Below are 57671 nucleotides of genomic sequence, written 5' to 3' on the forward strand. Positions count from 1 at the left end.
CTCGAAGCTGGAGACCAGCCGCTCCGCGGCGAGGTTCAGGGGGAGCGCGGCCGCCGGGTCGCGGTCGCGCAGCCGCTCGGCCTGGGTGACGAGTGCCCGGGCCGTCGCGAGGTTTCGCTGCGCGATCGCCTCCTGGCGCTGCCGGCCGACGTTGATCCACTGCGCCGTCGCGGTGGTGCCGCCGGCGGTGACGAGGAGCAGCAGCACGGTCAGCACCGCGATGGTGCGTCGCCGGCGGCGCTGGCCGTGCCGGCGACCGGTCGTCAGGAAGTCGCGCGCCGTGGACGTCAGGTCGCCCAGGTCGACGGCGGCCAGTGTGCCGGCGGCCAGGCCCAGGTTCCAGAGCCGCTCGACGGGGCGCCCGCGCCGATCCCAGTCGTCGGCCGCGGCCTCGGCCTGGGCGCGCTGGCGCAGCCGGTCGGACGCCTGACTGATCGCGGTGGCCAGCGGGGTCCACGCGGTCAGGAGCCGTTCGTGGGTGACCTCGACGGTGGCCGGCCCGCCGGGCTGACTGTCCACGGCGAGCAGACGGCGGGCGACGAACGGGGTGAGCGTGCCCCGCACCGGGTCGGGGAGCTGGTCGAGCGGAACCCGCCGCCGGGTGGGCCGGCCCTCGGCATCCACGGTGATCAGCCGGAGCAGGCCGGCGAGGACCTCCTCCTCGGTGCGGCCGGCGGCGGCCGTGGCCTCGGCGAGCGCGGTGTCCGCGTGCTCGACGAGGGCACCGCGGACCCCACCCGTCCGGTCATAGAGCGCGGCGGACAGCACCGTGGAACCCGTCTCCCGGGCTTCCGCGTGGAGTCGTTGCAGCGTGTAGGCGAGCAGCGGCAGCGCCTGCCCGTCGCCGGTGTCGGCGACCATGCGGGCGACCAGCTCCTCGTCGACCGCCAGCCCGGCCAGCCGCGCGGGCCCGCTGATCACGAGGGGCAGCAGGTCCCGGGACAGCGGATGCAGGGCCTCGGCGCGTACCCGCAGCCCGGCCGGTGTCGCCGCCTCGATGAGCCGGTCCAGATACTCGGACCGCAGTGTCATGACCACCCGCGCCGGTCCGGCGGTCGCGGCCGCCAGCACCTCGAGAAGGCGCTCCCGGCCCGCCTCGCCGCCGGCGGTGAGAAGCTCCTCCGCTTGGTCCACGACGAGCAGCAGCCGCCGCGCCGGCGGGTCCGCCGCCGCGAGCAGCTCCTCGACGACCTCCATGGTCATGCCCGGCTCGGTGAGCCGGTCGACGAGCCCGCCGCGGTCCCAGCCCAGGCCCCGCGCGCGGCCCGCCTCGGCGAGCACTCCCGCCAACGCGGCCAGCGGCCGGACGCCCGGCACCATCGGCCGCGTCACCAACCAGTCGGGATCATCGGCCAGTCTGGGCGCGAGCCCGGCCGCGACCAGCGACGACTTGCCGCACCCCGACGGGCCGACGACCGCCAGTAACCCGGCGCCGTCCGCCACCGGGCCCGCCAGCCTGCCCGCCAGCAGCCGGGCGTCGTCGTCGCGACCCTTGAAGACCGCCGCCCGGCTCGCGTCGAAGGCGGACAGCCCCGGGAACGGCGACCGGCCCGGCTGCCAGGCCGCGTCCCACGGCGCGGCCGGCCCGGGGAACCGTGGGGGAGTCGGGCTGGCATTCGTACCGCCCGGAAACACCGGGGGACGCCGCGGCTTGGCGCGCACGCCCAGCACCGCCGCGCGCAGCCGCTCCCCGGCCTCCCGCTGGTCCAGGCCGAACAGGTCGATCCCGACCACCTGGCCCAGCAGCCCAGGCCGCGGACAGTCCTCAACCCGGACCACCAGCAGCCTGCGGCCCTCGCCAGACGGGTCGGCGGCCCACGCCGCCTGCCACTCCGCCTCGCCATAGGCCGAGGTCAGGTACGCGGCCGACACCACCGCCACCGTGCGGGCCGCCGTCGAGGCGGCGCGGTGCATCTCGTGGACGAAATGCGAGCCGACGCCGAAGTCCCATGCCTGGATGAGCACGCGGTCGCCGGCGGCCTCCAGCTGCCAGGAGATCCACTCCGCCCAGCCCCGGTCGGCCGCCGTGTAGGACACGAAGAAGTCCGCGCCGTCGTCGACGCGCCCGTCGGCCCCCGCCAGTGGGTCCGCCCCCGTCACCACCCCATCAGGCTCCCACAGACGGGTGTACTACCGAAGGTAACGCGAAAGGCCCTAGAGCCAGGACGGGTCGGTGTCGAGTGTGGTGCGGTCGAGGCTCGCGAGCAGGTCGAGCTGGGGGCCGGTCCTCGGCAGCTCGTAGCGGAAGAAGTACCGGGCGGCCTGGCGCTTGCCGTCGTAGAACGCGCCGTCCAGGCCGTCGGCGGCGAGCGCCTGGGCGAGCCACAACCAGGCGACGACGACGTGCCCGACGGCCTCCAGGTAGACCGTGGCGTTCGAGAGCGTGACATCCGGGTCGCCGGCGCCGTGCAGCACGCCGGTGACCTCGACGACGCGGTCGAGGGCGGAGGACAGCTGGGCGCCCAGGTCCGCGAGCTCGCCGCCGGCGGCCGTCGCGGCGGTGACGGTGGCGCGCGCCGTCCCGACGAGCGCGGCGAGGCCCGCGCCGCCGCCGATGGCGACCTTCCTGCCGAGCAGGTCGAGGCCCTGGATGCCGTGCGTGCCCTCGTGGATCGGGTTCAGCCGGTTGTCCCGGAAGTGCAGCTCCACGTCGTACTCGCGGGTGTAGCCGTAGCCGCCGTGGACCTGGATGGCGAGGCTGTTCGCCTCGAGGCACCACTGCGACGGCCAGCTCTTCACGATCGGGGTGAGTGTGTCGAGCAGCAGGTGCGCCTGGTCGCGCTCGGCCTGGGTGGGCGCGGTGCGCTCGTCGTCCAGCAGCTTGCCGGCGTAGAGGACGAGCGCGAGCGCGCCCTCGACGTAGGACTTCTGCGCGAGCAGCATCCGCCGGACATCGGCGTGTTCGATGATCGGGACCTGGGGTGAGCGCGGGTCCTTCCCGGCCGGCGGGCGGCCCTGCGGGCGCTCCTTCGCGTATTTCAGCGCCTTCAGGTAGCCGGCATAGCCCAGAGCCATCGCGCCCGCGCCGACGTGCACGCGGGCGGAGTTCATCATCGTGAACATGTATGAAAGCCCCTTGTGGGGCTCGCCGACGAGGTAGCCGACGGCACCGGGCTCGCCGCCCGGCCGGTGGCGGCCCTCGCCGAAGTTCAGCAGCGTGTTCGTGGTGCCGCGGTAGCCCAGCTTGTGGTTGAGGCCGGCGAGCGTGACGTCATTGCGCTCGCCGAGCGAACCGTCATCCTCGACGAGGAACTTCGGGACGATGAGGAGGCTGATGCCCTTCACGCCCGCCGGGCCGCCGGGAATCTTCGCCAGAACCAGGTGAACGATGTTCTCGGACAGCTCGTGATCGCCGCCGGAGATCCACATCTTGTTGCCGAACAGGCGGTAGGTGCCGTCGGGGCGCGGCTCGGCCCGGGTGGTGATGTCCGACAGCGAGGAGCCGGCCTGCGGCTCGGACAGGCACATCGTGCCGTAGAAACGCCCCTCGAGCTGCGGGCGGACGTAGCGGTCGACCTGCTCGGGCGTGCCATGGGTGACCAGCAGGTTCGAGTTGCCGACAGCCAGGAACGGATAGGCGAACGTCGAGATGTTCGCTGCCTGGAACCAGGCGAAGCAGGCGCTCGCGACCACGTCGGGCAACTGCGCGCCGCCCAGCTCCGCGTCGAAGGTGGCGGCCGCCAGGCCGGTCTTCGCGAACACGTCCAGCGCCACGCCGACCTGCGGGATCATCGAGACCCGCTCCCCGTCGAACGTCGGCTCGTGCGTGTCGGCCGCGCGCAGGTGCGGATAGAAGTGCTCGGTCGCGACCTGCTCGGCGAGGTCGAGAACCGCGTCAAATGTCTCCCGCCCATGCTCGGCGAACCGTTCCCGGCTGGTAAGAGCCGTCACGTCCAGCCACTCATACAGCAGGAAGTCCAGATTTCGCCGCGACAACAGCACAGACTCGGCCATGGCGGTAACCGTAACCAGTTTGTCCTTGGTTCGCTCCGTCCGGGCAGCGCGCTACGGCCCCTTACTCGCTTCGCTCCCAAGGGACCTCCGTGCGCTGTCCTCCTCCGCGAACGTGCGCTCCGGCGACCTCCGCTGCGGCCCAACCCACGTCGCTTCGCTCGTGGGCCGGGCCTCCGCGGAGGCGCGCCTCCGCGCCAGCTCGCTTGCCTTCCGCGGTGACGTCACCAACCCGAGACCTCGGCGCTCGCGGGGATGCTTCTAGACCGGGTCGTTGTGGTTTGCTGACGTTCAGCGGCGGGTGACCGTGCGGGCGCGGAGGCGCGCCTCGCGGAGGCCCGGCCCCGGAGCGAAGCGAACGGGGTTGGGCCGCAGCGAGGTCGCCGGAGCGCCCGTGAGCGGAGGAGGCGGACCTCCCAGATCGACTTCGTCGATCCGGCAGGAACCCCGCGGCGCGGAGGTCCCTTGGGAGCGAAGCGAGCAAGGGGCCGGAGCGCCGTGCCCGCACGGAGCGAACCAGAGACAGGTGTCGCATACTTCGGGTCCGTGACCTCTGACCCGCGCGCCGAGGCGCTGTCCGAGCCAACCGCCCGACCGACGACGGATGGGCGGTGGGGCATCACCGTGCCGCTCGCCGGAGTGCCGCTGGCCGAGCACCCGGCCCGCTACGCCGAGCTCGCCGACCTCGGCTACACGGACATCTGGTCAGCCGAGGCGACCGGCGGCGACGGGGTCGTCCCGCTCGCGCTCGGCGCGACGCAGCGGCGGCTGCGGCTGGGCACGGCGATCCTGCCCGCGTTCACCCGCGGCCCGGCACTGCTCGCGCAGACGGCCGCGACCCTGTCGGCGGCGGCCGAGGGGCGGTTCGTGCTGGGCCTCGGCACGTCGTCGGACGTCATCGTCCAGAACTGGAACTCGATCCCGTTCGAGCGGCCCTACCAGCGGATGCTCGACACGGTCCGCTTCCTGCGCCGCGCGCTCGCCGGCGAGAAGATCACCGAGACGTACCCGTCGTTCACGGTCAAGGGCTTCCGGCTCGGCGTCGTCCCGCCCGCGCCCGTTTCCCTCCTGGTCGCGGCCCTGCGCCCGCGGATGCTGGGCCTCGCGGGCCGGGAGGCCGACGGCGCGATCCTCAACTGGCTGTCCCCCGACGACTGCGACCGCGTGATCCCCCATGTCCGGGAACACAACCCCGACGCCGAGATCGCCGTGCGCATCTTCGTCCTCGTCCACGATGACCCGGTGGCGGCCCGCCAGCTGCTTCGCCGCCAGGTCGCCGCCTACCTGACCGTCCCGGTGTACCGGGCCTTCCACGAGTGGCTCGGCCGCACGCCCGAACTGAGCGGCCTGTGGGACGCCTGGGCCGCCGGCGACCGTGCCGGCGCGTTGCGGGCCATCCCCGACGAGGTCGTCGACGAGCTGTGCGTCCACGGCTCGCTGGAGGAGTGCCGGGCCGGCGTCCGCCGCTACGTGGAGCACGGCGTGACGACCCCTGTCATCGCCCTGCTCAACGACGGCCCCGACGTGTCCAAGCTCTTCGCCGGCCTCGCGCCGGAGCCGGCCACCGTGTGACTCAGACGGCGGCTGTCCGGCAGATCCGGAAGCCGATGTTCGCGGCCATGTAGGAACGCATGCCCCGCGTATGTCCGGGCGTGGAACGTGACATGTCGGGGGACCGCGACATCCGGAACGACACCGTCTGCACGTCGGCGCAGTCGGCCCAGGATCCTCCCCGTAGCACCCGGTGTTCTCCGGACTCCGGGCCGCGTGGGTTGTCGGCCGGGCCGTGCTGGTAGTACTCCGCGTCGTACCAGTCGGCCGTCCACTCCCACACCGAGCCGGCCATCCCGAACAGGCCGTATCCGTTGGGCGGTAGTGCGCGCATCGGCCGGATCGCGAAGGCGTCGAAACGGTCGAAGTCGCAGAGTTCCGGCGTCGGCGGCTCGTCGCCCCAGGGACGGCGGCGGCCGCTGAAGCCGCCGCGGGCGGCGTGCTCCCATTCGGCCTCGGTGGGCAGGCGGTACTGGACGGCGCCGGTGCTCATCGCGGCGCACATCGCCGCGGCCTGATCCCAGGCGACACTGACCATGGGCTTGCCGTCGTATGTCCAGGGACGCTGGGAGCCACCCCGGTCCGGGCTGCCGAACAGGCTGACCGCGGACAGCGTCGGTCCTCCGGCACCGGAGGTGTACCTGGCGTCGGGAGCATGGGCGTGCCAGTCCCGGGCCCGGCGGGTCCCGTCCTCACAGTACTGCCGGCGGATCTTGTTGCCCTGGTGGAGCATGAAGGCGTCCTTACGCTCCAGCTCCTGGGGCGGGGTGCTGACGGGCGCCGGTTCCCAGCCGAGAACATCGCAGAACGTCGCCCAGCTCACCGCGGTCTCGGACAGCCAGTAGTCGCCGAGCCGGACCGGGCGCACCGGCCGCTCGTCCGGCTCTCCGTCCATCGAACCCATGAGGAACGTGCCGGCGGGGACGTAGCAGAACCGCAGGCCATGATCCTCGACCGCGAGGCCGTCGAGATGCACGGCTCGGGCGAGCGCGATCTCCTCGTCGTCCGGATCGACGGCGAAGGCCCGGTCGAAGGCTGTCGCGGCCAGCCGGTCGTCGCCGGCGGCCGCCAGCCGGTTGGCGATCTGGAACAGGGTGCGCGCGTCCCCGGCCGTGCCGTGATCCTCCAGCAGCCAGGCGTACTCGCCGTTCGCGGTCTTCTCAGTCATCGACTCACCCACAGCCGCCGCACGGCGTGCCCTGGCCGCCGTGGCCGCGGCCCACGGACACGTCGACGATCGCCAGCGGGTTGCGGACCGCGCCGGCCAGTGCCAGCTCGGCGTGCGCGTGTTCGGTGATCCACGGGTCAGGTGCGTGGATGGAGCCGTTGAAGGCCAGCGCGCGGGCTCGGCAGCCGCCGGCGAAGGTGGCGGTGGTGCCGTGGGCACTGGTGGGCTCCGTGGGCGGCAGCGCCCGGATGGCCCGGAAACCGGCGCTGTCGTGCCAGACGTCGGCGAGCGAGCGGTTCCTGATGTTCGCGGCGTCGAACTCGGGGCCGAGGAAACTGCACGGGTTGACCTGGCCGGACACCGAGACGGAACAGACCAGGTTGCCCGCTCCGCAGCCGTAGTTCTGGTAGATCACCGACTGGGACTCGTCTCGGGAGAACGGGCTGAACGGGTCGATGTGGCGGACATCCAGGCCGGCCCCCTCATCGTCTTCCTCCTCGATCTCGAGGTCGCCGAGCGCGGAGAGCGTGCGCAGCGCGGAGCTGTACTCGGCGAACGTCGGCATGAGGTCAAGGTTCTCGCGTGCCACGCCCACCGGGTAGAGCGGCCGGAAGACGGCCGTGTCCGCGCCCACCTGGTGCGCCAGCCGCGCGCAGGCCTCGATCTCGGCCAGATTGCTGCGCATGATCGTGAACGCCAGGGTGAAGCGGGCGTGGYGGCGCAGCACCGCCAGCCGGTCGAGCACCCGGGCGAAGGTGCCCTCGCCTCGGACGGCGTCGTTCGTCGCCGCGGTCGCGCCCTCGAGGCTCACGTTCAGCCAGACCAGCTCGCGCCGGCCGAACTCGCGGGCGACCTCGTCCGTGATGAGCAGGCCGTTCGTGGTGACGCAGGGGGCGAGTCCGTGCGCGAGCGCCCGGTCGATCACAGCGAACAGATCCTTGCGCAGCAGCGGCTCACCGCCGGTCAGACCCAGCCGGAAACTGCCCAGTGACGCCATCTGGGCAAACAGGTCGTCGATCTCGTCGAGAGCGAGCCGCCGCTCGCCGCGCCGCGGCAGGTCACCGGCGAAGCAGTGGGTGCAGGTGAGGTTGCAGCTGCCCACGACCTCGAGATGGACGGCCAGCGGGCCGACGAGATGATCCGCAGGCACGTCCAGACCCTCGAGGACCGTTCCTGCGAGCCGGCCGTCCACCGTGAAGAACCCGCGGTCGTAGAAGTCCTCGTAGAAACGGATGACCTGGTCTCGCCGCTCGTCGTCGGCCAGGCGCGCGAGCACCTCGCCTATGGGCGCCTCGGCCAGCTCAGTCAGCACCGCGGTGGCCGCGGCGTCGAACGGGAGATATCGGGAGGTGCGACGGTCGAAGACCGTGCTGCCGAAATGCTGCGGGACCACGACCAGCGGTGGCCGGGCGATCGGGCTCACCGCGCCACCTCGGGCGGAGGAACCAGCGTGAACGTCCTGCGGATCCAGGCCCGCCGTGGTTCGTCGGTGGGATATCGCAGCTCGCGGTCCGGGATCTCGATGCCGAGCCCGAGCGCGCCCTGGCTGGTGAGCGAGGTGACCTGGTAGTCGGGACGCTCACCGGGGTCGGGCGCGGGCCACTCCAAAGCGACCATCGCCGGCCAGTTGCTGTCGTCGAAGCCGGGCAGCATCCAGGTGTAGTCGTCCGGCGCCGTCCGCCGGTAGCGCCAGGTCCCGTCGGCGGCCGACAGGACCACCTGCGGGAACTGCTGTTCGACGTCCGGAATGACCTGGCTCTCGGCGCGGGTAGTGCCCGAGAAGGCGAGGAAGGGCACGCCCGCGGGGAACCCGCTGATCGCGAACGCGACCACGTGCTCGCCGAACGGGACGATGGTGTGACCCGAGGGCGGCCGGGCGCCGTCCAGGAACATGTCGGTGACGTAGCCGCGGGAAACCATCCGCATGGTGAACGGGGTGCCTGCCCGAGGGTCGCGCCACCGCATCACCACTCCGCCGCAGCCGGCTGGCACCTCGCAGTGTCCGTGCTCCTCCAGCACCAGCCGCGACGACGTCTTCGCATATCGTCCCAGCGAGTTCAGCCGTAGTTCCCGCTCGCTCACCGGCCGCGCTCTCGGATTTCGCTGGTGAGGGGACAGGCACCCCGCCACCGTGTCGCTGGAGATCTCTGGATGTCCGCCACGGCGCGAGTCTCTCTTCGGCGTCGCATGATCGGAACCGGTTGCGGCGCGTCCAGTCGTTCCGTAGTTCCCGGAGATGCGGCGTAGGGCTCGGCGCGTATTCGGACCCGGTGGGCGTTTTCGGGACTCTGCCGCGATGAGCGATGAGTCTGGCGCGATCGGGGAGTCGGTTCCTGTCGAAGGGCCGGCCAGAATGCCGGCTACGGCTTGATGCGACCGCGGAACTCCGGGAGGTCTGATGGTGGCGACGGTGCTGCTGGTGATCGGCACGCGCAAGGGGCTGTGGCTGGCGCGCAGCCGGGACGGGCGGGCGAGCTGGGAGGTCACCGGCCCGCACCACCCGATGGTCGAGGTGTACTCGGCGGCGATCGACACCCGCGGCCCGGTGCCCCGGGTGCTCGTCGGGCTGTCGAGCGAGTGGTTCGGGCCGAACGTGGCGATCAGTGACGACCTGGGCGCGAGCTGGCGGGAGCCGGCGACCGCGCCGATCGCGTTCCCCACGGGCACCGACACGGCGCTGCGGCGCGTCTGGCAGATCACTCCGGGGCCGGTCGGCGAACCCGACGTCGTCTACGCCGGCGTCGAACCGTCAGCGCTGTTCCGCTCTACGGACGGCGGGCGAAGCTTCGAGCTGGTCCAGGGGCTGTGGGACCACCCGCACCKCCCGGACTGGGAACCCGGCTACGGCGGCCAGGCGATCCACACCGTGCTTCCCGACCCGGTCGACCACAAGCGGATCACCGTGGCGATGTCGTCGGGCGGCGTCTACCGCACGCTCGACGGCGGCGAGAACTGGTCGGCGGCGAACAAGGGGATCAAGGCGGGCTATCTTCCCGACCCGTACCCCGAGTTCGGCCAGTGCGTCCACAAGGTCGCTCCCTGCCCGGTGCGGCCCGAGCGGCTGTACGCGCAGAACCACGGCGGCGTCTACCGCAGCGACGACGGCGCCGACAGCTGGGTCTCGATCGCTGATGGCCTGCCCAGCGACTTCGGGTTCGCCATGGTGGCCCACCCGAGCCGACGCGACGTCATCTACAACTTCCCGCTGAAGGCCGACAGCGAGCGTTTCCCACCGGATGGCCGCTGCCGGGTGTACCGCAGCGAGGACGCCGGCGCCTCCTGGGAGCCGCGCACCGCCGGCCTGCCCGAGGAGGGCTTCTGGACGGCCGTGCTGCGCGACTCGATGTGCTCCGACGACGCCGACCCGGCCGGGGTCTACTTCGGCTCCCGCACCGGCGAGGTCTACGCCAGCCGGGACGAGGGCGACAGCTGGGTCCGGGTCGCCGCCCACCTGCCCGACGTCACCTGCGTCCGCGCGGCCGTGGTCTAACGGGCCAAAGCCAGCGGGCCACAGGAGGTGCCGAGATGCTCTTCGTTCGAGATTCCGGCAGCCCCCGTCCCCGGCAGCAGGGGAAGGGGCGGCCATGCGGGTGACGGTGCTGCTGCCCGGGGTGCTGCGCCAGCACGCGGGCGGCGCGCGCCAGGTGGAGCTGGAACTGCCGGTGGCCGGGGCGACGCTCGCCGCCGCGCTCGACGTCGTCGCCGCCCGCCATCCCGCGCTGGAGCGGCGGCTGCGCGACGAGCGCGGCGCGCTGCGCCGCTACGTGAACCTGTTCGTCGACGGCGAGGAGTGCCGACGCCTCGCCGGCGCGGACACCCCGCTGCGCGACGGCACCGAGATCCAGGTGATCCCGTCCATCGCGGGCGGCTAGCCCGGCCCGCCTCACTGATTTTCACCGGGTCGGAGTGATTGTTGTGCGAGTGGTTCGGGTGGCATGATCCGGCGTCATGCTCGGCGGCGAGACCACTGCGGGAAGTACCCAGGGGCCCCTGGATTTCTTCGTCTCCCACGCGAGGGCCGATCAGGGTTGGGCGGAATGGGTCGCCTGGCAGCTGGAGAGCGTGGGCTATCGGGTGCTCGTGGAGGCGTGGGACTTCGTCCCGGGGACGAACTGGGTCGCATCGACGCAACGGGGTGCCGCCAGCGGGGACCGGACGATCGCATTGATTTCCGGTGCCTACCTGGAATCGACGTATGCCCAGGCCGGCTGGTCTGCGGCCTTGGCGGCTGATCCGGTGGGTGCCGCACGTCGGCTGATACCGGTCCGGATCGCGGAATGCCAGCTCCCKGGGCTCCTCGGGCAGGTCGTCTCGTTTGACCTGTTCGGTATCGACGAGGCCGCGGCCAGGGCTCGCCTTCTGGAAAGGCTCGCGGCGGCGGTAGCCGGTCGATCCCGGCCGACCGTGCCGCCTGTCTTTCCGGAAGCAGGCCTTCCTGGACCGATCTTCCCTGGAGTGCCACCGCCTCCGCCGATTCAGGTGGGTGTGGTACCCGCGCCGGCTGGCTACTTTCTGGAGCGCGCGGAGGCGCGCGCTCTTGATGACATCGCCGCCAGCGGGCGGACGGCCGTGCTCTCGCAGGTGCTTGCGGGGCTCGGTGGGGTGGGCAAGACGCAGCTGGCCGCCGCGTACGCCAGGCGGGCGCTCGGCGCGGGCACTGTGGATCTCCTGATGTGGGTCTCCGCCTCGTCGCGTGAGACGGTCGTGGCCCAGTATGCGCAGGCCGCGCGGCAGCTCACCGGCACCGACGAACATGCGTCCGAGGACGCGGCCCGCAGATTCCTGGCGTGGCTCGCGACCACCTCGCGACGTTGGCTGATCGTCTTGGACGACCTTACCGCCCCCGGCCACCTGCGTGACCTGTGGCCACCTGCCACGGGCTCGGGGCGCACCATCGTCACGACCCGTCGTCGTGACGCGGCGCTGGTCACCGAAAATCGACGCATGATTGTCCTCGGCGTGTTCACCGACCTTGAGGCGAGGACCTATCTGCGCTCGGCGCTGGCCGAGCACCCACGGCTCGCGGATGACGTAGAGGGAGTCGCGCGGGACCTGGCGAACCTGCCGCTCGCGCTTGGCCAGGCGGTCGCCTTCATGCGGGACCGGGACCTGACGTGTGCCGACTACCGCCGACGGTTCACGGACCGCCGTCGCCGCCTTGCCGAGCTCTTCCCCGAGGCTGACGCTGTCCCCGACCAGTACCAGCGAACGATCGACGTCACCTGGTCTCTGTCGATCGAGATCGCGAACGAGCTGGCGCCCAGGGGGCTGGCCCTGCCGCTGCTGCGGCTCGCGAGCCTGCTCGACCCCAACGGTGCGCCCGCTAGGGTCTTCGAGGCGCCGGCCGCTCTACGTTGGCTCACGAGCGCATGGGTCGCGGGTGCCGATGACGGAGACGAGGTGACGGCCGACCACGCGCGGGACGGGTTGCGGTGCCTGCATCGCCTCAGTCTCGTGACGGTCGATGACGGCGTGGTGCGGGTGCACGCCCTGGTCCAGCGTGCCGTAAGGGAGCGGCTGGGTGTCGCGCTCGCCGCGGAGATGGCGCGTACTGCCGTCGATGCGCTCTGGTGGTCGTGGGACGCGGGTGATGACCGCGACTGGCCACTGCTCGCCATGGCCGTGCAGGTCGCACACGACGCCTCCGACGAGGACCTGAAGCGGGGGGCGTTCGACAAGCTCGTGGACATGCTGGATCGGAAGCGGCTCAGCCCGGGCTGGAACGCTCGGGCATGGGCAGCGACCTACGTCCTGCGCGACAAGTTCGACGTCCTGCTGCCGCTCGTTCTCGACTGTCTCGCTGGCGATCAGGTGAATCCGCCCAGGTCGGAAGCCGACGCGAGGGCGAGCGGGCTTGGCCCGCCGGCGCGGGTCACTCCGGAGGCGGCCAGTTCGCTGGCGTCCGTGTTCGAAGTGGTCGAGGACTGGCACACTGCTCGGCCCGAGCGCGCGATACCGGTGTTACGCGATGGGCTGGTTCGCTGGTCATTGCGCCGACGGTTCGTCGAGGCGCTCGCGAGATACCGGACCCCGGATGCGCTGCTGGCACTCCAGGAGTTCGCGCTCGCCGAGTTGGAGTCGGGGGCCGACCATCAGGTTCTCGGCGAGGTCGCCGAGGCACTGGGCGAGTTCGGTCAGGAGTTCGGCGACACGGAGCGTGCGTCATCCATCGGCATTCTGGAGCGGATCATCGTGGAGCTGGATTTCGATCCCCGGACGCGGCGGGCCGCCGTGGAAAGCGTGGCACGCCTTGCTGGCCAGGCGTCGGGCGCCGCTCCGGAGGTTGACGAAGAAGAGATCGTCAGGTACCTCAACCCGCTTGACGAACGGGGTCAGTACTCCGACTGGCGGGTCGTGCGGGCCTACGCCGACCGCGCATATGAGCGGATTGCCCGGGGCGAACTGACTCCCCAGCTGCTCACGGCATTGATCGACGGCTTCGCGCATCAGCAGACGTTCGTACGCAGAGTCATCGCGAGGTGCCTTGGCATCGCGGAGGATCCGCGAGCCCGCGCCGCGCTGGTCGACGAGCTTGGCGGTCCGCCGCTGTCCGCCGACGTCCGGCAGGCGTGCCGGGAAGCGCTCGCGACGCAGATCGACAATGCCCCGACCCCCGCGCTGCGCGCCGCTCGGCGCTGGCTGGTCGTCGATGCTGCCMGCGATGCCGCCTCGGCGGGGCGCCCGCTGCTCGCGCGCGAGCTGCTCGACCTGGTGACGAGGTCCACGAAGGCCGAGGACTGCCTTGTCGACGAAGGCGGTTTCGAGGTGCTGGCGCAGCCTTCCCACAGCGACCACAGCGGAAATAGCAGCGTTGTCGTAGGCCTGGTCGAGACGGAGGAGGCGGCAATCGATCCGGAGGCGGCCGAATTCGCCACCGATCAGGACTACGCCGAGGTCGGTGAGGGCTGGGAATCGAAGTACCGCTTCCGCGCGGTTTCCAGGTCCGACAGCGGCGTGACGGAGGTATCAGTCGCGGCGACGACCTGGGAACAGGGTGCAGCCTTCCACCGCGCCCTGCGGCGCGCGCACCCACGGCTACGTGAGTACCAGGATCGGATGATCGAGGGATGGCTACGTGGGGCTGTCCAACTGCCCGGCATTGCGTGCATGCATTGCATCGTCGTTAGCTCGGATGACGAGGTGCTGATGGCGCGCCGGGGTCGAGGCACCCCGTACGCGCCCGGACGATGGTCGGCCAGCTTCGAGGAACAGCTGACCGGCGACGACTTCGCGCCGGGGCGTGAGAACCCAGCCGTCCATGCCGCAAGGCGTGGGTTCGTCGAAGAGCTCGGGCTGCCCGCCGACCAGGTGGACATCTCGGTACCCACGGCGGTCATCGAGATGCCCATCATGAACGTCAGCCTGGTGGCCGTTCTCCGCGCACCATGGTCGTCTATCGAGATCTTGGAGGCCGGGCGGGGACAGGAGCTGGACGAGCTCAGATTCGTTTCGACCGAGCCGGCGGCATTGCTGGCCGAGGCTGCGCGTTCTGATCTGCACCCGACGTCTGGCCTGCGCCTTCGCCGACTCGCGCGGCTGCTGGGCGGCTGACTCGCCCAGCCCGGGGCTGCGAACCCGTCGGGCTAGGCGTCGAGGCGCCCACCATCCCGCGCTGGACCGGTGGACGCGCGACGGCACCGACATCCAGGTGTCCCCTCCATCGCCGTCGGCCGGTCCGCCAGCCTCGTCAGACGTTGTGGGGAACCTGTCCCGCGTCGTGGGACGAAGAAGGCTCGGGGCCACAACGCACGACAGCAGGACGAGACCCGTGGCCGGTCAGGCGAGGACAGCGCCGACGCGGCGGCGGACCTCGGCCTCGCCGAGGGCATGGGAGACGAGGTGGAAGGCGGGGCTGCGGTTCGAGCCGGTGAGCAGGACGCGGATGACCTGCGACGCCTCCTTCGTGGAGCCGTGGAAGGCGTCCTTGTCGGCCTTGTACTCCTTGGGGCTCCCGGCGAAGCCGGTGGCCGCCGCCGCGGCACGCAACTGGCCGAACCACGCGTCGCCGTCGGTCAGGTCCTGGTAGTTCCGCAGGAACTCGGCGCACAGCTCCCGGACGACCTCGGGCGCGAGCGCGCCGAGCCGGGGGTCGGCCGGGTCGGTCACCGGCTCGAACAGGCCGGTGAAGAAGTAGCCGTAGACCGGGCGGAAGTCCGACCACTTGCGCAGATCCTTGCGCGGGTTGTCGACGCCCGTCCGCTCGATGTCGAGCGCCCGCAGCGCGAGCTCGGGCTCGGCCCGTGCCGCCGCCGCGAGCTCGGTGTCGTAGGCCTCGGCCCAGGCGACGACCTGGCCGAGGATCTCCTCGCTCGGGATGGTGGCGATGTGGTCGGCGGAGATGTCCTCCAGCTTGACCAGGTCGACCAGCGCCCCGGACACGCCCGCCTCGGACAGCCGCAGCGGCTCGTGCAGCGCCTGCTCCAGGGGCAGCTCCGCGAGCCGCCCGTTGATCAGCCCGCGCAGGTAGTAGAGCACGGCCGGCGCCGGGTAGCCGGCGCTGATGAAGAACTCGACCGAGGCCTCGGGGTCCTTGCGCTTGGAGAGCTTCCGCTTCGCGGTGCCGTCCTGCTTCAGCAGCGGCGCGATGTGCGCGTACGCGACGGGCTCGAACCCGGCGGCGGCGAACAGCTGCAGGTGCACCGGGACGGATGAGAGCCATTCGTCGCCGCGGATCACGTGGGTGACCCGCATCAGGTGGTCGTCCACCACGTGCGCGAAGTGGTAGGTCGGCAGCCGCACCGGGTTGTCGGAGCTCTTCAGGATGACGACGTCGTTGCGGTTGGCGTCGGCCGACAGGTCGCCGCGCACCAGGTCGGTGAACGCGGCGCGGCCGCCGTCGCCGGGGGAGCGGAACCGGACCACGTACGGCCGGCCGGCCGTGAGCGCCTCACGAACCCGCTCGGCGGGGGCGTCGCGCCAGGGAGCCCAGCGGCCGTAGTAGCCGGTGGGCACCTTCGCCGCGCGCTGCTCGTCGGCGGCCGCGGCGAGCTCCTCTCTGGTGGCGAAGCACAGGTAGGCCAAGCCGCCGCGGAGGAACTCCCTGACGTAGCTGAGGTAGATCTGCTCCCGCGCTGACTGGGTGTACGGGCCGTAGGCGCCGTTCTGGTCGGTCTCGTCCGCCGTCACGCCGAAGTAGCCGAAGGCCACGTCGAACAGCGCGGTGGCGCCCTCGACGGTCCTGGCTGCGTCGGTGTCCTCCACCCGGATGAAGTACACGCCGCCGGACTGCCTGGCGAGGTCCTTGTCCAGCATCGCGACGTACACGCCGCCCAAGTGCGCGAAACCGGTCGGGCTCGGGCCGAGCCGGGTCACCATCGCGCCCGGCGGCAGGTCCCGCGGCGGGTACCGCGTCTCCCAGTACGCCGGCTCAGGCAGATCGGACGGGAACAGGGCATCGATCTCGTCCCGGTCGATCATGACGGGTACCTCCACGGACCACGGAAAACGCTGAGTTACCTGGAACGGCCTCCGGGCCCGTGGGACTTCGCCATCGTCGCGCCGGGGTGCCTTCTCGATCGGCCAAGCCTATCGAGAAGGGCCGCTTCGGCCTGGCCCGCGGTCACTGGAGCGGGGCCGATTGGCCGATCGTAACTTTCAAGATCCTCCCGGGTTGGTGCCGGCCGCTCGTAAACTGCCCCTTTGTGACGTCGCCGCGCCGGACGATCGGTCCGGACCAGCTGCCGGGGAGTCCGCTCGTTCCGCGCCAGCGGCCGACCCTGCGCGCCCTGCCAGGGCAGGCCGAGGTCGACCTGCCGCGTTCCCAGGAGGGGTCGCATCCGCAGCGGCTGCTCAGCAGCCTGCTAGGCGACTACTGGCACGGCCGCCGTGAGCACCTGCCGTCGGCCGCCCTGGTCGCGCTGCTCGCCGACTTCGACGTGACGACGGTCGGCGCGCGGGCGGCGCTGTCGCGGCTCGCCCGGCGCGGCGTGCTGGAGTCGTCCCGAGTCGGGCGCAACACCTACTACGGGCTGACGGCTCAGGCGTCCGCCGTCGTGCTGGAGAACGTGCACCGGCTGCGGGCCTTCGGCGAGCGGCACGAGCCCTGGGACGGCCGGTGGACCGTCGCGGCCTTCTCGCTGCCCGAGGACCTGCGCGACGTCAGGCACGCGGTGCGCAGCCGGCTGCGCTGGCTCGGCTTCGCCCCGCTCTACGACGGCATGTGGGTGAGTCCTCGCCCGGTCGCGGAGCCCGCGCGGCGGGCGTTCGCCGAGCTGGGCGTGCTGGCCTCCACGGTCCTGACGACGACCGTCGACGCGCGCCGCAGCGACCCGCGCCCGCCGATGGCCGCCTGGGACCTGACCGAGCTGCACGCCCTTTACGAGGACTTCGTCGCCACCCATGCCCCGCTGCGTGACCGGGTCAGGGCGGGCGCGGTGACGGGCGCCGAGGCGATGGTCGCGCGGACCGCGACGCTCGCCGCCTGGCGGCGCTTCCCCAGCCTCGACCCGGACCTGCCGCTTGACCTGCTGCCCGAGCGCTGGCCGCGCCGCGCCGCCCGCGACCTGTTCGCCGAGATCTGCGACGGCCTCGGCCCGCCCGCGGCCGCGCGGTTCCGCGCCGTCATCGCCGAGACCGCCCCCGACCTCGCGCACCTCGCCAGCTACCAGCGCGTCGGCGGCTGACCAGCGCCGGTCCGCCGCGGGCCACGACCCAGGCCCTGCGGACGTCGCCCCTTGCAGCAGCTCGACCACGGGGCTGTGCCGAGCCGTACGGGCACCGGGCACGGTGCCGTGACCTGTCCGCCGTACGGTTGACGGGTGAGCCTGTTCGACACGGTGCCCCCGGCCACCGGCGGCGCGGTCGGCGGTGTCGCCGGTGACCGCCCCGCCGCGGACGCGGCGCCGGTGACGCCGACGGGGCCGCTGGCCGATCGGCTGCGCCCGCGCGGGCTCGACGAGCTGGTCGGCCAGCGCCATCTGCTCGGGCCGGGCAGCCCGCTGCGCCGGCTGGTCGAGGGCGGCGGGACGACCTCGGTCGTCCTGTGGGGCCCGCCGGGCACCGGCAAGACGACGCTCGCGCACATCGTCTCCCGGGCGACCGGGCGGCGGTTCCGCGAGCTGTCGGCGGTCACGGCCGGGGTGAAGGACGTCCGGGCGGTGATCGACGAGGCTCGCGCGGCACTGGCCCTGTCGAGTGGCCGGTCCAGGCAGGCGCGCGGGCCGGTGCCCGAGCCGGACCTGCGCACCGTGCTGTTCATCGACGAGGTCCACCGGTTCACGAGAACCCAGCAGGACGCGCTGCTGCCCGCGGTGGAGCGCGGCTGGATCACGCTGGTCGCCGCGACCACCGAGAACCCCTCGTTCTCCGTCGTCGCCCCGCTGCTGTCGCGCTCGCTGCTGTTCACCCTCACTCCGCTCACCGACGACGACATCCGCGTCCTGGTGCGCCGGGCGCTGGTCGACCCACGCGGCTACGGCGGTCGGGTGCGCATCGCCCCGGACGCGCTGGACCATCTGGTCCGGCTCGCGGGTGGTGACGCCCGCCGGGCGCTCACCGCACTGGAGGCGAGCGCCGAGGCGGCCCTGGCCAAGGTCCCGGCCGGGGGTGGGACGGCGGGGGAGCCAGCCGCCGCGGGCACCGCGCTGGCCCCCGGCACCGAGCCGGCCGTCGAGGCCGAGCCGGTCGTCGAGCCCACGGTGACGGGCGAGCCCGCGGCGGCCGGGGAGGTCCCAGCGGCCGGGGAGGGTCCGGCCGGGGAGGGCCCGAACGGGGAGACCGAGCCAGTCGGAGGGAGCGAGCCGGTCGCAGGGACCGCGGCGGGTCCGCGGGAGCCCGCGGCCGCCGTGGATCTGGCGCTGCTCGAGCAGTCCGTCGACCGGGCGGCCGTTCGTTACGACCGGGACGGTGACCAGCACTACGACGTCGTCAGCGCGTTCATCAAGTCCATGCGCGGCGGCGACGCCGACGCGGCGCTGCACTACCTGGCCCGGATGCTGGAGGCCGGGGAGGACCCGCGTTTCGTCGCCCGGCGCATGATCATCCTTGCGAGCGAGGACATCGGGATGGCCGACCCGGGTGCGCTCGGCGTCGCCGTGTCCGCGGCCCAGGCCCTGGAGATGATCGGGCTTCCGGAGGCGCGGCTGGCGCTCGCGCAGGCCGTGATCCATCTTGCGCTCGCCCCCAAGTCCAACGCGGTGATCCGCGCGATCGACGCGGCCACGGCCGACGTCCGGGCCGGCAGGGGCGGCTCGGTGCCGGCCCACCTGCGTGACTCGCATTACCAGGGCGCCCGCCGGCTCGGGCACGGCGACGGCTACCGCTACCCGCACGACTACCCGGGCGGGGTGGTCGACCAGCAGTACGCGCCGGACGAGCTGGTGGGCGTCGACTACTTCCGCCCCGGTCAGCTGGGCTTCGAGCGGCGTGCCTCGGCCAGGGCCGACGAGCTGCGCGCCGTGCTGCGCGGCGGCGCGCGACCAGCGGCTGGCGGCGCCGGGCCGGACGCGGCGCCCGGCCCACGAGAGCAGGGCTCTTAGCGGGGCGCGCCGTGCTTCGGGCCATCCGGTCGGTAAGGTCCTGACACAACCGGTGTTCGCGTTCCGGGCAGATCCCGGCGACGCAGGGGCCCGGCCCACCACGGAGGAGGAGCGAAGATGTCCGGTGGCGCGATGGCGGGGCTGATTGCCTCGGGCGCCTTCGCCGTGCTCGTCCTCTTTGGCTGCTACGCCCTTTACAAGCTCGGCAAGATCTTCGACGAGACCGCGGCCCGGGTCCGCCAGACCGGCATCGCCATCGACGAGGGCACCGCCCGGGTCCGCCAGGCCGGCGCCACCGTCGACGAGGTCAACGTCGCGCTCTCGCACGTCAACAAGGAACTGGACCGGATCGACGCGATCACGGCCAACGTGCAGAACATCAGCACGAACGTGTCGTCGATGAGCTCGCTGTTCGCGGCGACCGTCGGCGGCCCGATCGTGCGGGTCGCGGCCTTCTCCTACGGCGTCCGCCAGGCCGCGGCGAAGCGGACCCGCGCCGAGGTCGGCTCCCGGGTCGCCGCCGAGATGAAGGCCGAGAAGAAGGCCGCCCGGGCGAGCCGGCGCGCGGCCCCCGTCCAGCCCACGGCGGCCGACTTCGACGAGCCGGTGCGGGGCCGCTAGATGTCGCGCCGGCTGTTCTACGTCACCTTCGGCGCAGTCGCCGGAGTGCTGGTCGTCCGCCAGGCGGCCAAGGCCGCGTCGGCGCTGTCTCCGGGGAGCATGGCGGGCTCGCTGGTGGCGTCGCTGTCGGAGTTCATGGCCGACGTCCGCGAGTTCATGGCCGAGCGGGAGGACGAGCTGCGGGACGCGCTCGGCCTCTACGACGATCAGGACGACGAGCTGCCCGCGGGCGCCTCCGAGGCGCCGAGCCTGCCGGATCCGCGCCGCCTGTAGCAGGCCGGCGCCCGCTGATGGCCGGCGGACGGTGGCCGGCGGACGGCGGACGGCGAAACCTCGTGGTGTCGTCGCGCGGCGTGGCAGTACGGTGACGTCGCAACGCCGCGCGCGCCGTTGCCCGTGCCTCACGTACTAAGTTGGATTAGATCTGCGGTGCCGGTGGGCAGGTGCCCGGCGCCGCGTCATCCCTGACCGCTCGGTCACGGGCGGGTCACCGCCCTGACCGTGACACCTCGACTCTGGACGACGTGAATCCGATGGAAACGGCCGAGATCCGCCGGCGCTTTCTCAACCACTTCGAGCAGCGCGGCCACCTTGTTGTCCCCAGCGCGTCCCTGATCGCCGAGGACCCGACGCTGCTGCTGGTCAACGCCGGCATGGTGCCGTTCAAGCCCTACTTCCTCGGTGACCTGGCGCCGCCGGCGCCGCGGATGGCCAGCGTGCAGAAGGTCGTCCGCACGGTCGACATCGACAACGTCGGCCAGACCGCCCGGCACGCGTCCTTCTTCCAGATGTGCGGGAACTTCTCCTTCGGCGACTACTTCAAGGCCGAGGTCATCCCGTTCGCCTTCGAGCTGCTGACCGAGGGTTACGGCTTCAAGATCGACGATCTGTGGGCGACGGTCTACCACGACGACGACGAGGCCGCCGAGATCTGGCGGACCCTGCTGCCCGAGGAGCGCATCCAGCGCCGGGGCAAGGAGGACAACTACTGGTCGATGGGCGTGCCCGGCCCGTGCGGCCCGTGCAGCGAGATCTACTTCGACCGCGGCCCGGCGTACGGCCGCGAGGGCGGCCCGGAGGCCGACGAGAACCGGTACCTCGAGGTCTGGAACCTCGTCTTCATGCAGTACGCGCGGGGGGAGGGCGCCGGCTACGACTTCCCGATCCTGGGTGACCTGCCGGCGAAGAGCATCGACACCGGCATGGGCCTGGAGCGGATGGCGACCCTGCTCCAGGGTGTCGAGAACCTCTACGAGATCGACATCTCCCGCCCGGTGCTCGACCGCGCGGGCGAGCTGACCGGCCGGCGGTACGGCGAGAGTCACACCGACGACGTCCGGCTGCGCGTCATCGCCGACCACACCCGCACCGCCGCGATGCTGATCTCCGACGGCGTCGTGCCCTCCAACGAGGGCCGCGGCTACGTACTGCGCCGGATGTTGCGCCGCGCGGTGCGCAACGTCCGCCTGCTCGGCGGGCGTGAGCCGGTGATGGCGGAGCTGTTCGGTGTCGCGCGCGCCGCGATGGGCTCGATCTACCCCGAGCTGATCGACCGCGGCGCGGCGATCACCAGCGTCGCCGTCGCCGAGGAGCAGGCGTTCCTGGAGACGCTGCGCACCGGTACCACGATCTTCGACACCGCGGTCGGCAAGGCCCGCGCCACCGGCGCCACCCAGCTCGCCGGCGACGAGGCGTTCCAGCTGCACGACACGTTCGGCTTCCCCATCGACCTGACGCTGGAGATGGCCGCCGAGCAGGGTCTCACCGTCGACGAGCCGGGCTTCCGGCGGCTGATGGACCGTCAGCGTGAGCTCGCGAAGGCCGACCGTGCGGGCCGCCGGATCGGCAACGTCGACCTGTCGGTGTTCCGCCCGATCCTGGCCCGCTCCGGCCCGACCTCGTTCACCGGCTACACCGAGCTCTCCCGGGCGGCGACCGTCGTCGGGCTGGTGTCGGCCGCGACCGGGCAGGGCATCCCGGCGGCCGGCGAGGGCGAGGACGTCGGCATCGTCATCGACACGACGCCGTTCTACGCCGAGTCCGGCGGCCAGGAGGCCGACCTAGGCCGGTTCGTCTTCGACGGCGGCGAGGTGGAGATCCTCGACGTGCAGAAGCCGATCCCGGACCTGTTCATGCACCGCGGCAGGGTGCTGCGCGGCGAGCTGCGCCTTGGCGCCGAGGTCGAGGTGACCGTCGACGCCGACCGGCGCCGGGCGATCTCCCGTTCGCACACCGCCACCCACCTGGTCCACACGGCGTTTCGCCGCGCCCTCGGTGAGGCCGCGACCCAGGCCGGGTCGCTGAACTCGCCGGGCCGGCTGCGGTTCGACTTCCACGCGATGGGCGCGGTGCCGGCCGCCGTGCTCGCCGACGTCGAGGACGAGGTCAACGAGGTCGCGCTGCGCGACCTGGAGGTGACCGCGTTCGTGACGACTCAGGACGAGGCCCGCAGGCTGGGCGCGATGGCGCTGTTCGGCGAGAAGTACGGCGAGCGGGTGCGTGTCGTCGACGTCGGCGACTACGCCCGCGAGCTGTGCGGCGGCACCCACGTCGCCCGCTCCGCCCAGCTCGGCGCGGTCAAGCTGCTCTCCGAGTCGTCGATCTCCGCGGGTACCCGGCGGGTCGAGGGCCTGGTCGGTCTGGACGCGTTCCGCTACCTGGCCCGCGAGCACCTGCTGGTCTCACAGCTGTCGGGCGTGCTCAGGGCCCGCCCCGACGAGCTGGTCGACCGGGTCTCCGACGTGGTCACCCGGCTGCGCGACGCGGAGAAGGAGCTGGAGCGGCTGCGCGCCGAGGCGGTGCTCGCGGGCGCCGCGGGCCTCGCGAACAGCGCCGTCGACGTGAACGGGGTCGCGCTCGTCGCCGCCGAGGCGCCGGACGGGACGTCCGCGGACGACCTGCGCAGGCTGGCGCTCGACGTCCGCGGCCGGCTCATCGACCGCCCCGCGGTCGTCGCGGCCGCCTCCGCGGCCGGCGAGCGGGCGTTCCTGGTCGTCGTCACCACCGAGGGCGCGCGTGCCCTTGGCCTGAAGGCGGGCGACCTGGTCAAGGCCGCGACCGCCGAGCTGGGCGGTCGGGGCGGCGGCAAGCCGGACGTCGCCCAGGGCGGCGGCGGCGACGTGACGGGCGTCGGTCGCGCGCTGGCCAAGGTCCGCGAGCTGGTGGCCGAGAACGCCGCCTCCTAAGCCTGTGGCCTCGGCGGGGACGGCGGGGGCGGATCCGGGCGGATCGGCACCACAGCGGCGGCGCAAGCCGCGACATCGCGCCGACCGGCGGGAGCTGCCGCGCGGCGTCTGGCTGGGAGTCGACGTCGGCACGGTGCGCGTCGGCGTGGCCGCGAGCGACCCGGATGGGGTGCTCGCGCTACCGGTCGGTACCCTTCGTCGGGACGTGTCTGAAAACAGAGATCTCGCCCAGCTTGCCGAGATTGCCCGGGAACGGGAGGCTGTGGCGGTGGTGGTCGGTCTGCCCATGACCCTCGCTGGCGAGGAGGGTCAGGCGGCCAGCGCCGCGCGGCAGTACGCGCGGATGCTGGCCGACCGGGTCGCCCCGGTACCTGTCAGGCTCGTCGACGAGCGGCTGACGACGGTGGCGGCGCATCGCAGAATGGCCGAGCGTGGGTTGAGATCTCGTGCCCGTCGCGATCTCGTCGACCAGGAGGCAGCCGTGCAGATCCTGCAACACGCCCTGGACACGCGTCGTGGTGCACCCGGCGGACCCCCCGGGGACCGCCGCCCGACGGAAGATCGGTGAGCCAACACTGGGACCTCGACAACGGCGTCGGGGGCGGGGCGGGGTACGGATACGGGAACGGGAACGGGAACGACCCATGGTCGAGCCCGCCGCGGGACGGCACCCGGCCCGTCGATCCGTTCGCGGTGGGTGACCCGCGGGATGACGCGGCGGACATCACCGTCGGCGGCTCGCCCGTCGCCGGTGACCCGTTCGCGGCGCCCGCCGTCGGCGGTCCCACCGGTGGCTTTTCACCTACCGGACCTGGCTATGGCGCCACCGGCCCAGGCTATGGGGACGTCTTCACCGTCGGCGATCAGCCCGGCTATCCGGGGGGCCAGGCGGGTGTGACGTCGAGCGGGCCCGACCTGTCCGGCCCGACGGTCGGCTCGGCCTTCCCCGCTGTGGACTTCCCCGGCCTGTCCGTGTCCGGTCCCTCGGCCGCAGGCTCCTTCGCCCCTGGCCCGTCCGTCTCCGGCCCGCCGATGAGCGGGACGGTGGTCGGCCCGCCCGTCCTCAACCCGTACGTGGGTCCCACGGTCGACGGCGGCCTTCCCCTGGGACCGACGGTGACCGGCCCGCTGGTGACCGGCCCGCCGACGGGCGAGGCCCCGGCGGGCTACCAGACCGGCTACCAGGACAGCGCCTACCCGGCGGCTGGCTACGCCGCCGACGGCGGATACCAGCCGGCCGGCGGCGGATACCAGCCGACGGACCACCAGAACCCCGGCTACGGGGCGGGCGCCAACGATTACGGCACCTACGACGCCTATGGCGTCCAGGGCGCAACCGGCCAGGGAGCCGGCGACGGCGCGGCCGGGTATCCGGCGCCAGGCGGCTACGGCCAGGCCGGCGGATCAGGCCACGACGCCGCGAACACGGGCGGCACGGGCGAGTCCGCCTACCAGAACCCGTTCCTCGTCGACCCGTACCCACGGACCGGAGACCAGCAGCCAGGCGGCTACTTCGCTCGGGGTGAAGCCGTCCAACCGGGCACCAGTGCCAGCTCCGGCTACCTGGACGCCGGGTATGTGGCTGACGGGCAGCAGGCCTCCGCCGATCCGTACCCGTCGGCCCAGGCCCAGCCCGACGTGGGCGGAAACACAGGATTCGACGTCACCGGCTATGACGGGGGCTACCCCGCGGCTGGATATGCCACCGGCAGCGGGCTCTCACGCCCGGATGGCCTGCCCGTCGCGGACGGGTTCCCCGCGACGGGCAGGCCATCCGGCACGGCCGGGCTCTCCGGCACGGCCGAGCCGTCCCGCACGACCTGGTTCTCCGGTCCGGCCGACGTGTCCGGCGCGGGCGGCACCGGTGGCACCGGTGGCTTCACGGCCGCCCAGACGGGCGGACTGCCGCCGGGCGGCCACCGCGACGTGGGCGGCGGCTATGGCGAGCCTGTGCGACCCGAGCCGGCGCGACCCGAGCCGGCACCGTACGCCGGCCCCGGGAGCCTCGGCACCGGCGCGCACTCCGCGCCGCCGCCTCCCCCGAACGAGGGCGGCCACCCGGCGGGCCGCCGTGGCCCCGCGGGGATGGAGCGGCGCACCGAGGCGCTGCGCTTCCGGATCGCCCCACCTGACGATTTGTACGGCCCCGACGACGCGGAGGACGAGCGCTACCCGGCCGACCCGCGCGCGCCTGGCGGCCGAACAGGCCAGGATGGCCATCGCGGCGCGCGCCATGCCGAGTTCGACGACGACGACTTCGATCACGACGACTACCTGGATGACGACGATGACCTGGGCCGCTCCGGTCGGGGCCACCACGATGAGCTGGATGATGATCTCGATCACGACGTCGACCCGGCGGGCGATGACGACCGGCGACGCGGCGCGCATCCGCTGGGCGGCATGAGCCGGCACCGGGGCGCCGATGGCGGGAGCCGCCGCGGCAGCGCGCTGCCGAAGCTGCTCGCCATGCTCGTGGTGGTCGCGCTGGTGCTGGGCGGTCTGATCTTCGTCGGCGGCAAGATGATCGGCAAGATCGGTGGCCCGCCGGAGATTCCCGACTATCCCGGTCCCGGTACTGGCAGCGTGACCGTGACGGTCGCCCAGGGCGCGGGCGCGCAGAACATCGCGAAGGTGCTGCTCGACGCCGGTGTGGTCAAGAGCCAGAAGGCGTTCATCACCGCCGCGGCCAACAACCCGGACTCCATCAAGATCCAGCCGGGGACGTACACGCTGAAGAAGGAGATGAGCGCCGCGGGTGCGCTCGAGGCGCTGCTCGACCCGACGGCGAACAAGTACCGGCTCACGATCCCCGAGGGCAGGACGGTCGAATGGATCATCACCGAGGTGTCCAGGATCCTCGGTGTGCCGAAGGACCAGTACGAGGCGATCGTCAAGGACCCGGCGGGCCATGGGCTGAAGCTGCCGGGCTACTGGAAGGACCCAGGGCCGAGCGCGAAGAACAAGGTCGAGGGCTACCTCTTCCCGACGACGTACAACCTGAACCCGAAGGAAACGCCGGTCCAGACCCTGCAGCACATGGTCGACCAGTTCGTGAGCACGGCCACCGCGCTCGACCTGGAGGGCAGGGCCGCGCGGCTGGGCAGGACCCCGTCCGAGATCATCACCATCGCCTCGATCGTCGAGATGGAGGTGCGTCTTCCCGAGGAACGGCCGAAGGTCGCGCGGGTGGTCTACAACCGGCTCGGCGACCGGACCGGCGCGTTCCGGACGCTCGGAATGGATGCGACGACGCGCTACGCCGTGGACAAGCCCACCGGGCAGCTCACCCAGAGCGATCTGGCGAACCCGAGCCCGTACAACACGTCGGCCAACAACCCGAACGGCACGGGCCTGCCGCCGGGCGCCATCGCGAACCCCAGCAAGGCGGCTCTGGACGCCGCGCTCGGCCCGGCGGACGGGACCTGGCTGTACTTCGTGTGGCTGCCCAAGTCGGGGTTCACGGAGTTCTCGACCACCGAGGACCAGCGGATCGCCGCGGAGAACAAGGCTCGCGCCGAGGGCGCGCAGCCTGGTGACTGACACCCGGGACGGGCTCCGGGGCGACGAGGCCGCACCGTCGTCGCCGCGGAGGTCCCCGCGGATCGCCGCCAGTCTGTCCCCGGGCGAGCGCGATCGCCCGGACCCGCCCGAGGGGTCGCGCCTCGCGGACGCGTCGCGGCCGGCGGCTGGACCAGCGGCCGCGGCTATGTCAACCTGGTCCGTTGTGTCTCCGTTCGCAAACACGCCCTCAGCCCCGATCGGGGCCCCGGTAGTCGCCGAGGACCGTGGCCGCCATGGCTGAGGCCTCCCCACCCCCGCCGGGGCCGCGGCGGGCGGCGGTGCTCGGGTCGCCGATCGCGCACTCGCTGTCGCCGGTGCTGCACCAGGCGGGCTACCACTCGCTCGGCCTGGACGACTGGTCGTACACCGCGATCGAGACCGACGAGGCGACGCTGCCGGCGCTGCTGAGGCAGGTCCGCGGCGAACCCGGCTGGGCCGGTCTGTCGCTGACCATGCCGCTCAAGACGGCCGCCATCGAGCTCGTCGACCGCCTCGACGAGAGCGCCCGGCTGGTCGGGGCGCTCAACACGATCGTCGTCGAGCCGGACGGGACGCTGACCGGCCACAACACCGACATCGCCGGCATCCGCCACGCCATCCGCCAGGTCCTCGGCGTCGGCCGGGGGCCCAGCGGGGCCGAGACGGTACTCGCTCCCTCGCTGCCGGCCGGCTCCCCGGCCACCCCCGACCAGCCGGCCATGCCGGCGCTGCCCAGGGCCCGCACCGCGCCGCCCGTGCGCGCGCTCATTCTGGGTGCCGGCGGGACGGCGCGCGCCGCCGTGGCCGCGCTCGCCAGCGTCGGGGTGCGCCGCGCGGGCGTCATCGCCCGCCGCCCCGCCGCCGTCGCCCCGCTCGCCGAGATCGGCGAGCGCGTCGGGCTCACGGTCACGGCGCTGCCCTGGGAGATCGTCGCCGGTGGCCTGCGCTCCGGACCCGACCTCGTCGTCGCGACCACGCCCGAGGGCGTCACCGACCAACTGGCCGAGTGGACCTGGCCGGCCGGCTGCCCCCTCGTCGAGCTGCTCTACCACCCGTGGCCCACGGCGCTCGCCGTGACGGCTTACCGTGCCGGCGCCCGCGTCTCCGGTGGCATGGCGGTGCTGGCCGCCCAGGCAGCCGAGCAGGTCACCCTGTTCACCGGCCGCCCGGTCGACGTGGACCTGCTCATGGCCGCCGGCGCCCAGGCCCTCACCCGCCGCGTCACCACCGCGTCCGCCTTCCCGGGCACGGGCGGCCTGGGCCTGACCAGCCGCGCCCGCTAGCGCACGGCGCGGGTGGGGCGGGTGGGGCTGGCCGTCGCCGTGGCGCTCGCGGTGGCCGCGGTGGCGACGGTGCCGCTGATGCCCCGGGTGGTCGGCGCGTTCACCCCCTACGAGGGCGATCCGGTGCGCCGGCCGGTCCCGTCGACGGCGGCCTTCGCCGCGGTCACGGTGATCGCCGTGACCGCGGTCACGGCGGCGCTGCGTGACCGCCCCGGCTGGCTGCCCGCCTACCTCTACCTGACCCTCGCCGGGATCGTGCTGGCGGCGGTCGACCTGCGGGTCCACCGGCTCCCGGACGCGGTCGTCCTGCCGAGCTACCCGGTCCTCGCCGCGCTGCTGGGCCTCGCCGCGGTCGTCGACGGCCTCGGCCGGGGCACCTGGGACGCCCGCCGCGCGATCGACGCCGCCGCCGCGGCGGGCGTCCTGCTCGCCGTCTTCGGCGCGATGTACCTGATCCCGCGCGGCGGTCTCGGCCTCGGCGACGTGAAGCTGGTCGGCCTGCTCGGCGCCGCCCTCGGCTGGCTCGGCCCGTCGACGGTGCTGTTGGGCCTGCTCACCGGGCTGGTCATCGCCGGCCTCTACGCCGGCGTCCTGCTCCTGACCCGCCGCGCCACCCGCTCCGACCCCATCGCCTACGGCCCTCATCTGCTGCTCGGCGCCTTCGTCGCGATCCTCGTCGCCGCCACGGGCGCCTGACCCGCCGCGCCCTCCGGTTCGCCCGTGAGGGCGCGCCGCGCCGCGCGCCCTGGCACCAAAGATCAATAGTGGTCTGGTCTGGGCTGGCTTGGTCGAGGCGCATGAAAGACTGGACGGCATGGTGCGGTGGTTGACGGCAGGGGAGTCACACGGGCCGGCGCTGGTGGCGACCGTGGAGGGCCTGCCGGCGGGGATCCGGGTGACCAGCGCGGACATCGCGGGCGAGCTCGCGCGCCGCCGGCTCGGGTACGGGCGCGGGGCGCGGATGAAGTTCGAGAAGGACGAGGTCGAGCTGCTCGGCGGGCTGCGGCACGGCGAGAGCCTCGGCGGGCCGGTCGCGGTCGTGGTCCGCAACACCGAGTGGCCGAAGTGGCGGACGGTGATGGCGCCGGACCCGGTGGCCCCGGAGGAGCTGGACGGCGTCGCCCGCAACGCGCCGCTGACCCGGCCGCGGCCAGGTCACGCGGACCTGGCGGGCATGCAGAAGTACGGCTTCGACGACGCCCGGCCGGTGCTGGAGCGGGCGAGCGCCCGGGAGACRGCTGCCCGGGTCGCGCTCGGGACGGTGGCGAAGGCGTTCCTGCGCCAGGCCTACGGCCTCGAGGTGATCTCGCACGTCCTGTCGATCGGGTCGGTCGCGGTGCCGCCGGGGACCCCGTTGCCGGCGCCCGGCACGCTCGAGGCGGTCGACGCGGATCCGTGCCGGTGCGCCGACCCCGGGACGAGCGCCCGGATGGTCGCCGAGATCGACGCGGCCCACAAGGACGCGGACACCCTTGGCGGCGTCGTCGAGGTGGTCGTCTACGGGCTGCCGCCGGGCATCGGCAGCTACGTGCACGGCGATCGGCGGCTCGACGCGCGCCTCGCCGGCGAGCTGATGGGCATCCAGGCGATCAAGGGCGTGGAGTTCGGCGACGGGTTCGAGACGGCCCGGCGGCGCGGGTCGGCGGCGCACGACGAGATCGAGGTGCTGGCGCCCGAAGGCGGCGTGCAGCGGGTGCGGCGGGCGACCGACCGGGCCGGCGGCGTCGAGGGCGGCATGACCAACGGCGAGGTGCTGCGGGTCCGCGCCGCGATGAAGCCGATCTCCACACTTTCCCGCCCGCTGTCGACCGTCGACGTCGCGACCGGCGAGACCGCCGTGGCGATCGCGCAGCGCTCCGACGTGTGCGCCGTACCCGCGGCGGGCGTCGTCGCGGAGGCGATGGTCGCGCTGGTGCTCGCCGACGCGGCGCTGGAGAAGTTCGGCGGCGACTCGGTCGAGGAGACCCGCCGCAACTACGAGTCCTACCTGAAGTCGCTGGCGGTGCTCTCGTGAGCGGCGTCCGGCCGGCGGCCGTGTTGGTCGGCCCGCCTGGGGCCGGCAAGACGACGGTCGGCGAGCTGCTCGCCGCGCGGCTCGGGGTGACGCTGCGCGACACCGACGCCGACGTCGAGGCCGCCCTCGGCATGACCGTCGCCGACATCTTCATCGAGAAGGGCGAGGACGCCTTCCGGGCCGCCGAGCGCGCCGCCGTCGCGGCCGCGCTCGCCGAGCATCCGGGCGTGCTCGCCCTCGGCGGCGGCGCGGTGATCGACCCGGCCAGCCGGGCGGCGCTCGCCGGCCACACGGTCGTCTACCTGGAGGTCGACGTCTCCGACGCCGCCAGGCGCGTCGGCCTCGCCCGCGACCGCCCGCTGCTCATCGAGGCGCCGCGGGCGCGGTTGGCCGCGCTGCTGCGCGAGCGCCGTCCGCTTTACAAGGAGGTGGCGGCGGTCGTGGTGGACACCAGCGGGCGAACCCCGGAAGAGGTCGCCGAGGACGTGGTTGCGAGGATCTCGGCGTGAGTGCGATGAGCGGTGCGGCGGGGGTGGGAACGGCGACCGGACCGGTCCGGGTCGCGGTGGCGCCCGCCGGGGAGCGGGCCTACGAGGTGCTCGTCGGGGACGGGCTGGTCGACGAGCTGGCCGGCGTGGTCGCCGGGCGGACCCGCGCGGCCGTCATCCATCCCGCGGCGATGGCCGCCCAGGCGGCCGGCGCGGTCGAGGACCTGCGGGCCGCCGGGGTGGAGGCGCACCCGATCGCCGTGGCGGACGGTGAGAAGGCCAAGGAGCTGTCCGTCGCGGGCCGCTGCTGGGACGAGCTGGGCAGGCTCGGTTTCACCCGCGACGACGTGGTGATCGGGCTCGGCGGGGGCACGGTGACGGACCTCGCCGGTTTCGTCGCCGCCTGCTGGCTGCGCGGCGTGGACGTCGTCCAGGTGCCGACGACGGTCCTGGCGATGGTCGACGCGGCCGTCGGCGGCAAGACCGGCATCGACACGGCGGCGGGCAAGAACCTCGTCGGCGCGTTCCACCAGCCGCTGGCCGTGCTCTGCGACACGGCGCTGCTGGCCACGCTGCCGCCGGCGGAGACCGCGGCCGGGCTCGCAGAGGTGGTCAAGGCCGGCTTCATCGCCGACCCGGCGATCCTCGATCTGCTGGACACCGACCCGACCGGCGCCGCTCACCTGCCCGAACTCATCGAGCGGGCGATCCGGGTCAAGGCGGACGTCGTCTCCGGTGACCCGCGGGAGGCCGGCCGGCGCGAGATCCTCAACTACGGCCACACCCTCGGGCACGCGATCGAGAAGGTCGAGCACTACACCTGGCGGCACGGCGCGGCGATCTCCGTCGGGATGGTGTTCGCCGCCGAGCTGTCCCGGCTGGCCGCCGGTCTGGACCGGGCCGTCGCCGAGCGCCACCGCGAGCTGCTTACCCGGGTCGGCCTGCCCGTCAGCTACCCGGAGCGGGCCTGGCCCGACCTGCTGGCCGCGATGCGGGTCGACAAGAAGTCGCGCGGACGGATGCTGCGCTTCGTCGTCCTCGACGCGCTCGGGTCGGCGCGCATCCTCGCCGACCCGGATCCCGCCCTGGTGCGGGCCGCGTTCGACGCGGTGGCCGCGGGGGAGGGGACGCGCTGATGACGCCGATCCTGGTGCTGTCCGGGGTGAACCTGGGCCGGCTCGGCAAGCGGGAGCCGGCGGTCTACGGGCGCACGACGTACGCCCAGCTGGTCGCCGAGGTGGAGAAGACCGCGGCGGAGCTCGGCGTCGCCGTCGACTGCCGGCAGACCGACGACGAGGCGACGATGATCGGCTGGCTGCACGAGGCCGCCGACAGCGGCGCCGCGGTGGTCCTCAACCCCGGTGCGTGGACGCACTACTCGTACGCGCTGCGCGACGCGGCGGCGGCGCTTACCGGGCCGCTCCTGGAGGTACACCTGTCCCAGGTGGCGGCGCGTGAGTCGTTCCGGCACGTCAGCGTCATCGGACCCGTCGCGACCGGCACCATCACCGGCCTCGGCGTCGAGGGCTATCTGCTCGCGCTGCGCGCGCTAGCGGCCCGCCTGTCCAAGAACGTCTGAGCTGTATCTCTGGTTCGCTCCGTGCGGGCAGGGCGCTACGGCCCCGTACTCGCTTCGCTCCCACGGGACCTCCGCACCGTGTCCTCCTCCGCGAACGTGCGCTGCGGCGACCTCCGCTGCGGCCCAACCCCTTCGCTTCGCTCGGGGCCGGGCCTCCGCGGAGGCGCGCCTCCGCGGAGCACCGGAGCGCGCCGCCCGGACGGAGCGGACCAGTGACTCAGTAGACTCGTCCGCGACCTCGACGAAGCGGATCACACAGAGAGACTCGGCACTGTGGCAACCTCGAACGACCTGAAGAACGGCATGACGCTCGACATCGACGGTGTCCTGTGGAACGTCGTCGGCTTCCAGCACGTCAAGCCGGGCAAGGGCGGGGCGTTCGTCCGCACCACCCTGAAGAACGTGCTCACCGGCAAGGTGGTCGACCGCACCTTCAACGCGGGCGTCAAGGTGGAGGTGGCGACCGTCGACCGGCGGGAGATGACCTACCTCTACCGCGACGGCGCCGAGTTCGTCTTCATGGACAGCGAGTCCTACGACCAGATCCCGATCCCGCCGGACGTCGTGGGCACGGTCGCCGACTACATGCTGGAGAACACCGTCGCGACGGTGGCGCTGCACGACGGCGTCGCGCTGTACGTGGAGCTCCCGGCGAGCGTCGAGCTGACGATCTCGCACACCGACCCGGGCCTGCAGGGCGACCGCTCCACGGGTGGCACGAAGCCCGCGGAGCTGGAGACCGGCGCGACCATCCAGGTGCCGCTGTTCGTCACGACCGGCGAGAGGGTGAAGGTCGACACCCGCGACGGGCGTTACCTCGGCCGGGTGACCAGCTGAGCGCCAGGTCGAAGGCGCGCAAACGCGCGCTCGACATTCTCTACGAGGCGGACCTGCGGTCCGCCTCTCCGCTGGAGACGCTCGCGGCGCGGTCGGCCCAGTCCGACCCACCGGTCAGCGAGTACGCCAGTGACCTGGTCCGGGACGTGACCGAGCACCGGCGGCGGATCGACGGCCTCATCGCCGAGCATGCCGAGGGATGGACACTCGAGCGGATGCCGGCGGTGGACCGCAACATCCTGCGGATCGCGGTCCTGGAAATGGTCTGGCGGGACGACGTCCCCGACCGGGTGGCGATAGACGAGGCGGTGGAACTGGCGAAGTCGGTCTCGACCGACCGCTCACCGGCCTTCGTCAACGGCCTGCTCGCCAGCCTCCTCGACGGGAAACCGTCGGTCGGCTAGCTCTGGCTCCCCGGAAGCCGCGCGGACGGCTCTCCGCCGGTCCGGGGAGAGTTCTCTACCTGCTGGCCGGCTGGCTCGCCTCGCGAGTGGGCCGGCCGCGGTCCGCGGCTGCCCCGGTACGCCGCCTCGTGCGGCGTACCGGGTTGTGCCCCGGCGTCAGGCTGAGGGACGCCCTCAGGCGTCCGAGGAGGCTGCCTCCTGGCCGGCCTCGGGGGAGAGCACCCCCCACGACACGAGCTGCTCGGTGAGCTTGCTCGGTGAGGTGTCGTAGATCACCGCGAGGGAACGCAGGTCCTCGTAGCGGATCGACAGGACGCGACCGTTGTAGTCGCCGCGCTGGCTCTGGATGGTGGCCGCGTACCGGGCGAGCGGGCCGCCCTGCTCCTTGGGGACCTGCGAGAGCCGCTCGAGGTCAAGGACGATGCGCGGAGACTGCTCCAGCGGAGCGACGGTCGAGCCTTCGGGAAGAAGCTCGCCCACCGGCACGCCGTAGAACTCGGCGAGCTCGGACAGACGCTGAACGGTGACGGCGCGGTCCCCACGTTCGTAGGAGCCCACGACGACGGCCTTCCACCGACCGTGCGACTTCTCCTCCACGCCATGCAGCGAGAGCCCCTGCTGGGTGCGTATTGCCCGCAGCCGAGCACCGAGCGCCTTCGCATAGTCGGACATCGGAGTGCCCACTCCTGTCGTGGTCTGAGTCAGATGGAGCCGAGGCTCTTGCCGTCGGCGGTTACCGATAGTAGTGCCCAGGCGGTTGCGACCCGACATGAGGGGGGTCGTGTCGCCTCTTTCTTTGTACCACTTTCTGTAGCGCCACCGTCGCTCCTGGCGCTAGTCCCTCGGAGACTTCTGGTATCGGACACCGCTCGATCGGTGTCGGGCAACGGTAACGCGATGTGACCCGTGTTGAACGAGGTCCACGTCACTCTCACGTCCAATCGCCATACGGATGCTCTGGGTGACTGTTCAGCGGGGAAGGGTCATCGAGAGTGTGGATGGCGGCGCGTGAGCGTACCGCCGTCGCGTCCCGGTGTGCACGCCGCGCGACAGGACGGTGTGACATCCCGCGAGCACGCCGTGGGCTTCCTCGCGACGCCCGGTAGCGGCCGGGGTKACTGGTACCGTCGTTCGGACCGCTCCTTTAAGGACCGTCCCGTGAGGCGGGGAAGGAGGGCTGGGTGGCTGACGCTGCTCGCCGTAATGACGACCCCGTTGGTGATCTAGGTGTCGCCCTGGGGGACGCCGGTTCCCGGCCTCCCGACGCGGGCGGCACCACTGCCGCTCCGGGCGATCTCGGCCCCGGCGAGCAACGGGTGAGCCGGACGGTGCTCGCCGCCGCCGACATCGCCAGGATCGTCAGCCGGATGGCCCACCAGATCCTCGAGAAGACCTCCGGCGGCGCCGGCGTCGTGCTGCTCGGGATCCCCACCCGCGGCGTCCCGCTCGCCGCGAGGCTCGCGACCCGCATCCACGACGTCGAAGGCGTCGCGGTGCCGACCGGCTCACTCGACCCGACGATGTACCGCGACGACCTGCGGCTGCGGGCCGTCCGCCCGCTGCGGGTCACCGACATCCCGGACGGCGGCGTCGATGGCAGAGTGGTCGTCCTCGTCGACGACGTCCTCTACTCCGGGCGCACCGTGCGCGCCGCGCTGGACGCGCTGGCGGAGTACGGCCGCCCCCGCGCGGTCCAGCTGGCGGTGCTCGTCGACCGTGGCCACCGTGAGCTGCCCATCCGCGCCGACTACGTCGGCAAGAACATGCCAACCTCGCGGCGCGAGTCCGTGGCCGTCCGGCTCACCGAGACCGACGGCGCCGACGCCGTCCTGATCGTCTCCCCGGACGGTCCGGCATCGCCCGCCGCGGGAGGCGGCCGGTGAACCGCCACCTGCTGAGCACCGCGGACCTGGGCCGCGACGACGCGCTGCTGGTGCTCGACACCGCCGAGCAGATGGCGCGCCTGTCGGGCCGCGCCGTGAAGAAGCTGCCGACGCTGCGCGGGCGCACCGTCGTCAACCTGTTCTTCGAGGACTCCACCCGTACCCGCACGTCGTTCGAGCTCGCCGCCAAGCGGCTGTCCGCCGACGTCATCAACTTCTCGGCGAAGGGCTCCAGCGTCTCCAAGGGCGAGAGCCTCAAGGACACGGCGCTGACCCTGGAGGCGATGGGCGCCGACGCGGTCGTCTGCCGGCACCCGGCCAGCGGCGCCCCGCACCGGCTCGCGGGCTGGGTGCGCGGCAGCGTGCTCAACGCCGGCGACGGCACCCATGAGCACCCCACCCAGGCGCTGCTGGACGCGTTCACGATCCGCCGCCGGCTCGGCCGGCTCGACGGGCTCGCCGTGACGATCGTCGGCGACGTGCTGCACTCACGGGTCGCCCGGTCCAATGTCTGGCTGCTGCACACCCTCGGGGCGAAGGTGACGCTGGTCGCGCCGCCGACGCTGGTACCGCACGGGGTGTCCGCCTGGCCGGTGGACGTCTCCTACGACCTGGACGCCGTGCTGCCCGCCTCGGACGTCGTCATGATGTTGCGTGTGCAACAGGAGCGGATGTCGGCGGCCTTCTTCCCGACCGAGCGGGAGTACAGCCGCCGGTACGGCCTGGACGCGGACCGCGCGGCCACCCTTCCGGAGCACGCACTGGTCATGCACCCCGGACCGATGGTGCGCGGCATGGAGATCTCCTCGGAGGTGGCCGACTCCGCGCGGTCTACCGTCGTCGAGCAGGTGGCCAACGGGGTCAGCGTCCGCATGGCCTGCCTGTACCTGCTGCTGGGCGGGGCGGACGAGCGCGACGAGCGGGAGGTCACCAGATGACGTCAGACCGGGCATCTGGTTCGGCCGAGGCCTGGCTGCTGCGCGGGGCGCGGCCGCTGGGCGGCGACCGGGCCGACCTGCTGCTCGCCGGCGGCCGGATCGTTCAGACCGCGGCCGCGGGCACGCTGGACGCGACCGAGACCGGTGCCCAGGTGCTCGACGCCGACGGGCTGTACGCGCTGCCCGGCTTCGTCGACCTGCACACCCACCTGCGCGAGCCTGGCAGGGAGGACGCCGAGACGGTCGAGTCCGGCACCAGGTCCGCCGCGCTCGGCGGCTACACCACCGTCTTCGCGATGGCGAACACCCACCCGGTCGCCGACACCGCCGGCGTCGTCGAGCAGGTCTGGCGCCTGGGCAGGGACGCGGGCCACTGTGAGGTCCGCCCGGTCGGGGCGGTCACCGAGGGGCTCGCCGGGAAGCGGCTCGCGGAGCTCGGCGCGATGGCCACCAGCGCCGCCGCGGTGCGGGTCTTCTCCGACGACGGCCACTGCGTGTCCGACGCGCTGCTGATGCGCCGGGCGCTGGAGTACGTCAAGGCGTTCGACGGCGTCATCGCCCAGCACGCGGAGGAGCCGCGGCTCACCGAGGGCGCCCAGATGAACGAGGGCACCTGCTCGGCGCGCCTGGGCATGGCGGGCTGGCCGGCGGTCGCCGAGGAGGCGATCATCGCCCGTGACGCGCTGCTAGCCGGGCACGTCGGCTCCAGGCTGCACGTCTGCCACGTCTCCACCGCCGGGTCGGTGGAGATCATCCGATGGGCGAAGTCGAAGGGCTGGCGGGTCACCGCCGAGGTCACCCCACACCACCTGCTGCTCACCGACGAGCTCGCGGCGACCTACGACCCGGTGTACAAGGTCAACCCGCCACTGCGTACCGCCGAGGACGTCGAGGCGCTGCGCGCCGGGCTCGCCGACGGCACCATCGACGCCGTCGCCACCGACCACGCCCCGCACGCCCCGCAGGACAAGGAGACCGAGTGGTCGGCCGCCCGGCCGGGGATGCTGGGGCTGCAGACCGCGTTCTCGATCGTTCTCGACACGATGGTGACGACCGGGCTGCTCGACTGGGCTGGCGTCGCCGAGCGGATGGCGCTCGCGCCCGCCCGCATCGGTGGCCTGCCCGACGTGCCGGTTGACGCCAGGAGTTCGATGGACGTCGGCGCCGCCGCGACGCTGACCCTCGTCGACCCGGAGGCGCGCTGGGTTGTCGACCCCGCCGGGTTCGCCAGCCGCAGCCGGAACTCGCCCTACCGGGGGATGACGATGCCGGGACAGGTACACGCGACCTTCCTCGCCGGACGGCCGACGGTGCTCGACGGGAAGATCGTATGAGCCCGGTCGCCGGCCACGTCGTGGCCGCTGGCGCGGGGGCCGGCCTGATCGGCCTGCGCGTGCTGCTGGTCTTCGGCATCGTGCTGCTGCTGATCGCGGTGATCGGCTGGCTGCGCCAGACCTGGCGGCGCCGCGCCGCCCAGCAGGAGGAGGGCCTGCCGGAGCTGCTCGCCCCGCCGCAGGAGTCGGGCACGGTGCTCGCCGCGCCGTTGCGCGGCGCCTACCTGGGGACGACCGACGCCGGCCAGTGGCTCGAATGGTTCTCCGCCCGCGGGCTGTCCGGCAGGGACGGCGCCTACCTCACCGTCCACGACGCTGGCATACGGGTCGACCGCGGCGCGTCGGCGTTCTGGATCCCCCGGGAGGCCGTCCGCGGCGCCCGGCTGGAGCGCGCGCACGCCGGCAAGGTGGCCGCCCCGGGGCGGCTGCTGGTGATCGCCTGGTCGCTGGACGGCCGCGAGCTGGAGACCGGCTTCCGCGGCGAGGACCGGGCCCGCCAGCCAAAGGTGATGCGCTCGGTGCACGACCTGATCGGGCCCCCGGCGCGGGCCATGGACGGCGAGATCACCTCGCCGCGGCCGGTGGCGCGCTCGCTGCGCCAGCTGCGGCCGCGCCGCCACCAGCCCGCCGGCGCCGAGGGCGCGGTCCCCGTGGCCGCCCGCGGCCGTGGGCATGGGGCGAACCCGGGCGCCTCCGGCCGCGGCGCGCGGCCCGGCCGTCGGGGCTTCGGCCGCCCTCTGGAGCAGGAGATCGCCGACCGGCGCGGCGACGACCCGTACGGCACCGGCCCGCGCTCCGCGGTCGGGGCTGGCCCGGACCCGTACCGCACCGGCCCGCGCGCGGCGAGCCGGGCCGGCGCCGACCCATACGCGACCAACCCGCGCGGCTCGGCCCGCGGTGCCGGCAACCAGCCCGGCCAGCCGACCGGGCCCCGCCCGCCCGCCGCGGCGCCCCGCCCGGCGGCCGCGCCGCCGCGCCCGCCGGCCGCGCCACCCCGCCCGCCCGCCACGGCGCCCCGGCCACCCGCCGTGGCACCACCGCCCCCGGCCGCCGGACAGCGACCGCCAGCCGGCGACGGGGGTGCCTACGGGGCGGCGACGGACGGGTTCTCGGTGACCAGGGCGGACCGGCCGCCCGCCGGCGGCCCGCCGTGGCCCTCGGGGGGCACGCGGCCGGGCGGCGCCGGGCGGCCTGACGACGGCACCCGACCCGGCGGGATCCCGGCGGCCGGTCGGCGGCCGGTCGCGGGCCCGCCTGGCACCGGCGGATACGACCCGCACGGTCAGGGGCAGCCGACGCCGGCCCAGGCCTACCCCGCGCCGACGACGCCGCCGCCGGACCCGTACGCGGCGGCGCCACCGAGGTCGTACCCGTCCGCGCCGCCGGACCCGTCCAGGGCGGCGCCGGCCGGGCCCGCGGGCCCCTACGCCGCGACGGGCGGCTATCCCGGGCCGGTGCGACCCGTCGCGCCGGGCTCGCGTGATCCCCGGGCGTCGATCGACCCGTACGCGCCGTCCGACCCGTACGCCGCGTCCGACCCGTACGCGGCGGCGCCTGACCCGTACGCGGCCGAGGGGTGGCGGAGCGGCGAGACGCCCGAGAGCGAGGCCGACCCGTACGACGACGTGACCCGCCGCTGGCCGCGCCGCGAGCAGTGACGGGACGCCCGACGCGGGAACGGGTCCAGGGCTGGACATGCGGGGTACCGGAACGCCGGGCCCCGGCGCCTCGCGGTGCCGGGATCCGGGCGGCAGGGCCTCCGTGACGAGGACATGAGCGCCGACGGGCGTGGGACGTGCGCAGGGGCCCTCGATGTGGCCCCGACCGAGCAGGGAACGAGGCACAGGTGGGAGCAGGGGAACAGGCCAGGCCCGAACCAGCGGTCGGGCAGCCGGCGGTGCTGGTCCTGGAGGACGGCCGGGCGTTCGCGGGCGAGGCGTACGGCGCCGTCGGCGAGACGTTCGGCGAGGCGGTGTTCTCCACCGGCATGACCGGCTACCAGGAGACGCTGACCGACCCGTCGTACTTCGGCCAGGTCGTGGTGATGACCGCGCCGCACATCGGCAACACCGGGGTGAACGACCGCGACTACGAGTCGTCGGGAATCCAGGTCGCCGGCTACGTCGTACGCGACCCGAGCCGGCTGTCGTCGAACTGGCGGGCGGAGCGCGGCCTGGCCGCCGAGCTCGCCCAGGCGGGCATCGTGGGCATCAGCGGCGTGGACACCCGCGCGCTCACCCGCCACCTGCGCGAGCGTGGCGCGATGCGCTGCGGCATCTCCAGCCTGTCCGCCGACCCGGCCGTGCTGCTGGACAAGGTGCTGGCGAGCCCCGAGATGGTCGGTGCCGACCTCGCCCCCGAGGTGAGCACCCGCGAGCCGTACGTCGTCGCCCCGGCCGGCGGGGAGCGCCGCTTTCGGGTCGCGGCCCTGGACCTGGGGATCAAGCGCAACACACCGTTGTCGATGGCCGCCCGCGGCTGCGAGGTACACGTCCTGCCGGCGAAGGCGACCGCCGACGACCTGCTGGCCGTCGAGCCGGACGGGGTGTTCTTCTCCAACGGCCCCGGCGACCCCGCGACCGCCGACTACGCGGTCGAGGCGGCGAGCGGCGTGCTGCGCGCCGGCGTGCCGCTGTTCGGGATCTGCTTCGGAAACCAGGTGCTCGGCCGGGCGCTCGGCTTCGGCACCTACAAGCTCGCCTACGGCCACCGTGGCATCAACCAGCCGGTCAAGGATCTCGCGACCGGCCAGATCGCGGTGACCTGCCACAACCACGGCTTCGCGGTCGCCGCGCCCACCGACGGGACGCACGTCGACACCCCGTTCGGCCGGGTCGCCGTCAGCCACGTAGCCCTCAACGACGATGTCGTCGAGGGCATCGCCTGCCTGGACGTGCCGGCGTTCAGCGTCCAGTACCACCCGGAGGCGGCGGCGGGCCCACACGACGCCCAGGGCCTGTTCGACCGGTTCTGCGAGCTCATGGCGGCCACGACCCGCGGCCAGAAGGGGGGTAAGTGATGCCCAGGCGGACCGACCTGCGCAGCGTCCTGGTGATCGGCTCGGGGCCGATCGTGATCGGCCAGGCCTGCGAGTTCGACTACTCGGGGACGCAGGCCTGCCGGGTGCTGCGCGCCGAGGGCCTGCGGGTGGTGCTCGTCAACAGCAACCCCGCCACGATCATGACGGACCCGGAGCTGGCCGACGCGACCTACGTCGAGCCGATCACCCCCGAGATCGTCGCCAAGATCATCGAGAAGGAGCGCCCCGACGCGCTGCTGGCCACCATGGGTGGCCAGACGGCGCTGAACACGGCCGTCGCGCTGTACGACGCCGGCGTGCTGGAGCGGTTCGGCGTCCAGCTCATCGGTGCGAACATAGACGCCATCCGCCGCGGCGAGGACCGCCAGCTGTTCAAGGAGATCGTCGCCCAGATCGGMGGCGAGACCGCGCGCAGCGCGATCTGCGTCACCGTCGAGGAGTGCCTCGCCRCCGCGGTCGAGTTCGGTTACCCGGTGGTCGTGCGGCCGAGCTTCACCCTCGGCGGCGCGGGCAGCGGCTTCGCGCACGACGCCGACGAGCTCGCCAGGATGGCCGCCGACGGCCTGGCCGCCTCCCCGGCGACCCAGGTGCTCCTCGAGGAGTCGGTGCTCGGCTGGAAGGAGTTCGAGCTCGAGCTGATGCGCGACCGCGCCGACAACGTGGTCGTCGTCTGCTCGATCGAGAACGTCGACCCGGTGGGCGTGCACACCGGCGACTCCATCACCGTCGCCCCGGCTATGACGCTCACCGACCGCGAGTACCAGCGGATGCGCGACCTCTCGATCGCGGTGATGCGCGCGGTCGGCGTCGACGCCGGCGGCTGCAACATCCAGTTCGCCGTCGACCCGCGCACCGGGCGGATCGTCATCATCGAGATGAACCCACGGGTGTCGCGCTCGTCCGCGCTCGCCTCGAAGGCCACCGGCTTCCCGATCGCGAAGATCTCCGCGAAGCTGGCGCTCGGCTACACCCTCGACGAGATCCCGAACGACATCACCCGCACCACCCCGGCCGCCTTCGAGCCGACGCTGGACTACGTCGTCGTCAAGGTGCCGCGGTTCGCGTTCGAGAAGTTCCCCGGCGCCGACGAGACGCTCACGACCCACATGAAGTCCGTCGGCGAGGCGATGGGCGTCGGGCGCAGCTACGCGGAGGCGCTGCAGAAGGCGCTGCGCTCCCTGGAGCGCCCGGCAGCGGTGTTCTCGTTCACCCCGCCCGACGCAACGGCGGCCGAGCTGCTGGCGACGGCGCGCGTCCCGCGCGACGGCCGGCTGAAGGTCATGCAGCAGGCGCTGCTCGCCGGCGCCGACCCGGTCGAGCTCGCCGCCGCCACCGGCATGGACCCGTGGTTCGTCGACCAGCTCGTCTTCGTCAACGAGGTCGCCGCGGCCACCGCCGCGGCCGGTCGCGGTGACGTCGCCGCCGTCCGGCGGGCCAAGCGGGCCGGCTTCTCCGACGCGCAGCTCGCCGAGATCTTCGGGACGTCCGAGGACGAGGTCCGCGCGTTCCGGCACGCCCACGGGATCCGGCCGGTCTACAAGACGGTCGACACCTGTGCCGCCGAGTTCGCCTCGGCCACGCCGTACCACTACTCGGCCTACGACGAGGAGACCGAGGTCGCGCCGGGGGAGAAGACCCGGGTGATCGTGCTCGGCAGCGGGCCGAACCGGATCGGCCAGGGCATCGAGTTCGACTACGCCTGCTGCCACGCGGTCATGGCGCTCTCGGACGCCGGCTACGAGACAATCATGGTCAACTGCAACCCGGAGACGGTCTCCACCGACTACGACACCGCCGACCGGCTCTACGTCGAGCCGCTCACCGTCGAGGACGTCCTGGAGGTCGTGCACGCCGAGCAGCAGGCCGGGCCGCTCGCCGGCGTGATCGTCCAGCTCGGGGGCCAGACGCCGCTGGGCATCGCGGCCCGCCTCGCCGCCGCCGGCGTGCCCATCGTCGGCACCTCCCCGGCGGCCATCCACCTCGCCGAGGACCGCGGGCGGTTCGGCGAGGTGCTCGCCGCCGCCGGCCTGCCCTCGCCGCCGCACGGGGTCGCGACCTCCTACGACGAGGCGCACGCGGTGGCGGAGCGGATCGGCTACCCGGTGCTCGTCCGGCCGAGCTACGTGCTCGGCGGGCGCGGCATGGAGATCGTCTACGACGACGAGATGCTGCGCGACTACATCGACCGGGCGACCCAGATCTCGCCCGAGCACCCGGTGCTCGTCGACCGGTTCCTCGACGACGCGGTCGAGATCGACGTGGACGCGCTCTACGACGGCGAGGAGCTCTACCTCGCGGGTGTCATGGAGCACATCGAGGAGGCCGGCGTGCACTCCGGCGACTCGGCCTGCGCCCTGCCGCCGATCACGCTGGGCCGCTCCGAGCTCGACCGGATCCGGGACAGCACGCTGGCGATCGCCCAGGGCGTGGGCGTGCGCGGCCTGCTCAACGTGCAGTACGCCCTGCAGTCCGACGTCCTGTACGTGCTGGAGGCCAACCCGCGGGCCTCGCGGACGGTCCCGTTCGTCTCCAAGGCGACGGCGGTGCCGCTGGCGAAGGCGGCGAGCCGGGTGATGCTCGGCGCGACCGTCTCCCAGCTACGCGCCGAGGGGCTGCTGCCGGCCGACGGCGACGGCGCGACGCTGCCGCTGGACTCGCACATCGCCGTCAAGGAGGCGGTGCTGCCCTTCGGCCGGTTCCGCGACTCGGGTGGCCATGGGGTGGACACCGTGCTCGGGCCGGAGATGAAGTCCACCGGCGAGGTGATGGGCATCGACGCCGGCTTCGGGACGGCGTACGCGAAGTCGCAGGCGGCGGCCTACGCCTCGCTGCCGACCTCGGGGCGGGTGTTCGTGTCCGTCGCCAACCGGGACAAGCGGGCGATGATCTTCCCGATCAAGCGGCTCGCCGACCTGGGCTTCACCGTCTACGCCACCGAGGGCACCGCGGGGGTGCTGCGGCGCAACGGGGTGAAGGCGATCGTGCTCGGCAAGCACCGGGCGCCGGCGGACGGCCTCGTCGACTGCGTCGACATGATCAACGCGCGGCAGCTCGACCTGGTGATCAACACTCCCTGGGGCGTCGGGCCGCGCCTGGACGGCTACGAGATCCGGACCGCGTGCGTGACGGCCGGCGTCCCGTGCATCACGACGATCCAGGCCGCGGCGGCCTGCGTGCAGGGCATCGAGGCGCTGATGCACGGCGAGCTGGACGTGCGGCCGCTGCAGTCCTACCACGAGGAGCTGCGCAAGACCTGGGGCGCTCCCGTTGCCGGACGCTCCGCGCCCGCAACCGGGCAGCGCCTGGTCGGGCGCTGAGCGCCCTCCCTGCGTGGTTCCGGGTGAAGGCGTATGACGGGGGCCGGTCTGGTCCCGGGCCGAGGACGTGRCCGGGTTGGCGCTGCGCCGATGCGCCGTCACCTCCGGTGGCTGGGTAGCGCGGACGGCTGACCAAGGCGGCGGACGTCCCGGGAGACCAAGGCCGCGGACGCCCTGGGAGACCGAGGCGGCGGACGCCCCGGGATGAGAGGGGAGCGGGTATGAGTGGGGTGGCGGGCGGGGCGGTCGAGGCGTCGGTGAGGGCGCCGGTGGCGGTCGCGCTGGATGCGCCGGACGCGGCGACCGCGCTGCGGTGGGCGCGCGCCGTCGCGCCGCACGTGGCGCTCCTCAAGGTCGGGCTGGAGCTGTTCTACCGGGAGGGGCCGGCCGTCGTCGGGRCACTGCGCGCCGAGGGGCTGCTGGCCGGCGCCGCGGGGCCGGGCGACGAGGGGCCGGACGACGCGGCGGAGGGGCCGGGGCTCTTCCTCGACCTGAAGCTGCATGACATCCCGGCGACGGTCGCGGGCGGGCTGCGCTCGGTCGCGGCCCTGCGGCCCCGGTTCGTCACCGTGCACGCCGCCGGCGGGGCGGCGATGGTCCGGGCGGCCGTCGAGGCGGCGGGGGAGGCCGCGTCGGCGGCCGGGGTGGAGCCGCTCACGGTCGTCGGGGTGACCGTGCTGACGTCACTCAGCGAAACCGATCTCGCCGACATCGGGCTCGCCGGACCCGCCCTGGATGCGGCCCGTCGGCTCGCGGTACTCGCCGTCGAGGCGGGTGCGGGCGCGCTGGTCTGCAGCCCGTGGGAGGCCGATCGGCTCCGCCAAGAGGTCGGAAATAATGTGACTCTCATCACTCCGGGGGTCCGTCCCAGGGGTGGGGACCGGGCCGATCAGGCGCGGGTCGCGACCCCGGAAGAGGCTCTCGCGGCGGGCGCCGACTACGTGGTGATGGGGCGTCCGGTGACCGGCGCGGCCGATCCCGGAGCCGTGGCGGCGGAGCTCGCGGCGACCCTTCGTCGGCCCTCGCGGGGCGCTGACCTGCGGTAACGCGATTCCGGGCCGATCGGGTCGGTCACATGCCGCATAGGCATGGTGACGATGCCCGCGGCCGGTCGGCGGGCCGGGTGGTACTTGTGCGCCAGTGGTCTCGCCGTCTCGTCACCGGTCGTTTCGGGTCGGTAAACCTTCTTTGAGCGGAAGCGACCCCGCTAGACCGGCGCGACAGTACTCGCTAGGTTGCGCGTCGCGATCACCCCATTTGAGGAGGCGTAACCGTGCCCCTGCCGCCCCTGACGCCCGAGCAGCGGGCAGCCGCCCTGGAGAAGGCTGCGCTGGCGCGAAAGCAGCGTGCCGATCTCAAGGAGCGACTCAAGAAGGCGGAGACGACCTTGGCCGCGGTGCTGGAACAGGCCGAGGAAGACGAGGTCGTCGGCAAGATGAAGGTTTCGGCGGTGCTGGAATCGCTTCCGGGTGTGGGCCGTGTTCGGGCCCAGCGGATCCGGGAACGACTCGGCATCAGCCCGACCCGCCGGCTGCGTGGCCTTGGTGCCAAGCAGCGGGCCGCGCTCCTAGAGGAGTTCGGCGCGGCGTCCTGACCGGCGGCGCCGGCGCGTCCCCCCACATGGCGCCTTTGGCGCGATGTGGGGACCCCAGGGACTCGCTGGCGGCGTTCGGCGGACACCGTCGGTGGGTCGTGCGCCCCGGCCGGGTCCACGGCCGGGGAGCCGGTGACCACGCCGGGACGGCGGGGCGGTATGCCTTCGCCATGCCTGGTGAGGACAGGCTGAGACCGGCCGGAGACGGGCATCCCGAAAGACCGGGAGGCACGTCTGCGGCCGGTCTCGGCGTCCCCGGCCCCGTGTTCACGGCGACCCGCCCGGATCAGGACCCGTCCCGGGCACCCTAAGGTGGGCGGATGGGTCTCACGGTGCTCTCCGGGCCGTCCGGAGTCGGGAAGGGGACGGTCGTCGCCGCCGTCCGCCGGCTTTTCCCGGACGTCTGGGTGTCGGTCAGCGCGACCACCCGGGCGCCGCGGCCAGGTGAGACCGACGGCGTCGAGTACCACTTCGTCGACGACGACCAGTTCGACCGGATGGTCAAGGACGGCGAGTTCGTCGAGCACGCCACCTTCGCGGACAACCGCTACGGCACCCCACGCGGGCCGCTGGAACGGCGGCTCGCCGAGGGGCTGCCCGCCCTGCTGGAGATCGAGCTGCAGGGCGCCCGCCAGGTCCGCGAGGCGATGCGGTCCGCCAGGTTCGTGTTCCTCACCCCGCCGAGCTGGGACGAGCTCGTTCGCCGGCTCACCGGCCGGGGCACCGAGCGGCCCGAGGTGATCGAGCGCCGGTTGGCGCGTGCCCGGGTCGAGCTCGCCGCCGAGCCGGAGTTCGACGCGGTCGTCGTGAACGACGACGTCGAGGCCGCGGCGGCCCGGTTGGTATCGTTGATGACTACTGAGTGATCTCCGGGCACCACCCCGGGCTCCTCGGCCATACGACTGCTCGGCGACACGACTACTCGGCCACACGGCGTGACCCCCTGGTCGCCCTCCGGAAGGCAGAATTCCGGGCGTCCCGAGAAGTCGCGCGGCCGAGGATCCGGATTTCCGGACCCCGACGACGGGCCCGCTCGGCCGCCGTCCTCGAACCACCAGACCACCAACCTGCGTGCGCACCTAGCCACCGGAAGGACCACCTTGTCCGGTACACCTGCCCAGCCCGAGGGCATCACGAACCCGCCGATCGACGAGCTGCTCGAGGCGACCGACTCGAAGTACAGCCTCGTGATCTACGCGGCCAAGCGTGCCCGCCAGATCAACGCCTACTACTCGCAGCTGGRCGAGGCGCTGCTGGAGCACGTCGGCCCGCTGGTCGAGACCAGTGCCCAGGAGAAGCCGCTGTCGATCGCGCTGCGCGAGATCAACGCCGGCCTGCTCACCCACGAGACGACTCCCGAGCCGCTTCCGCCTGCCTCCTGACCGTGAGCGCGCACCCGGAGGCGCCGGAAAGCCCGCGCCCGGCGCCCGGCGGGCGCCCGCGGGTCGTCCTCGGTGTCTCCGGCGGGATCGCCGCCTACAAGGCGCTGGAGGTGCTGCGCCGGCTCACCGAGTCCGGCCACGACGTCCGGGTGGTGCCCACGCCGTCCGCTCTGCGGTTCGTCGGTGAGGTGACCTGGGCGGCCCTGTCGGGCAACCCGGTGCGCACCGACGTGTGGGCCGACCCGGACGAGGTCGCGCACGTGCGGATCGGCCGGGAGGCGGACCTCGTGCTCGTCGCCCCGGCCACCGCCGACCTGATGAGCCGGGCCGTCGCCGGCCGCGCCGACGACCTGCTGACCGCGACCCTGCTCACGGCGCGCTGCCCGGTGGTCTACGCCCCGGCGATGCACACAGAGATGTGGGAGCACCCGGCCACCCGGGCCAACGTCGCCACGTTGCGCGAACGGGGTGCCGTCGTCATCGACCCGGCCGTCGGCCGGCTCACCGGCCCCGACTCCGGCCCCGGGCGGCTGCCCGAGCCCGCCGAGATCGCGGCGCTTGCCCGCGCGGTGCTCGCGCTCGGCCCGGCCGCCGCGCGGCCCGACCTCGCCGGCCGTCACGTCGTCGTCAGCGCCGGCGGCACCCGGGAGCATCTCGACCCGGTGCGCTTCCTCGGCAACTCCTCCAGCGGCCGCCAGGGCTACGCGCTGGCACGCGCCGCCCTGGCCAGGGGCGCGCGCGTGACCGTCGTCGCGGCCAACGTCGCGCTGCCGGACCCGGCCGGCGCGACCGTCGTGCGGGTCACGTCCGCCCTCGACCTGCGGGACGCGGTGCACGCCGCCGCGGCGAGCGCCGACGTCGTCGTGATGGCCGCCGCCGTCGCGGACTTCCGCCCGGCCAAGCCCCAGGACTACAAGATCAAGAAAGAGGGCGGCGTCCCGGCGCCGGTCGAGCTGGAGCCCAATCCGGACGTGCTCGCCGAGCTGGTCGCCACCCGCGAGACACGCCCGCCGGGCCAGCTGCTGGTCGGATTCGCCGCCGAGACCGGTGGCCCGGACGGGTCCGTGCTCGACCTCGGCCGGGCGAAGCTCGCCCGCAAGCGGGCCGACCTGCTGGTCGTCAACGAGGTCGGCGCCGGGCTCGGTTTCGAGGTCGACCACAACGGGGCCGTCGTCCTGGGCCTCGACGGCTCGGCGACGACCATCGAACGCACCACCAAGGACCTGCTGGCCCACCGCGTCCTCGACCTGGTCGCCGGTCGCCTCACCTAGGTGCCCGGCCGCGCCGAGATGTTGCGGCGGCGTGCCACCCGTTGGTCACGCCGGCAACGCCCGAGTGACAGACGACGAGGCGCTGTGGGTACCCCACTCGCCTCATCGGTAAACTTCGTCAGAATCTGCCGGATCTTTCAGGGGGTACCACCAAGTGGCGACGCGCCTGTTCACGTCCGAGTCCGTCACCGAGGGACACCCGGACAAGATCGCTGACCAGATCAGTGACGCGATCCTGGACGCGATGCTCAAGGACGACCCGCGCAGCCGGGTCGCCGTCGAGACGCTCATCACCACCGGCCAGGTGCACGTAGCCGGCGAGGTGACCACCAAGACCTACGTCGACATCGCCTCGGTCGTCCGGGAGAAGATCCTGGACATCGGCTACGACTCGTCCAAGAAGGGCTTCGACGGCCACTCCTGCGGCGTCAGCGTGTCGATCGGCTCACAGTCGCCCGACATCGCCCAGGGCGTCGACACGGCGCACGAGACCCGTGTCGGCGGCGCCACCGAGGACGAGCTGGACAAGCAGGGCGCCGGCGACCAGGGCCTGATGTTCGGCTTCGCCGTCGACGAGACCCCAGAGCTGATGCCGCTGCCGATCGCGCTCGCGCACCGGCTGGCGCGCCGCCTGTCCGCGGTCCGCAAGGACGGCCAGGTCGGTTACCTGCGCCCGGACGGCAAGACCCAGGTCACCATCGAGTACGTCGACGGCAAGCCGGTCCGGCTCGACACCGTCGTCGTCTCGACGCAGCACGCGGCCGACATCGACCTCGACACGCTGCTCGCGCCCGACATCAAGGAGTACGTCGTCGACCCCGAGCTGGCGACGCTCGGCATCTCGACCGAGGGCGTCCGGCTGCTGGTGAACCCGACCGGCCGCTTCGAGATCGGCGGCCCGATGGGCGACGCCGGCCTGACCGGTCGCAAGATCATCGTTGACACCTACGGCGGCTACGCCCGCCACGGCGGCGGCGCGTTCTCCGGCAAGGACCCGTCCAAGGTCGACCGGTCCGCCGCCTACGCCATGCGCTGGGTCGCGAAGAACGTCGTCGCCGCGGGGCTGGCGACCAAGTGCGAGGTCCAGGTCGCCTACGCGATCGGCAAGGCGCACCCGGTCGGCCTGTTCGTCGAGACCTTCGGCACCGCCACGGTCCCCGAGGAGCAGATCTCCGACGCCATCAACCAGGTCTTCGACCTGCGCCCGGCCGCGATCATCCGCGACCTCGACCTGCTCCGCCCGATCTACGCCCCGACCGCCGCCTATGGCCACTTCGGCCGGCCGGAGCTGGACTTCACCTGGGAGTCCACCAGCCGCGCGGAGGCCCTGGCCCGGGCCGTCAAGGGCTAGGCATCCCGTAGCCCGTGGCCGGGCTCCGTTCGGCCACGGGAACACCTCTGGCTCGCCAGGTGTCTGCCCGGTCCCGGTTCTCGGGGCCGGGCAGACGTGTCTGATGGCGTATCCGCCCTGGTCACGGCGCGCTGGACGGCTCAGGAGCGCCGTGCGCCCGCCGCCGGACCTGTCGGAGCCTGCTGGTACGAATGCGGTCATGGACCTGCTCCCCGGGCTCGGCGCGCAGGAGGCCGCGCGTCCGGAGGAGCCGGCGAGCGCGGCGGCCCGGCCGGCGGTGGCGAAGCGGCGGCCGGCCAACCGGGACGCCGCCACGGCGGCCGAGCTGCCGGTCGCGCGGGTCGCCGCGATGGTGCCGTTCGCGCACCTGGACCGGCCGTTCGACTATCTGGTGCCCGCGTCGATGGCCGCGGACGCGGTGCCCGGGGCACGGGTGCGGGTCCGGTTCGCCGGGCGGCTCGTCGACGGCTTCGTCCTGGAGCGGGTGGACCAGTCCGAGCACGCCGGCCGGCTGGCCCCGCTGGCGAAGGCGATCTCGCCGGAGCCGGTGCTGTCGCGGCCGGTGGCCCGGCTGGCTCGCGCTGTCGCCGACCGGTACGCGGGCACCCTCGCCGACGTACTGCGCCTCGCGATCCCGCCCCGCCATGCCACGGCGGAGAAGGCGGAGAAGGCGGAGAAGACCGAGCAGGAGGCACGTCCGGGAGACCCGGCCCCGCCCGCGGATCCGGGCGAGTGGCGGCGCTACCCGGCCGGCCCGAGCCTGCTCGCGGCGCTCGCGGCGGGGCGCTCGCCGCGGGCGGTGTGGTGGGCGCCGCCGGGCCCGGGCTGGCCCGCCATGGTCGCGGCGGCGGTGCGGGCGACGCTGTCCGGCGGCCGGGGCGCGCTGGTGGTCGTCCCCGACCACCGGGACGTCGACCGGGTCGCCGACGCGCTCAGCGCCGACCTGGGGCCCGCCGCCGAGCTGGTGGTGAGCCTGCGGGCCGACCTGGGGCCGGCCGAGCGGTACCGCCGCTTCCTGGCCGCGCGCCGGGGCCGCGCCCGGGTGGTCGTCGGTACCCGCGCGGCCGTGTTCGCGCCCGTCGAGAGCCTGGGCCTCGTGGTCGTCTGGGACGACGGCGACGACCTGCACGCGGAGCCGCGCGCGCCCTACCCGCACACCCGCGACGTCGCGGTGCTGCGCTCCCGGCTCGAGGAGTCCGCGCTGCTCGTCGGCGGTCACGCCCCCTCCACCGACGCCGAGGCGCTGACCAGGTCCGGCTGGGCGCACCCGCTGGTGCTGCCCCGCCGCGAGGCCAGGCAGCTCGCGCCGCTGGTCTGGCCGACCGGGTCGGACTGGGAGGCCGCCCGCGACGAGGCCGCCCGGTCCGCGCGGCTGCCGTCGCTGGCGGTCCGGGCGGCCCGGGAGGCGCTGGCGGCCGATCGCCCCGTGCTCGTGCAGGTGCCCCGGCGCGGCTACCAGCCGTCGCTGGCCTGCGCCTCCTGCCGCCGCCCGGCCAGGTGCCCGCACTGCCACGGGCCGCTCGGCCGGCCCGGCGGTGGGCGCGCGCCCGCCTGCCGGTGGTGCGGCCGGCCAGCGGCCGACTGGGCCTGTCCCGGCTGCGCGGACCCGGGACTGCGGGTGTCCGTCACCGGGGACCGGCGGACCGCCGAGGAGCTCGGCCGGGCCTTCCCGGGCGTCACGCTGCGCACCTCCGGGCGCGACGAGGTGCTCGCCACCGTCCCCGCCGGCCCCGCGCTGGTGGTCGCGACCCCCGGCGCCGAGCCCGTGGCCGACGGCGGCTACGGGGCGGTGCTCCTGCTCGACGGCTGGGCGCTGCTCGGCCGCCCCGACCTGCGCACCGGCGAGGAGACCTTGCGCCGCTGGGCGAACGCGGCGGCGCTGGCCGTGGCGGGCCCGGCCGGCGGCCGGGTCGTGGTGGTCGCGGACGAGGGCCTCGGCCCCGTGCAGGCGCTGGTGCGCTGGGACCCGGCCGGCTTCGTGGCCCGCGAGGCCGACGACCGGGCGGAGCTCGGCTTCCCCCCGGCGACCAGGATCGCCGCCGTCGAGGGCACCACGCCGATCCTGCGCGCCTTCCTGGAGGCCGCCACTCTCCCGGCGGCCGCCGACGTCCTGGGCCCGGTGCCGCTGCCCGCGCCGGCACGGCGGTCGGCATCCGCCGCGCCGCCGGCCGCCGCCGCTCCCGCCGGCCCTGGCGCGGGCGGCGTATCAGCGGTGCCCGGCGCGGATGGAGCGGACGGCCCGCGGGAACGACTGCTGGTGCGGGTGCCGCGCAAGCAGGGCGGTGAGCTGGCCGAGGCCCTGCGCGCGGCCCGCGGGGTGCTGGACGCCCGCCGGGCCGCCGCTGGCCTGCGCGTCCAGCTCGACCCGATCTCCCTCGGCTGACGGCCGGTGGTGGCGGCCGCGGCCTGGCGATCATGCCGTGCGCGGGACGGGAACCGCCACGCCCGGGCCCGTAGCATGGAGCCATCCCCGCGCTGAAGGAGCTGGACCTGTGGCTGTTCGTGAGATCCGTCTGTTCGGGGACCCGGTGCTGCGGACGAAGGCGGCCGAGGTGACGACCTTCGACAAGGAGCTGCGCCGGCTGATCGATGACCTGGCCGACACGATGTGGGAGGCCAGCGGCGCCGGGCTCGCCGCGCCCCAGCTGGGCGTGTCGCTGCGGGTCTTCACGTACTTCAACGACGACGACGAGATCGACCACCTCGTCAACCCGGTGCTCGGCCCGTTCTCCGAGCAGCTGCAGGACGGGGAGGAAGGCTGCCTGTCGCTGCCCGGGCTGGCGTTCGAGCTGCCCCGGCCGGAACGGGTGCTGGCCGTCGGCCAGAACATGTACGGCGACCCGGTGACGGTGGAGGGCGGCGGCATCGTGTCCCGCTGCCTGCAGCACGAGACCGACCATCTTGACGGCGTCCTGTTCATCGACCGCCTCGATCGCGAGACCAAGAAGGCGGCGATGAAGGCGATCCGCGAGGCCGAGTGGGCGAACGAGCCGTCGCCGGTCGTCAGGGCATCCCCGCACCCGCTGTTCGGCCGCGCGACCTGAGACGCCGGCCGGGCGACCCGGCCGGCGGGCGCGGTGGGCGCGGCGGCTGGTGGGCGGCGGACGCCGCTAGGTTAGTTTTCGATTTTCACGTCAACGTGGACGGCCAGGTACCGGCGCGAGCCGACGGGCCTGGCGGATCGGTGCGGCCCCTATGCGTCTCGTCTTCGCCGGCACACCGGCGGTGGCCATCCCCAGCCTGCGCCGGCTGGTCGACAGTCCACGCCACCAGGTCGTCGCCGTCGTGACGAGGCCGGACCGGCCGGCCGGCCGGGGCCGCAAGGTCGCCCGGTCGCCGGTCGCCGAGCTCGCCCACGAGGCAGGCATCCCCGTGCTCGCCCCGGAGCGGCCGCGTGACCCGGAGTTCCTCGAGCGGCTCGCCGCGATCGCCCCGGACTGTGCCCCGGTCGTCGCCTACGGCGCGCTGCTGCCCAAGGCGGCCCTCGACATCCCCCGGCACGGCTGGGTGAACCTGCACTTCTCCCTGCTGCCGGCCTACCGGGGCGCCGCGCCCGTGCAGCGCGCCGTCCTCGCCGGCGAGGACGTCACCGGCGCGAGCGTCTTCCAGATCGAGGAGGGCCTCGACTCCGGCCCGGTCTTCGGCACGCTCACCGAGCGGGTCCGCCCCCGGGACACCTCCGGTGACCTGCTCGACCGGCTCGCCGTCGCCGGGGCGGCGCTGCTGGCCGCGGCGATGGACGGCATCGAGGACGGGGCGCTCCAGGCGCGCCCGCAGCCGGCCGACGGTGTGTCGGTCGCCCCGAAGCTCACCGTCGACGAGGTCCGCGTCGACTGGAAGCTGCCGGACTACGCCGTCGACCGGCTCGTCCGCGCCGCCACCCCCGCTCCCGGCGCCTGGACCACCTTCCGCGACCATCGGGTCAAGCTCGGCCCGGTCCGCCCGGCCACCACCGCCGGCAGCGGCGGCGGCCAGGACCTCGGGCTCGGGCGGGCGCTCGCGCCCGGCGAGATCGCCGTCGTCGGGAAGGACACGGTCGCCGCCGGCACCGGGACGGGCCCGGTCGTGCTCGGCGAGGTCCGCCCCGAGGGCAAGAACGCGATGCCCGCCGCGGCCTGGGCGCGCGGTGTCCGCCTCGACGACGGCGAGGCCCTCCAGTGAGCACCCCACCCCGCCGCGGTGGCGGGCATGGCGGTGACCGGCCCGGCTCCTCCGGACGTCCTGGCGGCAGCCAGGGGCCCCGGGTGGACGACGCGAGGATGGTCGCCTGGGAGGTGCTGCGGGCGGTCGACGAGCGCGGTGCCTACGCGAACCTGCTGCTGCCCTCGCTGCTCACCCAGCGCCGGCTGTCGGGCCGCGACCGCGGGTTCGCCACCGAGCTGACCTACGGATCGCTGCGCGCCCAGGGCCTGCTCGACGGCCTGCTGGACACGGTGACGAGCCGGCCGGTCGCGACCGTCGACGCGGGCGTACGCGACGCGCTGCGCCTGGGCACCTACCAGCTGCTGCGCACCCGCGTGCCGGCCCGCGCCGCCGTCGGTACCACCGTCGACCTGGTGCGGGCGACCAGCGGCGAGCGGCCGGTCCGGTTCGCCAACGCCGTGCTGCGCCGGGTCGCCGACCGGGTGGCCGAGAGCGGCGGGGATGTCGCCGCGCTGCTGTCCGCGCCGCCGTTCGAGCGCGACCCGTTCGGCCACCTCGCGGTCGTCACGGCCCACCCGCGCTGGATCGTCGAGACCTTCGCCGACGCGCTCGGCGGCGACCTCGACGAGACCAGGGCCGCGCTCGTCGCCGACGACGCCCGCCCGTCGGTGCACCTGGTCGCCGAGCCCGACCGGATGAGCCGCGAGGAGCTGCTCGCCGAGGCCGCGGCGGCCGGGCTTTCCGCCGAGCCCGGCCGGTACTCGCCGTTCGCCGTCGTCCTCGGCGGCGGCGACCCGGGGGCGCTGCCGTCGCTGCAGGCCGGCCGGGCCGGCGTCCAGGACGAGGGCAGCCAGCTGACGGCGCTCGCCCTGGCCCGCACTCCGACGCTGGGCGACGACTGCGGCGTCACGGTCGACCTGTGCGCGGGGCCTGGCGGCAAGGCGGTGCTGCTCGCCGCGCTGCTGACCTCCGGCGGGGCTGGCGAGAGCCTCGGCCTGCCGGAGCCGGTGCTGCTGGCCTGCGAGCCGCGGGCCGGCCGGGCCGGGCTGGTCGCCGGATCGCTCGACGGGCGGCCGGGGGCGTTCGTGGTCCGCGCGGACGGCCGGTTCCCGCCGCTGCCGACGGGCCGGGTCGACCGGGTGCTGATCGACGCGCCGTGCACCGGCCTCGGCGCGCTGCGCCGCCGGCCGGAGGCCCGCTGGCGCAAGCTCGCAGCCGACGCCTCGGGGCTGTCCCGGCTGCAACGCCAGCTGCTGGTCAGTGGGCTCGACCTCGTCCGCCCGGGTGGCGTCGTCGCGTACGCCACCTGCTCGCCGCATCCGGCCGAGACGACCGAGGTCGTGCATGCCGTCGTCGAGCAGCGCGCCGACGTCACCCTGCTCGACGCGCGCGGCGCCCTGCCGGGTGTGCCGGACCTCGGCGACGGCCCGTTCGTCCAGCTCTGGCCCCACCGCCACGGCACCGACGCGATGTTCCTGGCGCTCCTGCGCCGGGGGTTCCCCGACCCGTCCGTCCCCAGTCGGGCGTCATAACCTCGCGAGGTGGCTACCGCGCAGATTTATCCCAGCCTGCTCGCCGCCGACTTCGCGCGGATCGCGGACGCGGCGCGGTCGGTCGAGGGACGGGCCGACTGGCTGCACGTCGACGTCATGGACTACCACTTCGTCCCGAACCTGGCCTTCTCCGGTGACACCGTGACCGCGTTGCGCCAGGTGACCGACACGCCGCTCGACTGCCACCTGATGATCGAGAACCCGGATCGCTGGGCGCCGGGGTTCGCCGAGCGGGGGGCCGCGAACGTCACGATCCACGCCGAGGCGGTCGACAACCTCCCGCGCACGACGGAGGCGATCCGCGCCGCCGGGGCCCGCACCGGGCTCGCCGTGAAGCCGGCGACGCCCGTCGAGCACTATGCCGACGACCTTCACCGGTTCGACCTGCTGCTGCTGATGACGATCGAGCCCGGCTTCGGTGGCCAGAGGTTCATGGACAGCGTGCTGCCGAAGATCGAGGCGGCCCGTGGGCTGCTCGACGCGCGGGGCCTTGACCTGTGGCTGCAGATCGACGGCGGGGTGAGCGAGGAGACCATCGAGCGGGCCGCTGCCGCGGGCGTGGACGTCTTCGTCGCGGGCACCGCGGTCTACGGCGCCGCTGACCCGGGCGCGGCCGTCGAGGCCCTGCGCGCGCAGGCGCTGCGCGCCGGTCCCCGCCTCACGCCGCCGCCTCCGCGCGCGGCGGCTGTCTGACGGGAGGCCGACGTGACCGTTGAGGACGTCGACGGGCGGTGGCTCGCGTACGCGGTGGAGCTCGGGCGGCGCTGCCCGCCGTCGGCGACGGCGTTCTCGGTCGGCGCGGTGATCGTCGGCGCCGACGGCGCGACCGCGCTCGCCGAGGGCTGGTCGCGGGCCACCGACCCGCGTGACCACGCCGAGGAGGCCGCCCTGCGAGCCTTCTCGCCCGGTGACCCGCGCCTGGCGGGTGCGACCATCTACAGCTCGCTGGAGCCGTGCAGCGCCCGCGCGTCGCGTCCGCGGACCTGCACCGAGCTGATCCTCGCGGCGGGGATCGGCCGGGTCGTCTTCGCCTGGCGGGAGCCGGCCCTGTTCGTCGACTGCCAGGGAGCCGAGCTGCTCGCCGCCGCCGGCGTCACCGTCGTCGAGCGCTCCGAACTCGCCGCCGGCGTCCGCGCCGCCAACGCCCACCTGCGCCAGCCGTAGGGACGAGCGGTCGTCAGGGGAGTGACGATGGGTCGTCAGGGCGGGCGGTAGCGCGCCTGGACCAGTGACGTTGCGCACGGTGCCCGGTGGCCGATTGCCAAAATGCCCCGCCGACGGACATCTGGGGCGTCCCGACCCACGCCGTCCGCCCGGGTTGTGTGCCAGACTCGTCGGTAGGCAACTACCAGGATCCCCCAATGGCAGACCCCATGGGGGTACATCAGCAGCACGCGCGCTCCGGGGTCGGTGAAACTCCGAGCCGGCGGTGACAGTCCGCGACCCGTCCCACAACCAGTGGGCGGTGGACCCGGTGGAATTCCGGGACCGACGGTGAAAGTCCGGATGGGAGGCAGCGCGCGGGCCGTGCCTGGGCACGGTTGGGCCCGCCCGCGGGCGCACCGCCGTGCCTCTGGCGTCGGCGTGTCCGGCCGCGCGGCCGGTCTCGTCGGCCATCGACCCGCGTGACCGTCGTCCGTTCCCCCGGCCAGGGCGCCGGACGGGAAGGACGCAGGTCGGATGTTCACCGGCATCGTCGAGGAGCTCGGCATCGTCGCCGCGGTCACGGAGCACGCGGCCGCCGCGGAGCTGACCATCGGCTGTTCGGCAGTACTCGAGGACGTGCGCCACGGCGCGTCGATCGCCGTCAACGGCGTCTGCCTCACCGTCACCTCCTTCACGCCGGCCGGCGAGGTGGACCCACGCACGGGTACCCCGGTGTTCACCGCGGACGTGATGCTCGAGACGCTGCGCCGCTCGGCGCTCGGCGGGCTCACCACCGGCGACCGGGTCAACCTGGAACGGCCGGTGCGCCTCGCCGACCGGCTTGGAGGGCACCTCGTCCAGGGCCACGTCGACGGTGTCGGCACGATCGTCGACCGGGCTCCTGACGAGCACTGGGAGGTCGTCCGGATCGCCCTGCCCGCCGGGCTCGACCGCTTTCTCGTCGAGAAGGGTTCGGTCGCCGTCGACGGCGTGAGCCTGACCGTCGTCGAGGTGACGCCCGCCTCCGGTGGAAGCCCGCGCGCCGACGAGCCGGCGACGTTCACGGTGAGCCTGATCCCGACGACGCTCACCGAGACGACGCTGGGCTCTCGCCAGGTCGGCGCGGCGGTGAACCTGGAGGTCGATGTCGTGGCGAAGTACGTGGAGAAGCTCGCCGCTCCCGCCCTCGGCCGCTCCTCGGCCGTCCCCGGCGCGGACCTAGGGCAGCTCCCCGATGTTGTCGGCCGGCTGGAGCCGGCACCGGCGTTCCCGGTGCCACCCACCGGACCGGTCGTCCTCGAGGGAAAGGGAGCCGGCCGATGAGCGCGGTGCAGGCAGGCACGACCCTGGGCGCGGCGGCGGCGCCGGCGAGTCCGTTGGCGCCGGCCGGTGACGAGCTGGCCTCGGCGTTCGGCACGGTCCAGGAGGCACTGGCCGAGATCGCCGCCGGGCGCTCGGTCGTCGTGGTCGACGACGCGGACCGCGAGAACGAGGGCGACCTGATCTTCGCGGCCGAGAAGGCGACGCCGGAGCTGGTCGCGTTCATGGTCCGGCACACCTCCGGCGTGATCTGCGCCCCGCTGGCGGCGCCCGACACCGACCGGCTCGGCCTCGACCAG

Annotated in this window: 46 protein-coding genes, 1 pseudogene and 1 riboswitch (2 of these 48 cut by a window edge); of the genes and pseudogenes, 40 read left to right on the forward strand and 7 right to left on the reverse strand. The window is 73.6% G+C overall.

Going from position 1 to position 57671, the window contains the following annotated elements; translation table 11 throughout:
• Both BCD49_RS25950 and BCD49_RS25955 read right to left on the reverse strand, forming a co-directional pair.
• A protein-coding gene (locus BCD49_RS25950; RefSeq protein WP_007516388.1) for an nSTAND1 domain-containing NTPase crosses the window boundary here: on the reverse strand, window positions 1–2103 show its beginning. 2346 nt of this gene lie to the left of the window's left edge; the window shows 2103 of its 4449 coding nt (coding positions 1–2103); it begins with the start codon at window positions 2101–2103; the stop codon falls past the left edge of the window.
• A 51-nt stretch (window positions 2104–2154) separates the two neighbouring features.
• Window positions 2155–3954, reverse strand: coding sequence for an acyl-CoA dehydrogenase (locus BCD49_RS25955; protein WP_007516387.1), 1800 nt, complete (start codon window positions 3952–3954; stop codon window positions 2155–2157).
• 543 nt (window positions 3955–4497) lie between these two features.
• Here BCD49_RS25955 and BCD49_RS25960 point away from each other — a divergent pair.
• Entirely contained in the window at window positions 4498–5523 is a 1026-nt protein-coding gene (locus tag BCD49_RS25960) for an LLM class F420-dependent oxidoreductase (protein ID WP_232794398.1), read from the forward strand.
• Between the two features lies 1 nt (window position 5524).
• On the opposite strand, the gene BCD49_RS25965 is transcribed toward BCD49_RS25960, so the two are convergent.
• The 3 genes from BCD49_RS25965 to BCD49_RS25975 are packed head-to-tail and all read right to left on the reverse strand — an operon-like array spanning window position 5525 to window position 8752.
• Window positions 5525–6670: a formylglycine-generating enzyme family protein gene (locus tag BCD49_RS25965; protein WP_007516385.1), complete on the reverse strand. Its 1146-nt coding sequence runs from the start codon at window positions 6668–6670 to the stop codon at window positions 5525–5527.
• A 4-nt stretch (window positions 6671–6674) separates the two neighbouring features.
• The gene (locus BCD49_RS25970) at window positions 6675–8093 is read right to left on the reverse strand and encodes a radical SAM protein (RefSeq protein WP_083401694.1); all 1419 of its coding nucleotides are present in this window, start codon (window positions 8091–8093) and stop codon (window positions 6675–6677) included.
• Window positions 8090–8752 carry a hypothetical protein gene (locus tag BCD49_RS25975; RefSeq protein WP_007516383.1) on the reverse strand — a complete coding sequence of 221 codons (663 nt, stop codon included), beginning with the start codon at window positions 8750–8752 and terminating at the stop codon, window positions 8090–8092. The genes BCD49_RS25970 and BCD49_RS25975 overlap by 4 nt, the downstream gene beginning before the upstream one ends.
• 316 nt (window positions 8753–9068) lie before the next feature.
• Between BCD49_RS25975 and BCD49_RS25980 the strand changes: the two genes are divergently transcribed.
• The 4 genes and pseudogenes from BCD49_RS25980 to BCD49_RS25990 all read left to right on the forward strand — a co-directional run bounded on the left by BCD49_RS25980 (window position 9069) and on the right by BCD49_RS25990 (window position 14221).
• Window positions 9069–10160: a WD40/YVTN/BNR-like repeat-containing protein gene (locus BCD49_RS25980; RefSeq protein ID WP_071042005.1), complete on the forward strand. Its 1092-nt coding sequence runs from the start codon at window positions 9069–9071 to the stop codon at window positions 10158–10160.
• A 94-nt stretch (window positions 10161–10254) separates the two neighbouring features.
• Entirely contained in the window at window positions 10255–10542 is a 288-nt protein-coding gene (locus tag BCD49_RS25985) for a MoaD/ThiS family protein (RefSeq protein ID WP_007516381.1), read from the forward strand.
• A 76-nt stretch (window positions 10543–10618) separates the two neighbouring features.
• Window positions 10619–11020 (forward strand): annotated as a pseudogene (locus BCD49_RS46495) (toll/interleukin-1 receptor domain-containing protein); the annotation flags it as partial.
• Between the two features lie 129 nt (window positions 11021–11149).
• Window positions 11150–14221 carry a HEAT repeat domain-containing protein gene (locus BCD49_RS25990; protein WP_241832401.1) on the forward strand — a complete coding sequence of 1024 codons (3072 nt, stop codon included), beginning with the start codon at window positions 11150–11152 and terminating at the stop codon, window positions 14219–14221.
• A gap of 225 nt (window positions 14222–14446) precedes the next feature.
• Here BCD49_RS25990 and BCD49_RS25995 read toward each other — a convergent pair whose 3' ends face one another.
• Window positions 14447–16087, reverse strand: a complete 1641-nt coding sequence (locus BCD49_RS25995; RefSeq protein WP_007516379.1) for a glutamate--tRNA ligase — start codon at window positions 16085–16087, stop codon at window positions 14447–14449.
• A gap of 224 nt (window positions 16088–16311) precedes the next feature.
• On the opposite strand from BCD49_RS25995, the gene BCD49_RS26000 reads away from it, so the two are divergent.
• The 15 genes from BCD49_RS26000 to nusB all read left to right on the forward strand — a co-directional run bounded on the left by BCD49_RS26000 (window position 16312) and on the right by nusB (window position 33100).
• Entirely contained in the window at window positions 16312–17292 is a 981-nt protein-coding gene (locus BCD49_RS26000) for a PaaX family transcriptional regulator (RefSeq protein ID WP_035931204.1), read from the forward strand.
• A 135-nt stretch (window positions 17293–17427) separates the two neighbouring features.
• Window positions 17428–19146 carry a replication-associated recombination protein A gene (locus BCD49_RS26005; protein ID WP_007516377.1) on the forward strand — a complete coding sequence of 573 codons (1719 nt, stop codon included), beginning with the start codon at window positions 17428–17430 and terminating at the stop codon, window positions 19144–19146.
• Between the two features lie 117 nt (window positions 19147–19263).
• A complete protein-coding gene (locus BCD49_RS26010) occupies window positions 19264–19767 on the forward strand; it encodes a DUF948 domain-containing protein (protein WP_007516376.1) in 504 nt (167 codons plus the stop codon).
• Window positions 19768–20040 (forward strand): DUF6167 family protein, encoded by a 273-nt coding sequence (locus BCD49_RS26015; RefSeq protein ID WP_007516375.1) that lies wholly within the window; start codon window positions 19768–19770, stop codon window positions 20038–20040.
• Between the two features lie 260 nt (window positions 20041–20300).
• The gene (alaS, locus tag BCD49_RS26020) at window positions 20301–22952 is read left to right on the forward strand and encodes an alanine--tRNA ligase (protein ID WP_027141352.1); all 2652 of its coding nucleotides are present in this window, start codon (window positions 20301–20303) and stop codon (window positions 22950–22952) included.
• A 4-nt stretch (window positions 22953–22956) separates the two neighbouring features.
• Complete coding sequence (ruvX, locus tag BCD49_RS26025; protein WP_083401695.1) at window positions 22957–23520, forward strand: Holliday junction resolvase RuvX; 564 nt, start codon at window positions 22957–22959, stop codon at window positions 23518–23520.
• Window positions 23517–26495 carry an endolytic transglycosylase MltG gene (mltG, locus tag BCD49_RS43710; protein ID WP_007516372.1) on the forward strand — a complete coding sequence of 993 codons (2979 nt, stop codon included), beginning with the start codon at window positions 23517–23519 and terminating at the stop codon, window positions 26493–26495. Before ruvX ends, mltG begins: the two co-directional genes overlap by 4 nt.
• Window positions 26496–26749: 254 nt before the next feature.
• Window positions 26750–27778, forward strand: a complete 1029-nt coding sequence (locus BCD49_RS26035; protein ID WP_007516371.1) for a shikimate dehydrogenase — start codon at window positions 26750–26752, stop codon at window positions 27776–27778.
• A gap of 21 nt (window positions 27779–27799) precedes the next feature.
• On the forward strand, window positions 27800–28474 hold the full coding sequence (locus BCD49_RS26040) for a prepilin peptidase (RefSeq protein ID WP_007516370.1): 675 nt from the start codon (window positions 27800–27802) through the stop codon (window positions 28472–28474).
• Between the two features lie 118 nt (window positions 28475–28592).
• Window positions 28593–29792, forward strand: coding sequence for a chorismate synthase (gene aroC, locus BCD49_RS26045; protein WP_027141349.1), 1200 nt, complete (start codon window positions 28593–28595; stop codon window positions 29790–29792).
• Window positions 29789–30301, forward strand: a complete 513-nt coding sequence (locus BCD49_RS26050; RefSeq protein ID WP_007516368.1) for a shikimate kinase — start codon at window positions 29789–29791, stop codon at window positions 30299–30301. The genes aroC and BCD49_RS26050 overlap by 4 nt, the downstream gene beginning before the upstream one ends.
• 5 nt (window positions 30302–30306) lie before the next feature.
• Window positions 30307–31416, forward strand: coding sequence for a 3-dehydroquinate synthase (gene aroB / locus BCD49_RS26055; protein ID WP_051467478.1), 1110 nt, complete (start codon window positions 30307–30309; stop codon window positions 31414–31416).
• A complete protein-coding gene (gene aroQ, locus BCD49_RS26060; RefSeq protein ID WP_007516366.1) occupies window positions 31416–31859 on the forward strand; it encodes a type II 3-dehydroquinate dehydratase in 444 nt (147 codons plus the stop codon). Before aroB ends, aroQ begins: the two co-directional genes overlap by 1 nt.
• Window positions 31860–32132: 273 nt before the next feature.
• The gene (gene efp / locus BCD49_RS26065) at window positions 32133–32696 is read left to right on the forward strand and encodes an elongation factor P (protein ID WP_007516365.1); all 564 of its coding nucleotides are present in this window, start codon (window positions 32133–32135) and stop codon (window positions 32694–32696) included.
• Window positions 32693–33100 carry a transcription antitermination factor NusB gene (gene nusB, locus BCD49_RS26070; protein ID WP_083401707.1) on the forward strand — a complete coding sequence of 136 codons (408 nt, stop codon included), beginning with the start codon at window positions 32693–32695 and terminating at the stop codon, window positions 33098–33100. The genes efp and nusB overlap by 4 nt, the downstream gene beginning before the upstream one ends.
• A gap of 174 nt (window positions 33101–33274) precedes the next feature.
• Here nusB and bldD read toward each other — a convergent pair whose 3' ends face one another.
• Window positions 33275–33772 carry a transcriptional regulator BldD gene (gene bldD / locus BCD49_RS26075; protein ID WP_007516363.1) on the reverse strand — a complete coding sequence of 166 codons (498 nt, stop codon included), beginning with the start codon at window positions 33770–33772 and terminating at the stop codon, window positions 33275–33277.
• Between the two features lie 509 nt (window positions 33773–34281).
• Here bldD and pyrR point away from each other — a divergent pair.
• The 20 genes from pyrR to BCD49_RS26175 form a co-directional block, all read left to right on the forward strand.
• On the forward strand, window positions 34282–34983 hold the full coding sequence (gene pyrR / locus BCD49_RS26080) for a bifunctional pyr operon transcriptional regulator/uracil phosphoribosyltransferase PyrR (RefSeq protein WP_007516362.1): 702 nt from the start codon (window positions 34282–34284) through the stop codon (window positions 34981–34983).
• A complete protein-coding gene (locus BCD49_RS26085; protein WP_007516361.1) occupies window positions 34980–35921 on the forward strand; it encodes an aspartate carbamoyltransferase catalytic subunit in 942 nt (313 codons plus the stop codon). The genes pyrR and BCD49_RS26085 overlap by 4 nt, the downstream gene beginning before the upstream one ends.
• Complete coding sequence (locus tag BCD49_RS26090; protein WP_007516360.1) at window positions 35918–37255, forward strand: dihydroorotase; 1338 nt, start codon at window positions 35918–35920, stop codon at window positions 37253–37255. Before BCD49_RS26085 ends, BCD49_RS26090 begins: the two co-directional genes overlap by 4 nt.
• Window positions 37252–38913, forward strand: coding sequence for a PH-like domain-containing protein (locus BCD49_RS26095; RefSeq protein ID WP_071042007.1), 1662 nt, complete (start codon window positions 37252–37254; stop codon window positions 38911–38913). Before BCD49_RS26090 ends, BCD49_RS26095 begins: the two co-directional genes overlap by 4 nt.
• A gap of 188 nt (window positions 38914–39101) precedes the next feature.
• Window positions 39102–40274, forward strand: coding sequence for a glutamine-hydrolyzing carbamoyl-phosphate synthase small subunit (gene carA / locus BCD49_RS26100; RefSeq protein WP_007518854.1), 1173 nt, complete (start codon window positions 39102–39104; stop codon window positions 40272–40274).
• On the forward strand, window positions 40274–43612 hold the full coding sequence (gene carB / locus BCD49_RS26105; RefSeq protein WP_071042018.1) for a carbamoyl-phosphate synthase large subunit: 3339 nt from the start codon (window positions 40274–40276) through the stop codon (window positions 43610–43612). Before carA ends, carB begins: the two co-directional genes overlap by 1 nt.
• A gap of 257 nt (window positions 43613–43869) precedes the next feature.
• Window positions 43870–44658 carry an orotidine-5'-phosphate decarboxylase gene (gene pyrF / locus BCD49_RS26110; protein WP_442960532.1) on the forward strand — a complete coding sequence of 263 codons (789 nt, stop codon included), beginning with the start codon at window positions 43870–43872 and terminating at the stop codon, window positions 44656–44658.
• Window positions 44659–44885: 227 nt separating this feature from the next.
• Window positions 44886–45206, forward strand: coding sequence for an integration host factor, actinobacterial type (mihF, locus tag BCD49_RS26115; RefSeq protein WP_007518859.1), 321 nt, complete (start codon window positions 44886–44888; stop codon window positions 45204–45206).
• A gap of 320 nt (window positions 45207–45526) precedes the next feature.
• A complete protein-coding gene (gene gmk, locus BCD49_RS26120) occupies window positions 45527–46072 on the forward strand; it encodes a guanylate kinase (protein ID WP_007518860.1) in 546 nt (181 codons plus the stop codon).
• A gap of 234 nt (window positions 46073–46306) precedes the next feature.
• Window positions 46307–46588 (forward strand): DNA-directed RNA polymerase subunit omega, encoded by a 282-nt coding sequence (rpoZ, locus tag BCD49_RS26125; RefSeq protein WP_071042009.1) that lies wholly within the window; start codon window positions 46307–46309, stop codon window positions 46586–46588.
• A gap of 2 nt (window positions 46589–46590) precedes the next feature.
• Window positions 46591–47859, forward strand: coding sequence for a bifunctional phosphopantothenoylcysteine decarboxylase/phosphopantothenate--cysteine ligase CoaBC (gene coaBC / locus BCD49_RS26130; RefSeq protein WP_007518863.1), 1269 nt, complete (start codon window positions 46591–46593; stop codon window positions 47857–47859).
• Window positions 47860–48013: 154 nt separating this feature from the next.
• On the forward strand, window positions 48014–49210 hold the full coding sequence (gene metK, locus BCD49_RS26135; protein WP_007518865.1) for a methionine adenosyltransferase: 1197 nt from the start codon (window positions 48014–48016) through the stop codon (window positions 49208–49210).
• Window positions 49211–49409: 199 nt separating this feature from the next.
• Window positions 49410–51593, forward strand: a complete 2184-nt coding sequence (locus BCD49_RS26140; RefSeq protein WP_083401699.1) for a primosomal protein N' — start codon at window positions 49410–49412, stop codon at window positions 51591–51593.
• Between the two features lie 109 nt (window positions 51594–51702).
• The gene (gene def, locus BCD49_RS26145; protein WP_007518868.1) at window positions 51703–52254 is read left to right on the forward strand and encodes a peptide deformylase; all 552 of its coding nucleotides are present in this window, start codon (window positions 51703–51705) and stop codon (window positions 52252–52254) included.
• 151 nt (window positions 52255–52405) lie between these two features.
• Window positions 52406–53371 carry a methionyl-tRNA formyltransferase gene (gene fmt, locus BCD49_RS26150; protein WP_007518870.1) on the forward strand — a complete coding sequence of 322 codons (966 nt, stop codon included), beginning with the start codon at window positions 52406–52408 and terminating at the stop codon, window positions 53369–53371.
• 98 nt (window positions 53372–53469) lie between these two features.
• Window positions 53470–54885 carry an RsmB/NOP family class I SAM-dependent RNA methyltransferase gene (locus BCD49_RS26155; RefSeq protein ID WP_007518872.1) on the forward strand — a complete coding sequence of 472 codons (1416 nt, stop codon included), beginning with the start codon at window positions 53470–53472 and terminating at the stop codon, window positions 54883–54885.
• A 9-nt stretch (window positions 54886–54894) separates the two neighbouring features.
• Window positions 54895–55599 carry a ribulose-phosphate 3-epimerase gene (gene rpe / locus BCD49_RS26160; RefSeq protein ID WP_007518873.1) on the forward strand — a complete coding sequence of 235 codons (705 nt, stop codon included), beginning with the start codon at window positions 54895–54897 and terminating at the stop codon, window positions 55597–55599.
• Between the two features lie 12 nt (window positions 55600–55611).
• Window positions 55612–56070, forward strand: a complete 459-nt coding sequence (locus tag BCD49_RS26165; protein WP_007518875.1) for a dCMP deaminase — start codon at window positions 55612–55614, stop codon at window positions 56068–56070.
• A 228-nt stretch (window positions 56071–56298) separates the two neighbouring features.
• Window positions 56299–56428, forward strand: a riboswitch (FMN riboswitch).
• 158 nt (window positions 56429–56586) lie between these two features.
• Entirely contained in the window at window positions 56587–57375 is a 789-nt protein-coding gene (locus BCD49_RS26170; protein ID WP_007518877.1) for a riboflavin synthase, read from the forward strand.
• Window positions 57372–57671: the start of a bifunctional 3,4-dihydroxy-2-butanone-4-phosphate synthase/GTP cyclohydrolase II gene (locus BCD49_RS26175; RefSeq protein ID WP_007518879.1), read on the forward strand. It continues 1272 nt past the right edge of the window; only the first 300 of its 1572 coding nucleotides appear in the window; it begins with the start codon at window positions 57372–57374; its stop codon lies beyond the right edge, outside the window. Before BCD49_RS26170 ends, BCD49_RS26175 begins: the two co-directional genes overlap by 4 nt.

This window comes from Pseudofrankia sp. EUN1h (genome assembly GCF_001854645.1).
GTDB lineage: Bacteria > Actinomycetota > Actinomycetes > Frankiales > Frankiaceae > Pseudofrankia > Pseudofrankia saprophytica.

Excerpts from the sequence above, each read along its gene's own strand:
- BCD49_RS25955 (WP_007516387.1), bottom strand. The coding sequence starts at position 3,954 with ATGGCCGAGTCTGTGCTGTTGTCGCGGCGAAATCTGGACTTCCTGCTG.
- BCD49_RS25965 (WP_007516385.1), bottom strand. The coding sequence starts at position 6,670 with ATGACTGAGAAGACCGCGAACGGCGAGTACGCCTGGCTGCTGGAGGAT.
- BCD49_RS25985 (WP_007516381.1), top strand. The coding sequence starts at position 10,255 with ATGCGGGTGACGGTGCTGCTGCCCGGGGTGCTGCGCCAGCACGCGGGC.
- BCD49_RS25995 (WP_007516379.1), bottom strand. The coding sequence starts at position 16,087 with ATGATCGACCGGGACGAGATCGATGCCCTGTTCCCGTCCGATCTGCCT.
- BCD49_RS26010 (WP_007516376.1), top strand. The coding sequence starts at position 19,264 with ATGTCCGGTGGCGCGATGGCGGGGCTGATTGCCTCGGGCGCCTTCGCC.
- BCD49_RS26015 (WP_007516375.1), top strand. The coding sequence starts at position 19,768 with ATGTCGCGCCGGCTGTTCTACGTCACCTTCGGCGCAGTCGCCGGAGTG.
- alaS (WP_027141352.1), top strand. The coding sequence starts at position 20,301 with ATGGAAACGGCCGAGATCCGCCGGCGCTTTCTCAACCACTTCGAGCAG.
- BCD49_RS26035 (WP_007516371.1), top strand. The coding sequence starts at position 26,750 with ATGGCTGAGGCCTCCCCACCCCCGCCGGGGCCGCGGCGGGCGGCGGTG.
- aroB (WP_051467478.1), top strand. The coding sequence starts at position 30,307 with ATGAGCGGTGCGGCGGGGGTGGGAACGGCGACCGGACCGGTCCGGGTC.
- aroQ (WP_007516366.1), top strand. The coding sequence starts at position 31,416 with ATGACGCCGATCCTGGTGCTGTCCGGGGTGAACCTGGGCCGGCTCGGC.
- bldD (WP_007516363.1), bottom strand. The coding sequence starts at position 33,772 with ATGTCCGACTATGCGAAGGCGCTCGGTGCTCGGCTGCGGGCAATACGC.
- BCD49_RS26090 (WP_007516360.1), top strand. The coding sequence starts at position 35,918 with ATGACGTCAGACCGGGCATCTGGTTCGGCCGAGGCCTGGCTGCTGCGC.
- BCD49_RS26095 (WP_071042007.1), top strand. The coding sequence starts at position 37,252 with ATGAGCCCGGTCGCCGGCCACGTCGTGGCCGCTGGCGCGGGGGCCGGC.
- gmk (WP_007518860.1), top strand. The coding sequence starts at position 45,527 with ATGGGTCTCACGGTGCTCTCCGGGCCGTCCGGAGTCGGGAAGGGGACG.
- BCD49_RS26140 (WP_083401699.1), top strand. The coding sequence starts at position 49,410 with ATGGACCTGCTCCCCGGGCTCGGCGCGCAGGAGGCCGCGCGTCCGGAG.
- fmt (WP_007518870.1), top strand. The coding sequence starts at position 52,406 with ATGCGTCTCGTCTTCGCCGGCACACCGGCGGTGGCCATCCCCAGCCTG.
- BCD49_RS26155 (WP_007518872.1), top strand. The coding sequence starts at position 53,470 with ATGGTCGCCTGGGAGGTGCTGCGGGCGGTCGACGAGCGCGGTGCCTAC.
- BCD49_RS26170 (WP_007518877.1), top strand. The coding sequence starts at position 56,587 with ATGTTCACCGGCATCGTCGAGGAGCTCGGCATCGTCGCCGCGGTCACG.